Raw genomic sequence first — 55,759 nt, 5'->3', positions numbered from 1 at the left:
GACCGCCGCCCCCCAAGGAGCAGGACCACCCGCACGAACAGCCCCCCGTCGGATGACGGCGAGCCCGCCGGCTACGGGTTTGCGATGGCCTGATCAGGCCGGGCCGGTTCGCGCGATCTGACGCATGGCCCCCGCCCCGCCTGATGGGGATCTGGGGACGAAATAGTTCAGTTCAAGAATTGGCAGGCGGCGAAATATGCGCAGTTTGTCGAGCCCTCGAAAACCGGACGGGAGGGTTCCATGCGCGTGCTGTTGTCGACCTATGGATCGCGCGGCGATGTCGAGCCCATGGCGGGGCTGGCGGCGGCCCTGCAGGCGATAGGGGCCGAAGCGGTCGTCTCCGCGCCGGCGGATCCGGAATTCTGCAGGCTGCTGGACCGGGCCGGCGTCCGCCTGGCCCCCGCCTTCATGCCGGTGCGCGCCTGGATCGACCTGGCCAGGCGGTCGGGATGGAAGCTGCCCCGGGCCGCGGCCGAGATGGTCGCCGCCCAGCACGAGGCCCTCGCCGCCGCGGCCGAGGGCTGCGACGCCGTCGTGGCCACCGGCCTGTTCCCGTCGACGGCGGCGGCGCAGGCGGTGGCCGAGACGCGGGGCATCCCCTACGTCCACACCAGCTACTGTCCGATCATCCTGCCGTCGCCGCACCATCCGCCGCTGGAGTATCCCGGCCACCCCCACCCGCCGGGCGTGACCGACCATGTGGCGCTGTGGGACGCGAACGACCGGGCGATGGACGCCCTGTTCGGCGAGGCGGTGAACAACCATCGGGCCGCCGTCGGCCTGGCGGTGGCGGACCACGTGCGGGACTACGTCTTCACGGACCGGCCGTGGCTGGCCTGCGACCCGGTGCTGGGTCCGTGGCGGCCGACGGGGATGACCGACGCCGTGCAGACGGGCGCATGGATCCTGCCGGACGACCGGCCGCTTCCGGCCGGGCTGGAGGCCTTTCTCGCGGCCGGCGAGCCACCGGTCTATGTCGGCTTCGGCAGCATGGCCATGGCGGGGGCGAAGGACGCCGCCTCCGTCGCCATCGAGGCGGTTCGCGCACAGGGACGGCGCATCGTCCTGGCGAGGGGCTGGGCCGACCTCGCCCTGATCGACGAGGGGACCGACGCCTTCGCCGTGGGTGACGTCAACCAGCAGGCGCTGTTCCCGCGCGTCGCCGCCGTCGTGCACCACGGCGGCGCAGGCACAACCACGACCGCCGCGCGGGCGGGGGCGCCCCAGGTGATCGTCCCGCAGATCGCGGACCAGCCCTACTGGGCCGGGCGGGTGGCCGACCTCGGCGTCGGCGTGGCGCACGCGGGACCGGTCCCGACAGTCGAGTCCCTGTCCGCCGGACTGGAGACAGTCTTGCGGGCCGAGACGCGCGTCCGCTCGGCCGCCGTCGCGGGCCTGATCCGCGGCGACGGAGCCGCAAGGGCCGCGCGGGAGCTTGTGGAGACGATCGGCCGGGCCTGCGGCCGCTAGCGGACGTCCACCGACTGGGCGATGCGTTCGGCGAGAGCGCGATCGGCGCCCTCGAGGCTCATGGTCCAGACGTGGATTTCGCGGGGGTCGGCGCCCTCGCGCTGGAACAGGTGTTCGCGGGCGTAGCGGACGCCGTCCTCGGTCGAGACCACCGAGGCCCGTCCTGCGGCCTCGAGCACCTCGCCGCTGTAGATGGGAAACTGCGAGGCGGGGCCCGTGTAGATCATGGCGAAGGAGCGGTCGCCCCGGCGGATGGTGTAGATCCTGAAGTCCGGGCCGGGCCGGCCGGTGACGAGTTCGAACCCGGCCGGCAGGTCGACCGTGAACGGCAGGGCGGCGCGGGCGGCGGCGTCGAGGACGGTGACGGCCGGAACGGCTGGCGGCGGCGGCGGCTCAGCCGGGGCAGGCGCCGTCGCGGGAACAGTCGCCGGAGCCGGGCGGGCTGGGGCGGGCGCGGGCCGGACCGGAGCCGGGGCCGCCGCCGTACTTGCGGGCGGGGTGGCGACCGGACGCGCCGGGACGGACCGGGCCGACGCCGGGGCCGGGGCCGGAGCCGGAGCCGACGTCGCCGCGGGCGGCCTTTCGGCAGGGCGGGCTGGAGCCGCGGCCGTGGGAGCGGTGACAGCCACGCCGCTCGCGGGCGCGGGCGTCACCGCCGGGCGTACGGGCGCGGGGGCGGAAGCGGTCGCCGGCCGGGTGGCGGCCGGAGGCGCGACGGCGGGCGCCGGCGTGGATGTCGCGACCGGAGCCGGCGTCACGGGCTCGGGCGCCAGATAGGTGGCGGGGCGGGGCGGGCCGCTGTTGAGGCTGCTGGTGATGTCGGCGCCGGGCGGCGGACTCTGGGGCGCGCTCTGGGGGGCTGCGCTCGGGGGCGCGGCCTGCTGCGGCGCGGCGAGCAGGAGGGCGACGGCGGCGGATGCGGCGGTGATCATGGGGCGGACTGTCGCGCCTCAGCCCATGAACGGCAAGGCCCTGAGCGCATAGGCGACCGCGGCGGTGACGGCCGAGGCCGCGACGGCGAGGCCGGCGAACCAGCCGAGCCGCTTCCACAGCGGGCCGGACGCTTCGCCCGGTTCCGGCGGCGGCTCGATCCTAATGATAGCCCGCCTCCGGCGTCACCTTGCCCCGGAACACCCAGTAGACCCAGCCGGTGTAGGCGAGGATCAGCGGCAGGATGACCACGGCGCCGACCAGCATCAGGCCCAGCGCATTGTCGGGCGCCGCCCCCTGACGGAAGTCGACGGCATAGGGCACGACATAGGGGAAGAAGCCCGCGGCGAGGCCGGAGTAGCCCGACAGGAAGACGAGGGCGGCGCCGACGAAGGGCAGGCCATGCGAGGCCCGGCGCACGCCTGCGCCCACCAGCACAAGGCCGACAAGGCCCAGCAACGGGATCCACGACAGGGTGAGGAAACGGCCCATGTCGAGGCCGCCGCCGGTCCAGCCCCAGCGCCCGGCCACGATGGGGTGGACCACCAGGGTCGACAGGCTGACCCCGACCAGGAACAGGGCCGTCAGCACACCCGAGATCAGCGCCCAGCGCCGGGCGTCGCCATGCAGGTCGTCCGTCGTCTTCCACATCAGCCAGGTCGCGCCGAGCAGGGCGTAGCCGCAGACCAGACCCGCCGCCACCAGCAGGGTATAGGGGGTGAACCAGTCGAAGGTCCCGCCCGCGAAGCGGCCGTCGACGACCTCGACCCCCTGGATGAAGCCGCCAAGGATCAAACCCTGGGCGAAGGCGGCGAGGATGGAGCCGAAGGCGAACATGGCGGTCCAGAACGGCCGCCCCCTCGCCCGCCCCCGGAAGCGGAACTCGAACGCCACCCCGCGCAGGATCAACCCCGCCAGCATCAGGATCACCGGCAGGTAGAAGGCCGGCATGACGATCGAATAGGCCAGGGGAAAGGCCGCCAGCAGGCCGCCGCCGCCCAGCACCAGCCAGGTCTCGTTGCCGTCCCATACGGGCGCGACGGTGTTCATCATCACGTCCCGGTCCTCGCGGCTGCGCGAGAACGGGAACAGTATGCCGACGCCGAGGTCGAAGCCGTCCAGCAGGACGTAGAGCAGCACGCCGGTGGCGATCAGCCCGGCCCAGATGAGCGGAAGGTCGAGGCTCATTGCGGATCTCCCGGAGTTTCCTCGGGCGCGGCGGCGAGCGGGGTTCCCGGCGCGCGCTGGCCGTCCGGCCGGGGTTCGGCCGCGCCGGCGACCGGGCCCTCGGCCAGCAGGCGCAGGATGTAGATGGCCCCCGCCACGAAGACGATGGCGTAGACGGTGACGTAGATCAGCAGGGAGGTGGCGACCGAGCCCGCGGTCACGGGCGAGACCGCGTCGGCCGTCCGCACCAGCCCCTGGACCACCCAAGGCTGGCGGCCGACCTCGGTGACGACCCAGCCGGCGATCACCGCCACGAAGCCGGCCGGCCCCATGGCCACGGCGAAGCGCATGAAGGCGCGGCTGCCGACGAGGCGCCTGCGCCAGACGAGCCAGGCTCCCCAGAGGCCGAGCGCCAGCATCAGGACGCCCAGCCCGACCATGATCCGGAAACTCCAGAACACCAGGAAGACCGGCGGCTGGTCCTCGGGGGCGAAGGCGTCGAGCCCGGTGACCACCTCGTCGGCGGGCGCGACCAGCACGCCGCCGCCGGGCAGGGCGAGCTCGAAATGGTTCGACTGGGAGGCGCGGTCGGGGATGGCGAACAGGATCAGCGGGTGGTTGGCCCGGGTCTCCCAGTAGGCCTCGATGGCGGCCAGCTTCTGGGGCTGGTGGTCCTTGGCCACGAGGCCGGACTCGTGGCCGACCAGCACCTGGATCGGGGCGAGGACGGCGATCAGCCCGACGGCCATGGTCAGGGCCAGGCGGCTCTCCGCCTGGTCGCGGTTGCGCAGCAGCTGGTAGGCCGAGGCGCCGCCGACCACCAGGGCGGTGGTCAGGAAGGCGGCGATCAGCATGTGGGCCATGCGCGACGGGAAGCTGGGGTTGAAGATCGCCTCCATGAAGCTGGTGGCGACGATGCGGCCGTCGGCGAGCACCTCGTAGCCGGCCGGGGTCTGCATCCAGCTGTTGGCGGACAGGATCCAGAAGGCGGAGATGGTGGTGCCGACGGCGACCAGGACGGTAGCGAGGAAATGCAGCCGCGGGCCGACCTTCTTCCAGCCGAACAGCATGACGCCGAGGAAGGAGGCCTCGAGGAAGAAGGCGGTCAGGACTTCATAGGCCAGCAGCGGCCCGATGACGCCGCCGGTCAGGCGGATGAACTCCGACCAGTTGGTGCCGAACTGGTAGCTGAGCACGATGCCGGAGACGACGCCCATGCCGAAGCTTATGGCGAAGATCTTCACCCAGAACAGGTAGAGGGTCTTGAAGGCCTCGCGCTTCGTGGCCAGCCACAATCCCTCCAGCACGGCGAGGAAGGCCGCCAGGCCTATGGTGAAGGCCGGGAAGAGGATGTGGAAGGCGATGGTGAAGGCGAACTGCAGGCGCGACAGCAGCAGCGGATCATATTCCACGGCGGACATCCTCGGTGAGTGTCCTCCCAAGAATGCGCCGATGGGTCGGTGAGGTCCACAGGGGCCGGATTCGCGCGGCGGAAAGCCGCAACGGCCAAGCTCAGGCGGCCGGGAGCTCGACCCAGAAGGCCGCGCCTTCGCCGGGGGTGGAGACCACGCCGATGGCCCCGCCCTGGAGCTCGACCAGCCGCTTGGCCAGGGCCAGGCCGATGCCGTGCCCCTCGACCGTCGAGCGTTCGAGGCCGAGGCGGTTGAAGGGCTCGAACAGCTGGGCCTGTTTCTCGGTCGACAGGCCGGGGCCGCGGTCGATGACCTCGATGCGGACGCCGTCGTAGATCTTGCTGGCGCGGAAGACGACTACGCCGCCGGCGCCGCCGTATTTGACGGCGTTGGAGGCGAGGTTGGCGATCACCTGGGTCAGGCGCTGGGAGTCGGCCAGGGCGATCAGGCCGTCGCCCTCGCTGACGACGTGCAGGCGGATGTCCTTCGCCTCGGGGCGCAGGGCCGTGGCGCGGCGCACGTCCTCGAGAACGCCGGGCACGTCGGTGGGGCGCAGCTCGACCTTGACCGCCCCGGACTCCGCCCGGGCGACGTCGAGCAGGTCGTGGGCGAGGGCCTCGACCTGGCGGGCGGTCTTGACCAGCATGTCGGCCATTTCGCCCTGGGTCGGGGTGATCGCGCCGAGCTGGCCGGTCTTCCACAGCTCGCCGATGCCGATGACGCCGCCGACGGGGCTCTTGATCTCGTGCGCGACGTTGGCGAGCAGGCGGGACTTGGCTTCGGAAGCGCGCTCGGCGCGCATCTGGCCGGCCTTGGCGCGGTCGGACAGGCGGTCGCGCTCCTCGAGCAGGGAGGCCACCAGCAGGATCGGCATGCAGCCGAGCAGCACCATCAGCTGGGCCAGCAGGGCCTGGTCGGCCAGATCGGGGCCCGCCGAGATGAACGGGCCGCGGCCCATCATGGAGCCGCCGACGGCGGTGATCGCCACCAGCACCAGGGCCGTGGAGACTCCCAGCACGCGGAAGCGGGCGGCGAACAGGATCAGCACGGGAACGACAACGAAGCCGACCTGCACCTGGGACTGGAAGAAGACACCGACGCAGACCGCGACGAGCAGGGCCAGAAGGACGGCCGCCTCGGCCGCGCGGACAGGATTGCGCAGCATGACGAGATGGCGCCGGGTCAGCGACAGGCCGAAGGAGCCGAGGACGGCGATGCCAAGGGCGTGGCCGAACCACCAGGTCTGGAAGGTGTAGAAGGGGTCGTCGCCCTGGATCATGTACAGCGCGGCCGCGGCGGCGGCGGCGGCGGGTACCGGGGCGATGACGGCGGCGCTGAGCAGGAAGCGGCAGGCGCCGTCGACGGTCGCCAGGTTGAGCGTCGGCGCGAACCGCCGGGCCAGCAGGACCGCCCCCACGATCTCGATCATGTTGAGGACCGTGAACAGGGCGCTGAGGAGGTAGGAGTTGCCGGCCAGCAGTTCGCCGGCGACGATGCCGGTGGCCAGCAGGCCTGCGAAGCAGACGTCGTACGACGGTCCGCGGGCGTTCCGGAGCCAGACGGCGACGGCGAGGCCTCCGGCGCCCCAGAGGGCGGCGACGAGGCCGGCGGTGCGGGCGAAATGGATGCACAGAACGACCAGCACCATCACCGCCATGGCGGTGAAGATCGGGGCCAGCGGCTCACGGAAGAAGGCGACCGCGCTGTTGACCGCCATGGGCGCATCGGCGCGCGGCTTCGCGCTGGCCCCGGGGGCCGCAACCGGTTCGGACGGATCGAGCGCACGGCTCATGAGCATTGGGGTTCCGGGGGAGCGGCTTGTCTTCCGGTTTCCTTAGCCCGGCGCTTCCTAATATCCCCTGAAGGTCAGCCGCTTGCGTTCAGCACCTGATTGAAGGCCCGGACCGCCGCCGCGGGTCCTTCGGGATGGTTCCAGACGGCCGCGCTGACGGCGACGAAATCCGCCCCCGCCCGCGCCAGATCGCCGGCGTTGGCGGGCGTGATCCCGCCGATGGCGACGCAGGGGATCTCGACGGTCTCCTGCCAGATGGACAGGATTTCGGGATCGGGACGGTGGGCCGTCTCCTTCGTCGTGGTCGGGAAGAAGGCGCCGAAGGCGACGTAGTCGGCCCCGGCCTCGGCCGCGTCCATGGCCAGTTCGCGGCTGTCGTGGCAGGTCACGCCGATCATCGCGTCGGGGCCCATCAGCCGCCGAGCCTCGGCCAGGCTCGCGTCCGACTGTCCGACGTGGACGCCGTCGCAGCCTGAGCGGGCGGCGAGGTCCGGGCGGTCGTTGAGGATCACCGCCACGCCGTGGGCGCGGGCGACGGGGGCGAGCGCCTCGACGGCGGCGAGTATCGCGGCGTCGTCGGCGGGCTTGAGCCGGATCTGCAGGGCGGCCACGTCGCCGGCGGCGAGCGCGCCATCCAGGGCGACCGCGAATGCGGCGAGGTCGGCGATCTCCTGCGGGGTGATCAGGTACAGCCGGCAGGGCGGACGCGGCGGGACGAGGGGTTCTCTGGCCATGCCGGGGAAGTGCGGCGGACGGCGGCCGCGGTCAAGCGCGCTACGTACAAGACCGGAGTGCGAACGACTTGCATTCGCCGCAATCCGCCTGCTAATAGCGAACCGTTCGCAATCTCTCGCGGGTTCGCATCTTGTACGTCTGCAACTGCAACGGCCTTCGCCAGCGTGACGTCGCCCGGGCCATCGAGGCGGGCGCGACGCGTCCAAAGGACGTGTTCGACCGCCACCAGTGCCGCCCCCAGTGCGCCCGCTGCGTCTGCGAAATGCGCGAGATGATCGACGAGACCCGCCAGTCCTTCGCCCTCGCCGCCGAATAGGCCGCCCTTTCCGGGCGGGAGATTCATTCGCATTTTCAATGTCGTGAGAAGTGTTCGCAGGTGAGCACAGCGGCCGTTTCCGTGTTAATTGCGGCGCACAGGCGCGGGTGATTCAGACCGTCAGGCCGACGGGCGCCCCGCGGAAGAAAGAACGACGATGAAGGGCGATCCCGCGATCATCCGCACCCTCAACGCGGTGCTGACCAACGAGCTGACGGCGGTCAACCAGTACTTTCTGCACGCCCGGATGTTCGAGAGCTGGGGGCTGAAGCACCTCGGAAACGTCATCTACGAAGAGTCGATCGGCGAGATGAAACACGCCGACAAGCTGATCAAGCGGGTGCTGTTCCTCGACGGCCTGCCCAATCTGCAGGACCTGCACAAGCTGAAGATCGGCGAGAGCGCCATCGAATGCCTCGGCTCCGACCTGCAGCTGGAGCTGGGCGGGCGCGACACCCTGCTGGCCGGCATCGCCCAGTGCGAAGCGGCCTCGGACTTCATCAGCCGCCAGATCCTGACCGAGATCCTCGCCGACACCGAGGAGCACATCGACTTCCTCGAGGCCCAGCACAAGCTGATCGAACAGCTGGGCGAGCAGAACTATCTGCAGTCGGCCATGACCGAGATCGCGCCGGACCGGAGCGCGACGGGGAACTGAGCCCCCTCCCCGCCCATTCCGCTCCCGACCGAGAGGGAGCCCGGCAATGAGCATCGACAACGCCCTGGACGACGCGCGCGACGCGGCGACGGACTTCCTCAACGCCGAGGGCCGGCATCCGCGCCATGTGGCGCTCGGCGTCGCCCTGACCGTCGGGTTCGCGCTGGCGGCGACCGTGTTCGCGACCCGCGCCCTGGGGCCCGTGCGGGACCGGCCGCACGACGACCATGCGCCGGTCACCGAGCGGCCCCGCGGGCCGCTGAGCCTGATCCTGCCGGCGGTGTTCTCGGTCACCACCCTGTCCGCCGTCCGGGTCTGGAACGCTCCGCCGGCGCGCGAGCGTACGGTGGCGATGACGCTGTGGGCGGCGGCGCAGGCGCTGAACGCCGTGTGGATCGCCCTGCGCCCGGCCGGCCGCGCCATGCAGATCGCGGCGGCCATGTCGTCGGCGGGACTGGCGGCGGCCTTCGCCCACGAGGCGCGCAAGATCGACGCCCGGGCCGGCAAGCTGGCCTCGCCGATGGGGCGCAAGGTGCATATGGCGAACCGGGTCGAGGAACAGGCGACGGTGCACTGACCGGCGCGGCGGAAAGCGCCCCCTCCACCAGGCTGCGCGCGGTCCCCGCCCCCACGCTTCGCCCGGGGGAGGATTGCCGGGAGACGCGGCTTCCTCTAGGGAGCCCCGTCGCGCGCGCCGTCAGGGCTGCGCTCCCATCCTTCCGAGACACCGATGAAGATCAACGGCAACACCATCAAGCCCGGCATGGTCCTGCAAGTGAACGGCGGCCTGTGGGTCGTCACCAAGGCCAGCCACGTCAAGCCGGGCAAGGGCGGCGCCTTCGCCAACGTCGAGGCCAAGAACCTCGAGACCGGCAACAAGCTGAACGAGCGCTTCCGGTCGGAAGACAAGGTCGAACGCGTCACCCTCGAGCAGAAGGACTACAGCTACCTGTACGACGGCGGCGACACCCTGGTGTTCATGAACGACGAGAACTACGAGCAGATCGAACTGCAGAAGGAGTGGGTCGGCGAGGACCGCATCCCCTACCTGCAGGAGGGTATGAAGGTGGTCATCGAGAGCCACGAGGACCGTCCGATCGGCCTGTCGCTACCCGACCAGGTGACGCTGGAAGTGGTCGAGACCGAGCCGACGGTGAAGGGCCAGACCGCCTCGTCGTCCTACAAGCCGGCGATCGCCAACAACGGCGTCCGCATCATGATCCCGCCGTACATGGGCGTCGGCGAGAAGATCGTCGTCGACACCACCACCGGCGAATACGTTCGTCGGGCTGACTGATTTAGGGAGGCATCAGGCAACAGGCAGCAGGCAACAGTGAGATCGAGCACTCGGACACTGCGTAGCCCTCTTCCTGCTGCCTGTTGCCTGCTGCCTGTTGCCTTCTTCCTGGACTGACCCATGGCCCTCGCCTCCGCCCTGCTGCAAGTGATGATGGACGCGGTCCGCAAGACCGCCCGGCCGATGCTGCGCGACTTCGGCGAGGTCGCCCAGCTGCAGGTGTCGCGCAAGGGGCCGGGCGACTTCGTCACGGCGGCCGACATCAAGGCCGAGGACACCCTGTACGAACTGCTGATGAAGGCGCGGCCGGGCTATGGCTTCCTCGGCGAGGAGCGCGGGCTGATCGAGGGCACCGACAAGTCGCACATGTGGATCGTCGACCCGATCGACGGCACCACCAACTTCATGCACGCCATGCCGCATTTCGCCATCACGGTGGGGCTGCAGCGCACCGCCCCGGACGGCCATTCCGAGATCGTCGCGGGGGTGACCTACAACCCGGTCATGAACGAGCTGTTCTGGGCCGAAAAGGGCAAGGGCTGCTATCTGAACGACCAGCGCATCCGGGTGGCCGGGCGGCGTGACCTGTCGGAGAGCCTGATCGCCACGGGGCTGCCGTTCATCGGCAAGACCGGCCACGCCCAGGCCATCAAGGACATCCACGCGGTCGGCCAGCGAGTCGCCGGCATCCGCCGTCTGGGCTCGGCGGCGCTGGACTTCGCCTGGGTCGCGGCGGGGCGGTATGACGCCTATTACGAGCGCAATCTGAAGCCGTGGGACGTGGCGGCGGGCATCCTGTTCGTCACCGAGGCGGGCGGTATCGTCACCACCATCGACGAGGACGGCGACCCCATGACCGGCGGCCAGATCCTCGCGGCGAACACGGAGCTGCATCCGCAGCTGCGGAAGGTGCTGCGGGGGTAAAGCCCTTCTCCCCTTGCGGGAGAAGGTGGCCGAGCGGAGCGAGGTCGGATGAGGGGTCGCACAGGCGATCGCCAGATCCAGGCCCCGCCAAACCGCGCCGCCATCCCGCCAACCCCTCATCCGTCAGCCTTCGGCTGCCACCTTCTCCCGCAAGGGGAGAAGGATCAGGATTCAGCCCGCGATCATCCCGAAATCCGCGACGCGGCCCATGACCGCGCGGACCTGACCCAACAGTTTCAGGCGGTTGTCTCGTTCCGCGGCCACGTCGGAATTGACCAGCACCTCGTCGAAGAAGGCGTCGACCGGGGCGCGCAAGGCGGCCAGCGCGCGCATGGCGGCGGCGAAATCCTCGGTCTGCAGGGCGGCCTCGACGGCGGTGGAGGCGGAGGCGGCGGCGGCGATCAGGGCGGCCTCCCCGGCCGGGGCGCCGGTCAGGGCGACGGGCTCTCCGGCGGGCAGCGGGCCCTTTTTCTCCTCGGCGCGTAGGATGTTGGACGCGCGCTTGTAGCCGGCCAGCAGATTGGCGCCGTCGTCGGTGGCGAGGAACCCGTCGAGCGCCTCGACCCGCCGCACGATGCGGACGAGGTCGTCGTCGCCCAGCGCAAAGACGGCGTCGACGAGGTCGTGGCGCTTGCCCTGGTCGCGGAGGAGGACCTTCAGGCGGTCGGCGAAGAAGGCGAGGAGGTCGTTGGAGAACTGGGTCTCACTGCTTAGCCTCGCGCCTCTAACAATCATCACGCCGGCGGGCGTCATCATCTGACGCAGAGGTGCTCTCGCACCGTTCTCCAGCACCAGCCGGATCACCCCCAGCGCGGCGCGACGCAGGGCGAACGGGTCCTTGGAGCCGGTCGGCTTCTCGTCGATGGCGAAGAAGCCGACGAGGGTGTCGAGCTTGTCGGCGAGAGCGACGGCGACCGTCAGCGGCGCGGTGGGGACCGTGTCAGCGGGCCCCTGCGGCTTGTAATGGTCGCGGACGGCGTCGGCGATGGCGTCCCCGTGGGCGGCGCGGGCGTAGTAGCCGCCCATGACGCCCTGCAGCTCCGGGAACTCCCCGACCATGCCCGAGGCGAGGTCGGCCTTGGCGAGGCGGGCGGCCTGTTCGGCGGCGTCCGGATCCGCGCCGACCAGCGGGGCGATCTCGCGGGCCAACGCCGCAATGCGCTCGACGCGCTCGGCCAGGGTGCCGAGCTTGGCGTGGAAGGTGACGCCCTTGAGCTTGTCGTTCCAGACGTCGAAGCCGGTCTTGAGGTCCTCGTCCCAGAAGAAGCGGGCGTCGTTCAGGCGGGCGGAGAGCACGCGGCTGTTGCCGGCGGCGAGGGCCTTGCCGCCGTCGGAGGCCTCGACATTGGCGACGACGACGAAATGGGGCGCGAGGCCGTGCTTCGCCGGATTCCGGACGGCGAAATACTTCTGGTGCACCTTCATCGACAGGCGGACCACCTCGGGCGGGAGGTCGAGGAACTGCGGGTCCATGTCGCCGAGGATGGGAGTGGGCCATTCGGCGAGGCCGGCGACCTCGTCCAGCAGGCCGTCGTCGTCGACGAGGGCGAGGCCGCGGTCGCGGCAGACCGTCTGCACCGCCTCGAGGATGCGCAGCTTGCGGTCGGCGACGTCGAGCAGGACGTAGTTCTTCTCCAGCTGGGCTCGGTAGTCCGCGAAATCCTTGACCCGCAGAGACTGGCCTGAGCCGAGGAAGCGATGGCCTTCGGTGACGTCGCCGGTCTGCACCCCGTCGATGTCGAAGGGCACCACGGCCCCGTCGAACAGGGCGACGATGCGCTTCAGCGGGCGCACCCAGCGCAGGTTACCGGATCCCCAGCGCATCGACTTGGGCCAGGGGAAGCCGCGGACGATCTGGTCGACCATGTCGGGGATCAGGCCGGCGGTGGGCTGGCCCTTGCTGCTGATCACGGCGAACAGGACGCCGTCGCGCTCGACCAGCTGGTCTCGGGTCAGGCCGGTCTTGCGCAGAAAGCCGTCCAGCGCCTGTTCCGGGGCGTTGGCGCGCGGGCCCTTGAGCTCCTCCTCGCGGTCCGGCGTGGCGGCGGGCAGGCCCTCGACCACGAGGGTCAGGCGGCGCGGGCCGGCGAAGGTGGTCAGGGCGTCGTACGTCAGGCCGGCCGCCTTGAGCCGGTCGGCGGCCATGCGTTCGAGATCGCGCGCGGCGCCGGGCTGCATCCGCGCGGGAATTTCTTCGGAGAACAGTTCGAGGAGGAGTTGGGGCATCAGAAGTCGCTAAAGCCCTTCCCCTCGAGGGGGAAGGGTTGGGATGGGGTGGAGGCAGGCTGTGTGAGATTGGGCAGGGAGGCGCGGATCGCGGCTTCGATCTCGCTGACCACCGCGTGGAGGTCTTGTTCGACACGCGCATTCGGAACGCGCAGGACACGGAATCCCTGACTGTTCAGCCAGCCGTCGCGCTCGAGGTCACGCAGGGCCACGTCTGTTCGCTCATGAACGCCCCCGTCAACCTCGATGACCAGTTTGGCGCGCAGGCAGGCGAAGTCCACGACATATGCCCCGATCGGCGCCTGACGGCGAATGCGGGTTTCAAGCTTCCGCAGGCGCTCCCACAGCTTCGCCTCGGCATGGGTTGGAGCGGCGCGAAGCCGACGACCGCGCTCAGCGCCGCCGGACTTGATCCGGCCGGGGCCGGCGAAACGGTCGAAATCCACCATCGTGACGGTCCCTCCCGACCAGGCCGTACGCGCCACATCCGGACGCCCACTGCCGCCACCCCATCCCCAACCCTTCCCCCTCGAGGGGAAGGGAGTCGATAGGTTCACGCGCGCGCCCTTTCCTGCTCGACCCATTCGGTGGCGCAGGCCTTACAGAGGTCGCGGATGCGGCCGATGTAGCTCTGGCGTTCGGCGACGGCGATGGCGCCGCGGGCGTCCATCAGGTTGAACAGGTGGGAGGCCTTGAGGACCTGGTCGTAGGCGGGCAGGACCAGGGCCTGGTCCTGCGGGCCCTTCATGGCGAGGAAGCTTTCGACCTCGGCGACCATGTCCTCGAAGCGGCGCTTGAGGCCGTGGACGTCGTAGCCGTGGAAATTCGCTTCGGACTGCTGGCGCTCGTTCTCGAGGAAGACCTCGCCGTAGGTCAGGCCCTCCTTGGTGAACTTGAGGTCGTAAACATTGTCGACGCCCTGGACGTACATGGCCAGGCGCTCGAGGCCGTAGGTCAGCTCGCCCGAGACGACGTCGACCTCGATGCCGCCGACGCCCTGGAAATAGGTGAACTGGGTCACCTCCATGCCGTCGCACCAGACCTCCCAGCCGAGCCCCCAGGCGCCGACGGTGGGGTTCTCCCAGTCGTCCTCGACGAAGCGGATGTCGTGCAGTTTCGGATCGATCCCGATCGCCGCCAGCGACCCCAGATACAGCGCCTGCAGATCCTCCGGGTTCGGCTTCAAAATCACCTGATATTGGTAATAGTGCTGTAATCTATTGGGATTTTCCCCGTAGCGGCCGTCGCCGGGGCGGCGGCTGGGCTGGACGTAGGCGGCCTTCCACGGGCGCGGCCCGAGCGCGCGCAGCACGGTGGCCGGGTGCAGGGTGCCGGCGCCGACCTCGATGTCATAGGGCTGGAGAATGGCGCAGCCCTGATCGCCCCAGTATTTGTGGAGGGTCAGGATCAGGTCCTGGAAGGCGAGCGGCGTCTTCGGCGATTCGGGGGTCACAGGCGCTTGTTTCGTCCGGGGAAGAAGGCGGCGGACCCTAGACGGGCGGCCCATTTGCGGCAAGGCGAGGCCATACGGTTCCTTAAGCGCGGACGCGGTATTCAGCCGCCATGAAGCAGATCGACCAGATGCGTCGGCGGGCCGCGCGGTATCTCGACGTCGAGGCGGTCGAGATCGCGCCGGCGAAGGGCGTGTTCTCGCTGAGCTTCGACGACTTTCCGGCCACAGCCTGGACCGAGGCGGGGCCGATCCTCGCGGCGCACGGGGTCCGGGCGACCTATTATGTCTGCGCCGGCCTGTGCGGCGGCGTGAACATGGACCGCGACCAGTTCCGGGTGGAGCACCTGCAGGCGCTGCACGCCGCCGGGCACGAGGTCGGGTGCCACACCTTCGGGCATACGAGTGCGCTGCGGATGGATGCGGAGGCGCTGCGGCTGAGCCTCGACGCCAATGCGGGTTGGGTGGCGGAGCGGCTGGAAGGGCATCGGATGACCACCTTCGCCTGGCCGTTCGGGGACGCCACGGTCGGGGCCAAGAGGATTGTGCGGCGGCGGTTCGTTCTGGCGCGCGGGGTGCGGGACGGCGTCAACGCCGGGCGCGAGGACCGGGCGCTGATCAAGAGCATCGGGCTGGAGAGCCGGCGGTTGCCCGGATACGATCTCGAGGCGCTGATGGCCGAGGCGGCGGAGACGCGTGGCTGGCTGACGGCCTATGGCCACGACGTCAGCGACCGGCCGACGGACTATGGCTGCACGCCGGACGACCTGGACCGGGTGCTGCGGCTGGCGAAGGCGGCCGGGCTGGAGGTGCTGCCGGTGGGGGCGGCGTGGGGCGTGGTGACCCGATGACATTTTCTTTCGTCACCCTCCGGCGAGCGTAGCGAGACCGGGGGATCCAGCGGCGCCGCGGAGGCGGCGAAACACCTCTGTATCGGGCTTTGGAGCCTTCGGCAGTTTCGCGCTCGCGCGCGCCGCCGGGTCCCCCGATCTGCGCCGCTTCGCGGCTTGTCGGAGGATGACGAAAACAAGGTGGGCCTTACGCCGCCTGCGCCATCTCCACCGTCTTGCGCGCGTCGGCCCAGCGGATCAGGGCCGCCCGCGGCCAGGCGACGATCCAGGAGCGGGCTGTGTATTCGCCCTTTTCGATCAGGGCGGCGCGGGTGGGCGAGCTGGTCGCGGCGCGCCGGGTGTGGATGTCGCCGGGGCCCTGGTGGACCATGAAGGCGCCGTGCTTCAGCGGGTTGAGGCGCAGATAGGCGAGGCGCGGGCTGATCTGCTCCAGCGGCGGATCATAGAACCATGACGAGCCCAGCATGCCCGCCATCTCGGGGCGGCGCTTCAGGATCTCGGCGGCGGTGGCCCAGGCGCGGTCCCAGCCGGCCTCGTTGAAATCGGACAGTTCCCGGCTCTCGGTATGCACCTCCAGCCAGGGCTTCCAGGCCTGGGCGGCGGCGTAGGCGGGGATCACCGACCAGCCCCAGCCCTCGCGGGCGTGGCGCAGCACCTGTCCGGGCCCCATGGGCGAGGACAGGTCGATCATCTGGGTGCGGGCGCCGGGGACGCTGAGGACCAGGGCGATACGCACGTCCTTGGCCCAGAAGTCGCGGTCGTAGGGATCGGCGGCGGCGGTCAGGAAGTCGGCGAGACGGCCGATCCATTCCGGATAGAGCTCGAGCACCGCCGGCGGGAGGTCGGCGGCGGGGACGCGCGCCGGCATCTCCAGCGCCCAGATGGCGACGAGGGCGCGGCGGTGGTCGTCGGTCAGGGCGTCCCCGAAGGCGGCGCGCAGGGCCTCCTCCGCGCGATGGCCGGGCTGGTCGAAATCCCAGTGCGGTGCAGAGGCGGCGGCCGCCTCTGCGGCGGCGTCCTTGAGCGCGTGGAGACGAGCCCGGTCGTCGGGCGAGAGCTTCGCCAGCACGGCCTCGAAGGCGACGATGTGAGCGGGCGTCAGGGTTTCCATGGCGCGACGATACACAACAGCGGTTGGCCGACCGTTAAAGGGCCGGGGGCATGAAGAAGGCGGCGGGCCGGGGCCCGCCGCCTCCCGTCTTCATCGCTGCCGCAGAGGTATCAGGCGCCGGCGGCGGCCGGAGCCGCCTCGGCCGGCGCGGCGTCCGGCTTCAGCACCTTGTCGATGACGAAGACGCCGCCGTTGGTGGCGTCGATCTCGGCCTGGGTCACCCTGGCGGTGTCGATGGCGATGGTCTCGCCGGTGCCGTCGATGTCGATCTCGACGCCGCCCGCGGTGGCGATCGGGCCCCGCGCGCCCTTGATCTGGTCGGTCGTCAGCTCGGTCACGAGGATGTGGTAGAGCATCAGATTGCGCAGTTCCTGGGCGTTGGCCGGGTCCAGCAGACGGGTGCGCTCGGCCTCGGGCAGGGCCGCGAACGCTTCATCCGTCGGCGCGAAGATGGTGATGGCCGGACGGGTCGCCAGCGTTTCGGTCAGCTGGGCCTGATCGAAGGCGCGCAGCAGGGTGGTGAAATTCCCTCGAGCCTTCAGCACGTCGATCACGGTGCCGGCGGCGGCGGGAGTTTGGGCAGCGCGCGTCTGGGCAGCAGGCCCTTCGGCGGCCGGAGCCGCGGGCGCGGTGGCGGGCGCGGTCTGGGCGATGGCGGCCGGAGCGGCCAGCAGGGCGGCCGCGGTGGCGGCTGAGAGCAGAGTCGTGCGAAGCATCAGTATCCCTCTTCTTCGTCAAGAGGCCGCAGGGAGAGTGGAAGCGCGGCCGTGATGATGAAATCCGCTCCGATGAAAACGAAGCGGCTTTCTAACTTTCATATTGACGTCAGTTGCGGCGAAACATCCGGGATCGTGAGGTAATCTCAAGGCGATTCAGGGATGGACTGCACAATACCGACGATATGCGGCCATAAAGCTTGGCGCCGGTGCACCTAACCCAGATTCGTCGGCCTTATCCACCAGTCGGGGTGACTTTCCGACAGGCGCGCGCCGGCCGCGACAGCCGCGGCCGGGGTTTCGAACAGGGCGAAGACCGTGGCGCCCGAGCCGGACATGCGGACCAGGCGGACATCCGGCAGGTCGCCGGCGGCCTCGAGGGCCGCGGCGATGGCGGGCGAGCGGAGGACGGCGGGCGCCTGCAGATCGTTGCGCCGCCCCGCCAGCCAGCCGATCACCGTGGCGACGTCCCAGGCCGGCGGCGGCGCCGGACGGTCGGCGGCGGCCGCGGGACCGGCGTCGTAGGCGCGGTAGACCTCGCCCGTCGGCGAGGCGACGCCGGGATTGAGCAGCACGGCGGGCAGCGGCGGCAGGCGCGGCTCCGGCGTCAGGCGTTCGCCCCGGCCCTCGGCCCAGGCGGAGCGGGCATAAACGCACATGGGTCCGTCGGCCCCGATCCCCGCCGCGATATCCGCCAGGGCGTCCTCGTCGAGGTCGAGACGTAGAACATCGCGCGCCAGCCTGAGCGCCGCCCCGGCGTCGGACGAGCCGCCGCCGAGCCCCGCCGCGATCGGCAACTCCTTGTCCAGGGTCACGGCCAGTGGCGGCTCGCCGATGCCGGCCGCCTCGCCGAGCGCCCGCAAGGCCCGCAGGATCAGGTTGTCGCCCTGCCCCTCCAGTCCGGCCGCGAACTCGCCCCCGACGGTCAGGGACAGACGATCAGCCGGCTGGACGGTCACCCGGTCGCCGACGTCCGCGAAGGCGACGAGGCTGACGAGCGGATGGTAGCCGGCGGCGTCAACCGGGCCGACGTGCAGGAACAGGTTGACCTTGGCCGGAGCGAGGGCCGGGCGCGTCGCCATGCGTCAGGGCTGGCTGCCGGTCGTCGGCGGACCGGGCAGGCCGGTCGCCAGCTTCTGCTCGACCTCGGCGCGGCGCTCGGGCTCCGGCTCCAGCGTCAGCACCCGGTTCCACTGCCAGCCGGCCTCGCGGCGCCGGCCGACCTGCCAGTAGGCGTCGCCGAGATGGTCGTTGATCTCGGCGTTGGCGGGCTGATTGGCCACGGCCTGTTCCAGCGTCTCGACCGCGGTCTCGTACTGACCCCGGCGGTACTGGGCCCAGCCGAGCGAGTCCTGGACGTTGGCGTTGCGTGGATCGGCGGCGAAGGCGCGCGCGATCATCTCGGCCCCCTGATCGACGCGGCGGCCGCTGTCGACCCACAGATAGCCGAGGTGGTTCAGCAGCACGGGGTTCTGGGGAGCCATCTGCAGGGCGGTCCACAGTTCCGCCTCGGCCTCATCGATGCGGCCCAGCTGCTCCAGCGTCCGGCCGCGATCGTAGCGCAGTTCGACCGACTGCTCGGCCGTGTTGACGGTCGGGCGGTTGAGGACGGCGAGCGCCTCCTCGTAGCGTCCGAGGTCGAAATACTGGTTGGCCAGCAGGCGCGAGACGACGACCTGTTCGGGCGCCGCGGCGTCGGCGCGGAGGAAGGCCTCGAGGGCCTCCTCGCCGCGATCCTCCTCGGCGAGGCTGACGCCGAGGCCAAGCTGGGCGCTGGCGTAGACGATGGGATTGGCGGCGCCGACCCTGGCGAAGGCGGCGCGGCCGGCGGCCGGCTGTTTCGCTGCGATCAGGCTCTCGCCGAGCCGCAGGGTGATGGTGTCCTCGGGGTTCAGGGCCTCGGCGAGGCGCAGGTAGATGGCCGAGAGTTCGTGCACCTCGACCTGGCTGGTCTCCATGGCCGCGAAAGCCAGCGCGTCCGAGGCGATCTCGCGCGGCGTCCGGGCGGCGGGCGCCCGCCCCCCCTCGCGCAGGCGGCGGCCGGCGGCCAGCGCCCGGGGATCGGGCGTGTCGCCCGCCAGCGCCGCCGCATAGACCGCGAGCGCCTCGTCGCGCCGGCCGCGGCGTTCCAGGAAGGCCCCGTAGTGCACGCGGAACAGCCGCGCCCCGTCCGGAGCGGCGAGCAGGGTCTGGTACTCGGCCTCGGCCTCGGCGAAGCGGCGGCGGCTCTCCAGAAGCTGGGCCCTCTGGTCGCGCAGCACGAGCCCGGCCGTCTGGGTCGTGGGCGCCGTGACCGGCTGCAGGGCCGTCGCCCAGTCTCCGCCCGCGGCCGCGACCGAGGGCAGCAGGTAGCTGCTCACCGGGCCATAGGGGTCGGGGAAGGGCTCGGCCCGCATCAGGCCCAGCGCCGCCTCGCCGTCCCCGTCGCGCAGGGCCTGGACCACTGCGGCCAGGCGGCCGGCGCCGGCGAACAGTGGCGTGTCGGCGACGGCGGGGGCCAGCTGGACGACGGCGTCGATGTCGCCCGAGAACAGGCTGGCGAGGAAGGCCTCGCCGCCCAGCTGCGGCTGTTCCGGGGTCAGGGCCTGGCTGCGAGCCAGCAGTTCGGCGCCGGCTTCCCGCTCGCCCCTCAGGCTGGCGACGCGGCCCGACAGATACAGGCCGTAGGCTGACTGGCCGTCGGCGGTGAAGGGGGCGGGGGCCCAGATCGCCGGGATCGGCGGCGCGGCCGGCTCGACCGGAAGGGCGGCGACGTCCGGCTCCGGCTCGACGATTACGGCCGGCGCGCCCTCCGGCGCAGGCTGGGCGGAGGGCGGCGCGTCCTGGGCCGCGGCGGGCGCCGCCAGGGCCAGCAGGGCGCAACCGGTCAGGAGCAGGCGAAGGGATGTGAAGCGCATGACCCGGACCCTTCCCGGATTATGCGGCGTCGGCAAGGCCTCTCTCTTACGGCCCCGTCACATATCGCGTCACATGTTGGGGTAGTTGGGACCGCCGCCGCCCTCGGGCGTCGTCCAGACGATGTTCTGCGACGGATCCTTGATGTCGCAGGTTTTGCAGTGGACGCAGTTCTGGGCGTTGATGACGAAGCGCGGATCGGTCTTCGCCGTCTCGTCGCCATAGACCACCTCATAGACCCCGGCCGGGCAGTAGAGACGCGCGGGCTCGCCGTATTTCGGCAGGTTGACCCGGATCGGGACCGACGGATCGAGCAGCTTCAGATGGGCCGGCTGGTCCTCGGCGTGATTGGTGTTGGAGACGAAGACCGAGGACAGTTTGTCGAACGACAGCATCCCGTCGGGCTTTGGATAGGCGATCGGCTTGTGCTTCGACGCCGGCTCCGTCGAGGCCGCGTCGGTCTTCCTGTGCTTCAGGGTTCCGAACAGGGACAGGCCGCCGAACAGGGTCTGGAACCACATGTCGAACAGGCCGAGCGCCCCGCCCAGGGAGGTGCCGAAACGGGTCAGCAGCGGCTTGGCGTTGCGGACGCGTTTGAGCTCCTGGTAGACCCAGCTGTTCTCGTAGGCGGCCTGGTATTCGACCAGCTGGTCCCCTGCCCGGCCCGCCATGACGGCGTCATAGGCGCAGTCGGCGGCGAGCATGCCGGTCTTCATGGCGTTGTGGCTGCCCTTGATGCGCGGCACGTTCACGAAGCCCGCCGAGCAACCGATCAGGGCGCCGCCCGGGAACGACAGCTTCGGCACCGACTGGAAGCCGCCCTCGGTAATGGCGCGGGCCCCGTAGGAGATGCGCGTGCCGCCCTCCAGATGCTCCGCCACGGACGGGTGGTGTTTGAAGCGCTGGAACTCGTCGAACGGCGACAGGAACGGATTCTTGTAGTTCAGGTGCACGACGTAGCCGATGGCCACGTAGCGGTCGCCGAAATGGTACATGAAGCTGCCGCCGCCGGTGAACTCGTCGAGCGGCCAGCCGGTGGTGTGCTGGGCCAGGCCGGGCTGGTGCTTCTCCGCCGGGACCTGCCACAGCTCCTTGATGCCGATGCCGAATTTCTGAGGTTCGGCCGCAGCGCACAGGTTGTGGCGGGCCATGATGGTCTTGGCCAGGGAGCCGCGCACGCCCTCGGCGATGAAGACGTATTTGCCGTGCAGCTCGATGCCGGGCTGGAACTCGCCCGTCGGCTTGCCGTGGCGGTCGATGCCGAAGACGCCGGCGACAACGCCCTTCACCCGGCCGTTCGGCTCGTCCCAGACCACGTGGCTGGCGGCCATGCCGGGGTAGACCTCGACACCCAGCGCCTCGGCCTGTTCGCCCAGCCAGCGGCACAGGTTGCCGAGGGAGGCGATGTAGCAGCCGTCGTTGTGCATCAGCGGCGGCAGCAGGAACATCGGCAGGGAGGCCTCGCCCTGCGGGCCGAGGACCAGGAACCGGTCCTTCGTCACCGCGGTTTCGAGGGGGGCGCCGCGTTCCTTCCAGTCCGGGAAAAGTTCGCTCAGGGCGCGGGGATCGATCACCGCGCCCGAAAGGATATGGCCGCCGATCTCTGCCGACTTCTCCAGCACGGCGACGGAGATCTCCTTGCCGTCCTTTTCCGCGCGCTGCTTGAGGCGGATGGCCGAGGCGAGCCCCGCCGGGCCGCCGCCGACGATGACCACGTCATACTCCATGACCTCGCGCTCGACGCCCGTCAGGGCCTCGGCGAGCGGCAGCTTGTCGATCACGGCTTCCTGCCAGGCGTTCGTCGCGCCGCCTTCGATAGCGTCCTCGGCCATGGCTGAAATCCTCGTTGTCGTCGGGGTCTTGTGGTTTTCCGCTTATCGGAAGGTGACGCAAGGGTGGTCAAGGACTATCCCTGTGCCGACCCGCCCATGAGCCCGCACAGCCCGGACATCGCCGCGACCGAAAGCCTGCTCGCCTTCTGGCGGGATGCGGGGGTCGACGCCTGTTTCGGGGACGCGCCGGTCGACCGGACGCACGTCGAACCGCCGCCTGCGGTAAAGGCGGTGGCGAAGGCGACGGCGGCCGTGACTCCCGTGGTCGATACGGGGGATGCGGTCTCCGAGGCGCGGCGGCTGGCGGCGGGGGCGGAGACGCTGGAGGCCCTGGGTCAGGCGATCGCGGCGTTCGAGGGCTGCCCGTTGCGGGGACTGGGGGCGCGGCAATCGGTGTTCGCGCGGGGCAATCCGCAGGCCGAGGTGCTGGTCATTGGCGAGGGGCCGGGCGCGGAGGAGGACGAGCGCGGCCAGCCGTTCGTCGGCAAGGCCGGAAAGCTGCTGGACCGGATGCTGGCCGAAGCAGGACTTGAGGGCCGGGTGTTCATCACCAACACCGTGTTCTGGCGGCCGCCGGGCAACCGCACCCCGACGCCGGCGGAGCAGGCTGTCTGCGCCCCCTTCGTCGAGCGGGCCTTCGCCCTCCTGAAGCCGAAGGCCGTGCTGCTGGTCGGCGGGGCCTCGGCCAAGGCGGTGCTGGGGGTCGACGAGGGCATTCTGAAGCTGAGGGGCCAGTGGCGCGAGTGGCGGCTGGCCGAGGGCGGTGTTTCGGCGCCGGCCCTGCCGACGCTGCATCCGGCCTTCCTGCTGCGCCAGCCGATGGCCAAGCGGCAGGCCTGGGCCGACATGCTTTCGCTGGCGGCGCGCCTCGCCGACGGCCAAGCTCGTTAATCTGATCGACTCAAAACCGCCCCAAAAAGGCGTCACGTCTTGACATGGGCCGGGGCCGTGGCGCCTTTCTGGCCTGACGACCGAACGAACAGCGCCGGGTGGATCGAGTCGAGACGATCCGCATGACGCTCTAAGGGGGGCCGCCTTCAGTGCCGATTTCTTTCCGCCGCGCGTTTTTCGCGCCGACGACCGCTCTGGCGTTCGCCCTCGCGCTGGGGGCCGCCGCGCCTTCGCACGCCGAGGATGACGGACGACGCGGCGTCGTGTCCGCGTTGAGTCCGGCCGACCGTCTCAGCTACACCACCGCCTTCGACGCCCTGCGCCGCGGCGACCTCGAGGCCGCCCGCGCCTCGGCCCGCCAGGCCAACGACCGGGTGCTGCTGGGCCAGGTCGAGTTCGAGCGGCTGTTCCACGCCGACTATTCCGCCACCTACGAGGAGCTGGCCGCCTGGCTGGAGGAGTATTCCGACCTGCCCTGCGCGCCGCGGGCCTACAATCTGGCCCTGCGCCGGCGTCCGGACGGGGCGCCCGAGCCGAAACGGCCGTCCAGCGTCAGCGGCCGGACCTGGTCGAGCGTGGTGGCCGCCGGCGGCGGCGCCTCGGCGGACGATCCGACCAAGGCGGCGCGGATCGCCCTGAACCATGACGACCTGACCGGCGCGGTCACGCTCGGCGAGCAGATCGGCGACTGGTGGGTGGTTGGCCTGGCCAGCTACCGGCTGGGCGAATACGGCAAGGCGACCCGCGCCTTCGAGCGGGTGCTGGATGATCCGACCGAGGACGGCTGGGTCCGGTCGGGGGCCGCCTTCTGGGCCGCGCGTTCGGCGGGCCGGTCCGGTCAGCAGGATCGTGTTCAGCCGCTGCTGCGCCGGGCGGGCTCCTGGCCGGCGACCTTCTACGGCCAGATCGCCCTGCGCCAGCTGGGCGAGGAGCCCACCATCGAGAACCTGGGACCGACGCCCTACGGAGCCGTCCTGCAGCGCGCCTCCTGGCAGCCGGACGAGCCGACCGACGTCGACGCCGAAGAACTGAACGCCTTCATCCGCTCCGACGACCGCGCCCGCCGCACGGTGGCCTATTACGAGGTCGGACGAGGCACGGACGCCCGCGACGAACTGCGCACGGGACTGCGCTCGGCCCTGACGGACCGCGGACGCCAGCTGTGGGCGGCGCTGGGCCGCGCCCTGGGTCCCCGGGTCATGGGCGTCAGCGACGACGGCCGCCGCATCGACGCGGACCGCTATCCCCAACCCGAGATCGCTCCGGACGGCGGCTTCACCATCGAGCGGTCGCTGGTCTACGCCATCGCCCGCAAGGAGACCGACTTCAACGCCCGCGCGCGGTCGGCCGTCGGCGCCTACGGCCTGATGCAGGTGATGCCGACCACGGCGGCGGAACTGGCCAACGACCGCGTCTTCGTGGCCGAGCCCGACCGGCTGTTCGACCCCGCAGTGAACGCCCGGCTCGGGCAGGCCTATGTCAACAAGGTGTTGGCCATGCCGGCCATCAATGGCGACCTGCTGAGGGTCGCGGCCTCCTACAACGCCGGGCCCGGGCCGATGGTCGCGGCGGTGCGCAAGCTGGGCCACGACGCCGATCCGCTGCTGCTGATCGAGACGATCGATGTGCCGCAGGCCCGCGACTATGTCGAGAAGGTCGTCGCGGCCTACTGGATCTATCAGCGTCTCAACGGCCGGCCGCTGAACACCCTCGATGCGGTGGCGTCGGGCGCGACCCTGGTGCCGCTGGCGCTGGATTACGTCCCGCCCGCCCCCGTTCAAACGCTGGAAGTGGCCGCGGCCCCGGCGACCAGCGGCGCGCCCTGACCTAGAGGCCGGCGAGCAGCAGGGCCGGCAGGCAGCAGGCGATCACGATCAACAGCCCATAGACCATCAGGCTGGGCCGGCGGGGTTGGGGCTGTTCAACGGGCATCGACATGGCTGAGCCTGAACGCATGTGCGCTTTTCAGGGTCCAAGGATACCGGCGTTGTCTTAAGGCGGCGTTCCGGTGCGCGGTTAACGCAGCGCTTCCGCCGACCATTCGAGGAAATCCGGCTGGGCCAGAAGGGCGTCGCGATAGGCGGCGGCCGAGCCGTCGTCGCCATAGGCCGCAAGGTCGATCTGGAAATGGCGGAAGCGCGTGGCCACGGGCGTGAAGAAGGCGTCCGGCACGGACCATTCTCCGAACAGGTAGGGCCCGCCCTCGCCGAAGCGGCGGCGCATCTCCTTCCACAGACTGACGATGCGGCGGATGTCGCGCTCCACGGCCTCGCCCTTCGGCGGGGGCGAGCGGTCGGGGCCGACCATGGTGTGGTCCGGGCCCATGCCGCAGTCGGTGCGCAGCCCCATGAAGCCGCCGTGCATCTCGCACGCCGCCGACCGCGCCAGCCAACGGGCATGGGCGTCGGCGGGCCACAGCTTCGCTTCCGGATACCGCTCGGCGCACCACACCGAAATGGCCATGGAGTCCCAGATCGTCTCGCCCTCGACCCTGAGCAGGGGCACGAGGCGGGAAGGCGAGATACGCTCCAGCTCGGCCTGTCCCCCGGGCGAATAGATGTCGATCTCGCGCACCGTGAAGTCGGCCTTGCAGCGCTTCAGCACCAGCCATGGCCGCAGCGACCAGGTGGAATACAGGCGCGGTCCGATGATCAGTTCCATAAGTTGCCTAATAGCCGCCAGAATCCGTCTTCGTCGAGACGGCGGCCCCCGGTCAGCTCATCACGCGCCAGTAGATGCGCCCGTCAGAGCCCTGGATGAAGCACACGGGCCCGCCCTGGCGTTCGACGCAGGAAATGCCTGAACCGTCCCGCGCCGAGCCTCCCTCGTCCTGCCAGGCGCCCGCGCCGAACGCCGCGCGATAGATGCGACCGGCCGCATTGCGAACCACGACCTGCGAGCCCACCAGTTCGGGGGCGACATTTCGGCTGAGCCCGCCCGGCACGGGCGGCAGGACAGACTGCTGGGCCGGGGCCTGGGCGAAGCCTTCGGCGCCCTCGCCTGCCGTGATGTTGACGATGCGGACGGCGCCGTTCAGGCCGCCGATCGCGCAGCGTGCATTGGCGGAGCAGCCGAACGGGGTCGGATAGGCCAGGGCCATTGCCGTCCACTGATCAGGAACGTTCGGGCTGAGCCTCACGGGCGCCCCGTAGTTGGGAACATACTGCCCCAGCGGAATCGGCCCGATCTCGCGCGTATGCCGCAACAGCCGGAACGACCGCAGGTTTCCGTCCCAGACGAGCAACTCGAAGCGGATCGTCCGGGACCCCACCGCGGCTCCGGCGGCGGATTCCGCGCCCTCCACATGGAGCGGACCGGCAAGCAGGGTGGGCCGGAAGCCGGCCCCCTGGCCTCCGAGGTTGAACGCCTGCATCACCTGGTACAGGTTGTTATAGCCGACCTTCAGGAAAACCAGGCCCGCGGCGCCGCCGTCGCCCAGATGGCTGCATGCCAGCGCGTCGGACGAAACGTTGCTCGCCGAGCGACAGTTCGGCTCCGACCGCGTCACGACGTCCGTCACGAACCAGCCGCCCGAGGCTATGGACGCCGGCAGGTTGGCGGAATTGACCGTGGCGATCCGCAGGCGGTCGTCCGCCCCCCGGGCGACCAGCCGCCATTGCCCGTCGACCGGAACGACGGAAACGCCGCCCTGGATCGGGTCCGATGTGATCGGCGTCCACCCCGTCATGGCCATCATATTGAGTGCGCCCGGGGCGATCGTCTGGGTCTGCGGCTCGACCGGCGTACGCGTGCGGGGGCTGGGCCGGACCGGCGCCGCCGGCGCGGGCGTCACCTGTTGGGGCCTTGCGGACGGCGCCCGCTGGGCCAGCGCCTGCCCGCCTGATCCGAGCGCCAGGACAAGGGCGAGCGCCGCCTGAATGGTTCGCCGCATGATCCGCCCCTTCATGATTTCTGATGTCGCGTCCCCGAAGGCCAAGCCTAGACGGGAAGCTTGACAGATAACAGCGTTACTTTGATCGACATCTCATCGCCCGCTTGACGTTGCGCGCCCCACGCGGCCTAACGCCGCCCATGATCACGCGCTATTCCCGCCCCGCCGCCGTCGATATCTGGTCGCAGGAGACCAAATACCGGATCTGGTTCGAGATCGAGGCGCACGCCGCCACGAAGATGGCCGAGCTGGGCGTGATCCCGACCGAGGCCGCCGAGGCGATCTGGACCAGGGGCAAGGATGCGACGTTCGACGCCGACCGCATCGACGAGATCGAACGGACGACCAAGCACGACGTCATAGCCTTCCTGACCCATGTGGCCGAGATCGTCGGCGACGACGCCCGCTTCCTGCACCAGGGCATGACCTCGTCCGACGTGCTGGACACCTGTTTCGCCGTGCAGCTGGCGCGGGTCTCCGACCTGCTTGTCGAGGGCGTCGACCGCGTGCTGGCGGCGCTGGAGACGCGGGCCAAGGAGCACAAATTCACGCCGTGCGTCGGTCGCAGCCACGGCATTCACGCCGAGCCCATCACCTTCGGCCTCAAGCTGGCCGGCTATCACGCCGAGTTCCAGCGGGCGAAGCGCCGCCTGCTGACGGCGAAGGAAGAGATCGCCACCTGCGCCATCTCCGGCGCGGTCGGGACCTTCGCCAACGTCGATCCGGCGGTCGAGGCCTATGTGGCCGGGAAGATGGGCCTGCAGGTCGAGCCGGTCTCGACCCAGGTGATCCCGCGAGACCGCCACGCCGCCTTCTTCGCGGCCCTGGGCGTGGTCGCCTCCTCCGTCGAGCGCCTGGCCATCGAGATCCGCCATCTGCAGCGCACCGAGGTGCTGGAGGCCGAAGAGTTCTTCGACAAGGGCCAGAAGGGCTCGTCGGCCATGCCGCACAAGCGCAATCCGATCCTGACCGAGAACCTGACCGGCCTCGCCCGTCTGGTGCGCTCGGCGGTGACGCCGGCGATGGAGAACGTCGCCCTCTGGCACGAGCGCGACATCAGCCATTCCTCGGTGGAGCGCGGCATCGGGCCGGACGCGACCATCCATCTGGACTTCGCCCTGCACCGTCTGGCCGGGGTGGTCGAGCGGCTGAACGTCTATCCGGCCAATATGGAGAAGAACCTCAACCTGCTGGGCGGTCTGGTTCACTCCCAGCGGGTCATGCTGGCCCTGACCCAGGCGGGCGTAAGCCGCGAGGACGCCTATGCCGCCGTGCAGGAGAACGCCATGAAGGTCTGGCGCGGCGAAGGGGCCTTCCTCGACTTCCTCAAGGCCGACGCGCGCGTCACCCTGCCGGAGGCGCAGCTCGAGGCGCTGTTCGACATCGGCTATCACACCAAACACGTGGACACGGTGTTCGCGCGGGTGTTCGGGGCCGACGCCGCCTGAGGCCGTGGAGCGCAAGCGGGCCTTCGATCCGGTCGCTGACGCCGACACGCGGCTGCTGATCCTCGGCAGCCTGCCCGGCGACGCCTCGCTGAGGGCGGGCCAGTACTACGGCCATCCGCAGAACGCCTTCTGGCGGCTGATCGGTGGCGTGATCGGGCGCGATCTGGCCGCCCTGCCGTATGAGGCGCGGCTGTCGGCGTTGCGCGAGGCCGGCGTCGGCCTGTGGGACGTCATCGCCAGCGCCGAGCGGCCCGGCAGCCTGGACGCGGCCATCCGGCGGCCCGAGGCGGCGGACCTTCGCGGCCTGGTGCGGACGCTCCCGAGGCTGCGCGCCGTGGCCTTCAACGGTGGATCAGCGGCGAAGCTGGGCCGGGCGGTGCTGGCCGAAGCCACGGATACGGTCCTGATCGACCTCCCCTCCTCCAGCCCCGCGCACGCCCGAGCGTTCGGCGAGAAGGCGGCGGCGTGGGCGGTCCTGGGCCGGTGGGTCCGATAGCTCTCCCGCCAACCCCCGATTACGGAAAAATTCCGCGCTGACGCATCCAAATCGCGTCCCGGGTCCTATTCCCGTGGAGCTGCCGGGAGGGCGGCGCCAGAGGGGCTGCGCCATGCTGTCGACCCGTCCTGTGCTGACCGCGCTGAGCGCCGTGGCGCTGACGCTGGCGGCCTGCGACCGACAGGTTTCGGAGCGGGCCGAAGAGGCCCCCGCCCCCGCCCCCGCGGCCCGGACGACGGCGGCCGGCACGGTGCTGACGACGGCGCAGCGGGACGCCGACCTGACCACTCTGGTCAGCGCCCTGCAGACCGCCGGCATCGCCGCCACGCTGGACGGGGACGGCCCCTACACCCTGTTCGCCCCGACCAACGCGGCTTTCGAGAAGGTGCCGGCGGCGCGGCGGGACTTCCTGACCACGCCGGAGGGCCGGTCCGATCTGCGTCGGCTGCTGACCTATCACGTCGTGCCCGGCCGGCTCGACGCGGCCAGCCTTGTGCAACGGGTCCAGACGGGCGGCGGATCGCTGGCCCTGACCACGATGCAGGGCGGGGTGCTGACGGCGCGGGTCAACGCGGCCGGTTCGATCGAACTGACGGACGCCGCGGGCGGGGTGTCACGGGTAAGCAAGCCCGAGGTGATCGCTTCGAACGGGGTGATCCACGCCGTCGACACGGTCGCGGAGCCGCCTGGCTGACCGGCGGCAAGGAACCCCGGCGCCGCCCTCCCCCACACCGCGCCGGCGGCGGATCGCCCCCGATCGATCCGTCCTGAAGGGCCGCAGCCGAAAGGTTGCGGCCTTTCTCGGTCAGGTGATGGGAGGGCCTATTCGCCGTTGCGAATCTGTTCGCGGGCCACGGAGGCCAGTTCGTCCATCTTGCGGCGGATTTCACCTTCCGAGACGGTCAGGCCGGCGCCTTCCAGATCCTGGGCGATCTTGCGGTAGACGTCTTCCTCGCCGGGCTGTTCGAAATCGGCCTTGACGATGGCGCGGCCGTATTCCTCGGCGCTGTGGGCGGACAGGCCCATCTTCTCGGCCGCCCACAGGCCCAGCAGCTTGTTGCGCCGGGCGATCGCCTTGAATTCCTGTTCCTGATCGAGGGCGAATTTGGACTCGTAGCCCTTTTCCCGATCGTCGAAGGTCGTCATGGGCGTCTGCAGGCTCCGTCAGGCGGCCCAAACGCGGCCGCGGTCGAGCAGGTCTATAGCTCCCCGGGAGCCGAACGCAACGGAAACCCTGACGGTTCATTACGGCCCTGCGTTTGTGTCGCAGCCCGGCTTCCGGTAAGGGAGGGCCGACCAATTCTCCCGCCCGCCCGATTCCGGATCGCGCCGCCCAGACCACCGTGCTGGCCGCGCGATTTTCGTTTCTGGCGAAGCCCCGCCCGGACCCGTGATGATGAACGTCAAGCGCAAGAAGCTCTACGAGGGCAAGGCCAAGATTCTGTACGAGGGACCGGAGCCGGGCACCCTGATCCAGTATTTCAAGGACGACGCCACCGCCTTCAACGCCCAGAAGAAGGCGGTCCTCGAAGGCAAGGGCGTCATCAACAACCGGATCAGCGAATTCGTCATGTCGCGCCTGAACGGCATCGGCGTGACCAACCATTTCATCAAGCGGCTGAACCTGCGCGAGCAGCTGATCCGCGAGGTCGAGATCATCCCGCTGGAGGTCGTGTGCCGCAACATCGTCGCCGGCTCGATGAGCCAGCGGCTGGGCATCGACGAGGGCACGCCCCTGCCCCGCTCGATCATCGAGTTCTACTACAAGAAGGACGAGCTCAACGACCCGATGGTCACCGAGGAGCACATCACCGCCTTCAACTGGGCCTCGACCCAGGAGCTGGACGACATCCTGGCCATGACGGTGCGGGTCAACGACTATCTGTCGGGCATGTTCGGCGCCGTCGGCATCACCCTGGTCGACTTCAAGATCGAGTTCGGCCGGATCTGGGAGAACGACTTCTCGCGCGTGATTCTGGCCGACGAGATCAGCCCCGATTCGTGCCGCCTGTGGGACAGCACCACGGGCGAGAAGCTGGACAAGGACCGCTTCCGCCGCGATCTGGGCAACGTCATCGAAAGCTACACCGAGGTGGCCCGCCGCCTCGGCATAATGAAGGACATGCCGACCGTGATTCAGGGGGGACTGCACTGATGGCGAGGGTCAAGGTTCACGTCTTCCTGAAGCCGGGCGTGCTGGACGTGCAGGGCAAGGCCGTCGAGGGCGCCCTGCATGGTCTGGGCTGGGCCGGCGTGGCCAACGCCCGCGTCGGCAAGCTGATCGAGTTCGACCTCGATGGCGCCGCCGATCCGGCCGCCGAGGCGAAGCGGATGTGCGAGACCCTGTTGGCCAACACCGTGATCGAAAGCTACCGCATCGAGGTGGCGTGAGCCGCGTCGTCAAACTGCTGATCGCCCTGTTCATCGCCGGCGCCTGCGTGGTGTTCGCGGCGGCGCTGGCGGGCGGGCTGATGGACGACAGCGCCTTCACGCCGGCGGCGAAGCAGGCGGCGCACGGGGGATGACGGGTCCCGCCGGAAAGCACCTGACCGAGGCGGAGTTTCACGCGTTCTTCGCCCCTCCAATGCGGGACATCACGGAATCCGCGGAGGCCATCGTCGATATCTGGCCATACGTGGATTCGCTGGATCTCGATGAACTCGGCCTGCCTCATCTCAACGACGTGCATTACGTCTATCGCGACGCCCTCAACCGATACGACCAGATTCTGATCGGAACCGGTCGCTTCAATGCCCTGCTCGTGATCGTCGTGTCTCTCGCCGCCCGCGAGATCATTGGACATCGCGTGTTGGACCTGAACGCCACCTACGGCGTCTCTGGTGGTCATTTGCGAGAAGTCGATCCGGGCTGAGCCGAATGATGACGGCCTCCACGCTCGTGCGTTAGGGTCGAGGCCAGCAGGAGAACCCGCCATGACCTTCACCCTCACCTCCAACGACATCACCGACGGCGGCGTGCTGCCGGAGGCGCAGGTCTACGCCGGCGGCAACACCTCCCCGCATCTGAAATGGTCGGGCGCGCCGGAGGGGACGAAGAGCTACGCGGTCACCTGTTTCGATCCGGACGCGCCCACGGGCTCCGGCTTCTGGCATTGGATCGTGGCCAATATTCCGGCGGATGTGACCGAGCTGGCCGCCGGCGCCTCGGGCCGCGGCATGCCGGCGGGCGCGGTGCAGGGGCGGACCGACTTCGGCGAGACAGGCTTCGGCGGGGCCGCGCCGCCGCCGGGGCACGGGCCGCACCGCTACATCTTCACCGTCTTCGCCGTGGACACGGAAAAGCTGGACGTAACGCCCGACAATTCCGGCGCGGTGTTCGGCTTCAACCTGCATTTCCATACGCTGGCGAAGGCCTCGATCACGGGCGTTTACGAGAACAAGGGCTGAGCGAATTCCATTCTGGGGGGGCGGCATGAGAACCATCGTCAAGGCGATCGCGGCGGGCGCGCTGCTTCTGGCTACAGCGAGTGCGGCGGGGACGCAGGACGCCCCGGCGGCCGCGACGGCGACGCCCGCGGGCATTCCCATGGACAGCGCATGGCGGCGCGCCGTCTACGCCCAGGCGCATGAGCATTTCCGGCACCCAAGCTGGGGCTGGCGGCATTCGGAACGCGACTATCTGTTCGGGATGGCGGTGGCGCAGGCCGAGGGGCTGACGGTCGACCCCGATGTGATGTTCGCCGCCGCCTTTCTGCACGACTGGGGCGGGATCGAACCGTTCGCCGTCGCCGGCGTGGACCACGCCGTGCGCTCGGTGCAACTGGCCGAGCCGTTCCTGACGGAGGCGGGATTTCCGATGGAGAAATTTCCGGCCGTCCGCGCCGCCATCCTGGGCCATATGTACGACAAGGAGCCGGAAGGCCCCGAGGCGCTCGCCATTCACGACGCCGATGCGCTGGACTTCCTTGGCGCCCTCGGGGCCGCCCGGTTGCTGGCGGCGACGGGCGACCGGCCGGACTACGATCAGGCGTTGGGGCGGATCGAGCGATTCGCCGTCGACATCCCACCGCGCCTGAAGACCGCCGCGGCTCGCCGGATGGCCGAGCCGCGCGTGGCGGCGATGACCGAATTCCTCGCCACGGTGCGAAGCGAAACGCCGGACGGCGCCAGACCCTGACAGGAGCGGCAAACGCTGCTAAAGGGCGCCGCCATGAGCGCAGCCGTCATCGTTTTCCCGGGGTCCAACTGCGACCGCGACTGCAAGGTCGCGATCGAACGCTCGACGGGCGAGACCGTCCAGATGGTCTGGCATCAGGAGACGGAACTGCCGTCCGGGCTGGATCTGATCGTCCTGCCGGGCGGCTTTTCCTATGGCGACTATCTGCGTTGCGGGGCCATGGCGGCGCAGTCGCCGGTGATGCAGGCGGTGAAGCAAGCTGCTGACAAGGGCGTCGCCGTGGTCGGCATCTGCAACGGCTTCCAGATCCTGTGCGAGGCGGGAATGCTGCCGGGCGCCCTGCTGCGCAACGCCGGGCTGAAATACGTCTGCAAGCCGATCAGCCTGACCGTCGCCAATGGCCAGACCCGCTTCACGGCCGGCTATCAGGGCCAGCGCGAGGTGGTGATGACCCAGGGCAACGGCGACGGAAACTATTTCGCCGACGCCGAGACCCTGGCCAGGATCGAGGGCGAGGGCCAGGTGGTGTTCCGCTACGTCGACAATCCGAACGGCTCGGTCGGGGACATCGCCGGCCTTCAGAACGCGCGCGGCAATGTGCTGGGCATGATGCCCCACCCCGACCGGGCGTTCGAGGAAGAGCTGGGCTCGGCCGATGGCGCGACCCTGTTCCGCAGCATCTTCGCGGCCGCCTGACCTCGGACCGGACTTGACCCGGACGGCCGATACGGCCGAACTCGCCGCAGGACGCGCCCCCAGGGATGCGTGAGGGGAGCCGGCCATGTTCATGAGCGAACGCCAGAAGATGATCTCTGGCCTGCCCTACAACCCCGGCGATCCGGAACTCCAGGCCGACCAGACCACGGCCAAACACTGGATGGCGCGCTACAACGCCTCGCTCGCGGCCAGCCCCGCCGAGCGGCGCGACCTGCTGCGTCAGAGGCTGGGCGAAGTCGGCGAGGGGGCGGTGATCCGCCCGCCGTTCCACTGCGACTACGGCTACAATATCCGGCTGGGCCGCAACGTCTTCCTGAACTTCAACTGCATCATCCTCGACGTCTGCGAGGTCGACATAGGCGACGGAACCCAGATCGGGCCCGGCGTGCAGATCCTGACCGCCGACCATCCGCGCAACGCCGCCGAGCGGGCGGCCGGGATCGAGTTCGGCAAGCCGATCGCTATCGGCTTCAATGTGTGGATCGGCGGCGGGGCGCTGATCCTGCCGGGGGTGACGATCGGCGACGACGCGATCATCGGCGCCGGAGCCGTGGTGACGCGCGACGTCCCGGCGGGCGCGACGGCCCTCGGCAATCCGGCGCGCGTCCGCCCCTGACGATCCGTTAAGGAATTTATTCCTTGGACAATCTTGACTGCCGGCCCACCGGTCCCATGTCAGACGGTGCGGCTCTCCGGCCGCCGGGTCTTTGACAAGTCAGGAATGAGTGGCGCTACGGTATCGCTCCTTGGGCCGGAATTTCGCATAATCTGGCACGGTTGCCGCCGCCGGCCATCGCCACCGAAGACCTAAGCCACTGCTTTGAGGGCCATTATCGATGGGGCACGATGGCACTGTTGGCACGCCGGACTCGAAAACCGCGCCACCTCGGCAGGGTCAGACATCGTCCGCGCGGCGGCGCTCGCCATCGGCCGAGCCCTGAACCCCGATCGACTGGTCCAGCGCATCCTCGTCGACGGTGCGCGAGGCCCCGTCCTCGAGCATCGGATCCTCGTCGGCGGTGCGGACCCCGCCGGGATCGCGCTGGGCGTTCAGCTCCCGCTCGCCGAGGCCGAGGCCCTGCTCGCGGGCCCGGTCGGCCTGGACCGTGTCGGTCTCGAAATGCGGCGTCTCTCCGGGGCGTGTGGATTCGTCGGCCATGGCGGTCTCCTTTGCAGACAGAACCCCGGCGCGGACGGCCCGGTTCCGGCGGGGTGAACCAGAGCGGCTTCCGGCGCGTAGTGTTCGCAGACGCCTCGTCCGCAGGATCTCCCATGTCCTCGATCGTCCGCCCGACGCCCGCCCAGATCACCCGGCGCCTGATCGTTCTGGCCAGCGCCGTGTTCGCCGTGGCCGTCGGCCAGTCCCAGCAGCTGATGGGCTGGGGCCAGACGCCGGCGGAGTTCTCGGCCGACAGCGATGCGACGCTCCGGGTCGCCGGCTACGCCTTCTCGATCTGGGGCGTGATCTATCTCGGACTTCTCGCCTATGCGGTCCGTCAGGTCCTGCGTCAGACCGGCGAGAGCCTGCTGATCCACCGCTTCGGCTGGCCGTCGGTCGCGGCCTTCCTGGGCATCGGCTGGTGGGTCGTCGCGGCGGCCTTCGACTGGGAAGCGGCGACTGTGGTGCTGATCTTCGCCTCGCTCATCGCCCTGCTTCTGCCGCTGCTGCACAACGCCGACGCCATCCGGGCGCTGGGCCGGACGGAGCGGGACCGCTGGTTCGTGGTCTGGCCGCTGGCCCTGCTGGCCGGCTGGCTGACGGTCGCCGCGCCGCTGAACCTGCTCACCGTCCTGACCGGCGACGGGACCCTGCCGACCGTCCTGAGCCCCACCGCCTGGGCCATGCTGGCGATCGCCGTCGTGGCGCTCGTCGCCCTCGGCGTGACGTTCCGGCTCCGCATGATGGCCTATGCCCTGCCCATCGCCTGGGGTCTGCTGGGCGCCTTCGTCGCCGAGCAGGCGCGGAACGCCCCCCTGGCCTATGTGGCGCTGGCGGCGGCGGTGGCGGTGCTGGTCGGCGCCGTGATCCTGACCTTCCGGCTGCGGCCGGGGGTGGAAAGAATCGAACGCTAGTCCGCCGCGGGATTTTCGTGCGGATCGTGCTCCGGGTCGCCGACGTCGAACGCCCCGTCCTCGTCAAAGCCGACGCTGCCGACGCCGACCGCCGACCCGGTCAGGCGCTGCCGGCGGCTGGCCATCGCCTGCTCCGGCGCCGCCTCGTCCATCGCCCGGGTGACCTCCGGGTCGTTGGAGCGATCCATCTGCTGGTGGTCGGCCGGAGTCGGCGTGGTCTCGCTTCCGGTGCGGGCCATCAGTCGCTCTCCCCCGCGGTGTCGTCATTGGCGGCCTGTTTCGCGGCCCGTTCGGCGGCGGCGCTGGCCCCCGCGTCGTCGGCGGCGATCTCGGGCGCGTCGGGGTCTGCGGGAGTGGCGGCGGGATCGATCGGCTGGTCCGTCATGGCGGCCTCCGTTGGCTTCGTCTGACAGAATGGCGGGCCGGCGACGATGTTCCGCCGGGAACGGCTGACAGGGGCGCCGTCTGCGGCTAGAAGGCGCGGCCATGAGCGCTCCCGAAAAGACCATGGCCGAACTGGCCGCCGAATACGGCCTGGCCCCGAACGAGTATCAGGTCGTTCTCGACCGGCTGGGCCGCGAACCCAACCAGGTCGAACTCGGCGTCTTCTCGGTGATGTGGTCCGAGCACTGCTCGTACAAGTCGTCAAAGATCCACCTCGGCAAATTCCCGACCAAGGGGCCTCGCGTGATCTGCGGACCGGGCGAGAACGCCGGGGTCATCGACATCGACGACGGCGACGCCTGCATCTTCAAGATGGAGAGCCACAACCATCCGTCCTACATCGAGCCCTACCAGGGGGCGGCGACGGGCGTGGGCGGCATCATGCGCGACGTCTTCACCATGGGAGCCCGGCCCGTGGCCCTGCTCAACGCCCTGCGCTTCGGCGACCCGTCGCACGAGAAGAGCAAGCGGCTGGTCAAGGGCGTGGTCTCCGGCATCGGCGGTTACGGCAACTGCGTCGGCGTGCCGACGGTGGGCGGCGAGACCAATTTCCATCGGGGCTACAACGGCAACATCCTGGTCAACGCCATGTGCGTGGGCGTGGCCAAGGCAGATGCCCTGTTCTATTCCGCCGCCCCGGCGCCGGGGCTGTCGGTGGTCTATTTCGGATCGAAGACCGGCCGCGACGGCATCCACGGAGCGACCATGGCCTCGGCCGAGTTCGACGAGGACTCCGACGAGAAGCGCCCGACGGTGCAGGTCGGCGATCCCTTCGCCGAGAAGCTGCTGATCGAGGCGACGCTCGAGCTGATGGCCACGGGCGCGGTCGCCGCCATCCAGGACATGGGCGCGGCCGGCCTGACCTCCTCGTCGGTCGAGATGGCCGGCAAGGGCAGCGTGGGCATCGAGCTCGACCTCGACATGGTGCCCCAGCGCGAAGAGGGCATGACCGCCTACGAGATGATGCTGTCGGAAAGCCAGGAGCGCATGCTGGCGATCCTGAAGCCCGGCCGCGAGCGGGACGGCCACGCCATCTTCGAGAAGTGGGGCCTGGACGCCGCCATCATCGGCAAGACCACGGACACTGGCCGCATCGTGCTCAAGCACAAGGGCGAGACCGTGTGCGACCTGCCGCTGGCCCCGCTGAGCGACGACGCGCCCCTGTACGACCGCCCCTGGGTCGAGCCCGCGAAGCACGAGCGTCTCGATCCGGGCCAGGTGCCCGCGCCCCAGAACTGGGAAGAGGCGGTGCTCAAGGTCATGACCTGCCCCGACGTCGCCTCCAAGCGCTGGCTGTGGGAGCAATACGACCGCCACGTCATGGCCGACACCCTGGCGGACAGCGCCACCGGCCACGATGCCGGCATGGTTCGCGTGCACGGGACCCGCAAGGCGCTGGCGGTCACCAGCGACGTGACGCCCCGCTACGTCCAGAACGATCCCTACGAGGGCGGCAAGCAGGCCGTGGCCGAGGCCTGGCGCAACCTGACCGCCGTGGGCTCCGAGCCCATCGCCATCACCGACAACCTGAACTTCGGCAATCCCGAGCGGCCCGAGATCATGGGCCAGATCGTGCGCGCCATCGACGGCATGGCCGAGGCCTGCGCCGCGCTCGACTTCCCGGTCGTGAGCGGCAACGTCAGCCTCTACAACGAGACCAACGGCCAGGCCATTCCGCCGACGCCCACCGTCGGCGCGGTCGGCCTGCTGAAGGACTACGGCGCCCGCGCGGGATTCGGCCGCGTGAAGGCCGGCGACACCCTGATCCTGATCGGCGACACCCACGGCGAGCTGGGCGCCAGCCTTTACCTGCGCGAGGTGCTGGGCCGCGAGGACGGCGCCCCGCCGCCGGTGGACCTCGCCGCCGAGCGCAAGCACGGCGACTTCGTCCGCGGCCTGATCCGCGACGGCCTCGTCACCGGCGTACACGACCTGTCCGACGGCGGCCTGGTGGTCGCGGCGGCCGAGGTGGCGCTGGCGTCGAACGTCGGCGTGACGCTCAACGCCACCAGCCACGACAACGCCCACCCCTACCTCTTCGGCGAGGACCAGGGCCGCTACCTGGTCGCCGCCTCGAACCCCGACGCGGTGCTGGACGCCGCCCGGGCGGCCGGCGTGCACGCCATCGTCTGCGGCGAGGCCGCCGGCGACGCCTTCGCGAGCCGCGAACTGTTCAGCATTCCGCTGGAGACCTTGCGGGCGGCCCACGAGAGCTGGATGCCCGCCTTCATGGGAGGCAAGGCGTGACCCGCCTGATCGCGCCGATGCTCGCCGCCGTCGCGCTGGCCGGCTGCGCCAGCAACTCCGAGCCCATGCCGGCGGAAGGGGGCTGCAACGTCACCGTCGTGTTCGGCAGTTACGCCATGGGCATCGACAGCGAGACCTTCCAGCAGGTCGACGCCTGGGTCGAGCGCCGCACCGACCTCGTCCCCCACACCACCACCAGCACCTGGGGCCGCGAGGGCGAGAAGACCATGTGCCTGACCACCCTCTCGCCGGCGGCGACCCGCCAGGTCTACGCCGCCATCGAGAAGATGATCCCCCGCACCAGCCGCCGCGGCCCGGTCGAGGTGAAGGACGACACGGGCCGGTCGTTCCAGTCGAAGATGCCTGCCGAGATGGCTCGCTAGCGCCTATCCGCCTTCCTGATCGCCGCTTACAAACGTGCGAGCAGCGGAGGACAGGACGTGAAGATCGACTTCAAGGGCGCGGGCATGGACGCGGCGCGGCTGGACCGGATCCGCCCCTTCCTGGACCGCTACGTCGAGGAGGGCCGGCTGCCCTGCTGGCAGGTGGCGGTGCATCGTCACGGGCATCCGGTCTGGCGTGGCCAGGGCGGGCTCATGGATGTGGCGCGCGGCAGGCCGGTCGCGGACGACACCATCTTCCGCATCTACTCCATGACCAAGCCGGTCACCTCGGTGGCGCTGATGAGCCTGTTCGAGCAGGGCCGGTTCCAGCTGGACGACCCGGTGGCGAAGGTGTTTCCGGAGTGGGCCGGCGGCCACCGCGTCTGGACCGGTGGCGAGGGCGAGGCCATGACCTTCGAGCCGGCAAGGCGGCCGATCAGCTTCCGAGACCTGCTCAGCCACACCTCCGGCCTGACCTACGGCAAGGCCCTGGCCGACCTGGGCGTGCCGCCGGAGAACCCGACCGAGGCCTTCTATCCCGACCTGCGCGAGTACACCGACCGCTCCAAGTCGCTGGACGGCCTGATCTCGGCGCTGGGGCAGGTTCCCCTGCGCTTTCAGCCCGGCGAGCGCTGGATGTACTCCCTGGCCAGCGACGTCTGCGGCGCCCTGGTCGAGCGGATCAGCGGCCAATCCCTCGCCGAATACTTCGACGAGACCATCTTCAAGCCCCTGGGCATGAGGGACACGGCGTTCCACGTGGCGGCCGACAAGGCCGACCGCCTCGCCGCCAACTACTACCGCCACCCGAAGAAGGGCATGGTGCTGGCCGACGATCCGGCTACCAGCACCTACCTGGCCCCGCCCGTGTTCGATTCCGGCGGCGGCGGCCTGGTCGGGACCATCGACGACTACGTCCGCTTCGCGGAGATGCTGCGGCGCGGCGGCGAGCTGGACGGCCGGCGCATCCTCGGGCCGCGCACGCTCGAGCTGATGACGGGCAACCACCTGAAGGGCGGCCGCACCCTCGAGGAGATGGCCATCGGCCTGTTCTCGGAAGCCTCGTCGGCCGGCGCGGGGTTCGGGCTGGGCTTCGCCATGACCATCGATCCGGTCGCGGCGGGCACGCCGGCGACGGCGGACTTCTACTGGGGCGGCGCGGCCTCGACCTACTTCTGGGTCGATCCGGCTGACGACATCACCGTCGTCTTCATGACCCAGCTGATGCCGTCCAGCGCCTACGACCTCCGCCGGCAGCTGAAGTCGCTGGTCTACGCCGCCATCGAGGACTGAGGCTGTCGGGGGGTCAGCGGTCGCCGTCGCGGACCCAGTAGATTCGGCTGGGCGGGCTCTTCTCCCACTGCGGGCTCGCGGCGACCGCGGCGCGCACGGGCCCCTGCGCGCGGGCCAGGCACATGCCCTCCTTGACCTCCAGACCCGGCAGCGGCTCGCGCGTCACGCCCTCGGCCATGGCCTTGTCCACCTCGGCCTGCAGGGCGTCTTCGGTGAAGGCTTCCGCCGCCGCGGCATCCGCTTCGGCTTCGGCCTCGGCCTCGGCCAGGCCCTCATCCTCCGCGGCGCGGTTCACCAGCTCTTCGTCCTCGTCGCTGGCGCGATCGGTATCGTAGTCGGCGTTGGCGCCGTCCATCACCTCGGCTGTGGTGTCGTCGGCAAAGGCCAGATCATCCGCCAGGCCCTCGTCCAGCAACGGGTCGCGCACGGCCTCGGCGACGTCGTCGGCCATCGACAGCTCCTCGTCGAGTTCCGCGGCATCTTCGTCCACCCCCTCTGGCGCCTCGACAGGCTGGGGCGGCGGCGGGCCGCACTGGGCGATCCACAGCTCGGCCTCGACGATCATGCCGCCCGGATCGCGCTCCAGCGGGCGGACGCCCGCGTACATGAAGATTGCCGGCTTCTTCGGATCCAGCTCCACGGCCAGTTGCATGACCTGCGGATCTCCGCCGGCGAGCAGGTAGTTGGTGCTGGTGGGCTTGTCGTCCTTCTCCTCGATGGCCGTCGGGGTGATCACAGCCCCGCCCGCGCATTCGGGCCATTCGTCGACGGGGCGGGAAGTATCGACCTCGCAGCCGTCCTTGCGCTCGGCCCAGACGCCGGGCCTGAACTGCGGCGCCCCGCGTGCGTCCGCCGCAGTAAACAGCGGGGTCTCGGAATAGACGAGGTTGCAGCCGCCGAGGCTGATCGCGGCGGCGGCGAGAAGCAGTGTGCGTTTCATGGCGATCCCCGGACTGGCGGCGAGCGTAACGCAGTTCCGCGGGCGCGCCCATGGTGCGACGAGCAGCGGCCGACCGGTTGCCGCGACCTCGCCCTTCGACAGGCTCAGGGTGACGTCGAATGAGAGGCGCCGCCATAACCACCCAACTGACGGGGGTTCAGTAGAAATCCTCATCCTGAGCCTGTCGACCCGAAGGGAGGCGCGGAGCAGTCAAGGACGAAGGATTTCGGCCCCGCAACGCCCGCCGCGCCCCTTGACCTCCCCCACCCCTGTGACCCATGCCGCCCGCCATGCGCCTGTCCGACTTCGACTTCGACCTGCCCGACGAGAACATCGCCCTGCGCCCCGCCCCGCGCGGGACGGCCAGGCTGCTGGTGGTCAAGCCGGGCAAGGCGCTGGAGGACCGCAGCGTCGCCGACCTGGTCGACTACCTGCGCGCAGGCGACGCGCTCGTCTTCAACGACACCCGCGTCATCCCCGCCCGCCTCTCGGGCGAGCGCTTGCGCGAGGAGACGGTGGTGCACGTCGAGGCCACCCTGCACCGCCGCCTGGGACCCGACCGCTGGACCGCCTTCATGAAGCCGGGCAAGCGGCTGAAGCCCGGCGACCGCGTCCGCTTCGGCCGCGCCGCCGAGATGTGCGAGCTGTCGGGGGTTGATGCCACCATCGAGGCCAAGGGCGAGGACGGCGAGGTCGAGTTGCGCTTCGCCCTCGCCGGCGCCGTCCTCGACCAGGCGATCAGCGACCTCGGCGAGATGCCCCTGCCGCCCTACATCGCCGCCAAGAGGCCCGAGGACGAGCAGGACCGGGCCGACTACCAGACCGTCTACGCCGCCCACGACGGCTCCGTCGCGGCGCCCACCGCCGGCCTGCACTTCACCCCCGAACTGATCGCGGCGCTCGAGGCCAGGGGCGTCACAACCCACCAGGTCACCCTGCACGTCGGCGCGGGCACCTTCCTGCCGGTGAAGGTCGAGGACGTCGCCGAGCACCGCATGCACCCGGAATGGGGCGAGGTGAGCGCCGAGACCGCCGCGGCCCTCAACGCGGTCAAGGCCAACGGCGGCCGCATCGTCTGCGTCGGCACCACCTCGCTGCGCCTGCTGGAAAGCGCCGCACGCGAGGACGGCGTGATCGCGCCCTTCGCCGCCGAGACGCGCATCTTCATGACGCCCGGCTACCGCTTCCGCACCGCCGACCTGCTGATGACCAACTTCCACCTGCCGAAGTCGACCCTGTTCATGCTGGTGAGCGCCTTTGCCGGCATCGAGACGATGCGGGCGGCATACCAGCACGCCATCGCGGGGGGGTACCGGTTCTATTCGTACGGGGACAGCTCGCTGCTGTTCCGGGCGTAGGGCCGAAATCCTCGTCCTTCGACACGCTCAGCATGAGGATTTCTACTGACATCGAATTCGACCTCATCCTGAGCTTGTCGAAGGGCGAGGTCGCACCACCACGCTCGGGGGCTGGGGTTAGCCGCGAACTTCCGCTAAACCCCCCGGCCCATGGCCGCCTTTCCCTTCGAGATCTCCGCCGCTGACGGCGCCGCCCGCACCGGCGTGTTGCGCACCCCTCGCGGCGACATCCGCACGCCGGCCTTCATGCCCGTCGGCACGGCCGGCACGGTCAAGGCGCTGACCGTCGACCAGGTGAAGCAGACCGGAGCCGACATCATCCTGGGCAACACCTACCACCTGATGCTGCGTCCCGGCGCCGAGCGGGTGAAGAGGCTGGGCGGGCTCCACAACTTCATGCGCTGGAGCGGCCCGATCCTGACGGACTCCGGCGGCTTCCAGGTGATGAGCCTCTCGGGCATCTCCAAGGTCAAGGAAGACGCCGTCACCTTCGCAAGCCACATCGACGGCTCCAAATACGTCCTGTCGCCCGAGCGCTCGATCGAGATCCAGGCCGACCTGCTTGGCTCCGACATCGTCATGCAGCTGGACGAGTGTGTCTCCTGGCCGGCCGAGGAGACCCGGGCCCGCGAGGCGCTCGAGCTGTCCGCGCGCTGGGGCAAGCGGTCCAAGAACGCCTTCGGCACGCGCGGCACCCAGGCCCTGTTCGGCATTCAGCAGGGCTCGACGTATCAGCACCTGCGCCGGGAGTCGGCCGAGCGCCTGCTCGAGATCGGCTTCGACGGCTACGCCATCGGCGGCCTCGCCGTCGGCGAGGGCCACGACCAGATGATGGATACGCTGGACTTCAGCGCCGCCATGCTGCCCGCCGACCGCCCGCGCTACCTGATGGGCGTGGGCAAGCCGGTGGACCTGGTCGAGGCGGTGGCGCGCGGCGTGGACATGTTCGACTGCGTCCTGCCGACCCGCTCGGGACGCCACGGCCAGGCCTGGACCCGCGAGGGCTCCATCAATCTCAAGAACGCCCGCTTCGCCGAGGACGACGAGCCGCTGGACCCGACCAGCGCCTGCCCCGCAGGCCGCGACTACTCCAAGGCCTACCTGCACCACCTGGTGAAATGCGACGAGATTCTGGGCCAGGTCCTGCTCAGCTGGTGGAACATCGCCTTCTTCCAGCAGACCATGGCCGAGGTCCGGCTTGCGATCGCGGAGGGGCGGTTCGAGGCCTACCGGAAGGCGTTCGTGCAGGGGCAGCGGAGCAAGGGCTGAACTGCACGCGCGGCTTGGGTCCTGCCCTCCCTGGGGAGGGCCCGGCGTTCGCAAGGCGAACCCGGGGGAGGGTTTAGGGCCGCGCGCGACGCAGCGCCCTTCACCGGACCCTCTCCCGCTCCCCTTGCTGCGCAAGGGCTCGCTGGCTCTCCCAAGGGAGAGCGGGAGCCAGCCGCCGCCTACCGCCGCCGCACCGGCGCGGTCCGCGACGGTCGCGCCCGCTCCATCCGCACCTGCGTCCGCGGCACAAACCATCGCGGCGCGGCCGGCGGGTGGCAGTTCTTCTGCATGCCTACGCCCTTGAGATAGCTGCGCCGCATGGTCCCGGCGCGGATGGCGCGCTGGACGTGGCGGGAGTGTTTCTGGGCGCCGGTCAGGCGGCGCACCCACCCGCGCATGGGGATGACGTCGGTGGTCACGTTGCGCACGGCGCTCAGCGTCAGGTCGGCGGCGCCGTCGGCTGCGGCCTGGCCGCGCGTAGGGGTCGGCGGCGGCGGCTCGTCCATGTCGGGACCGAGCGCGTCGTCGAGCCGGGCCACCTCGGCCGCGATGCCCTCACACCGCTCCATGCCGTCGAGGCTGTAGGGGTTCTCCTCGGCGTCGAGCAGGATGGCCGGGATTTTCGTGCGCTTGAGGTTCAGGTCCTCCAGCGGCGCGGTGACGGCGTCGCCGATGCCGGCTCGTACGCCGACGGCGCCGCGGCCGACGTTGTCCCGCGTGCTGACCGCCGCCCGCTTGGTGCTCTGGCAGGCGGCCAAGGCGAGCGCGCCGCAGACAAGAACGATCAGACCCCGCCGCACCGGCAATTCTCCCCGCCATTCCCGTCGCTTGCCTCACCACGGAATCGCGTTTCACGCAAATGACAACGCCTTCACGGGGAACCGCTTGCGGCGCGCGGCGGGCGCCACTATGGTCCGCGCCGCTTCGGGGAGCCCCTAGCTCAGCCGGTTAGAGCATCTGACTTTTAATCAGAGGGTCCTGGGTTCGAGTCCCAGGGGGCTCACCAAGCCTTTCCGGGCCTGGTGACGTCGCCGAAGCAGTCTCCTTTCCCAGGCGCGGACTGGCGCCAGAGCCGTCGCCTGCCCTAGATGGGCGCAGGAGAGCCATGCCGTGACGGACACCGAACCCCTGACCCGCACCTGCAACATCTGCCAGCCGGCGGTGCAGCCCGCGCTGGACGAGGGACTCTCGGGCGTGGTGCGCGCGCCGGCCGTTCCGGAGCGGTTCAAGGGGCCGGCAGAGGCGCCGACCGACTACCTGTGCCCCGCCTGCTCGTCGCGGGCGCGGACGCGGACCTTCGCGTCCCTTATCTCCCAGGCGCGGGCCTTCCTGCCGTCCGAGGGCCATGCCCTGCTGGTGGCAGGCCTGCGGCATGAGCAGCGGCTGCTGCGCAAGCGCTTCGCCCGCTTGACCCACGTGTCGCTGCAGGGCGACCTGGGCGACCCGGGCTGTATCGTCGGGACAGACATCCGCGCCATGCCCGACGCGCCCTCCGGCGCCTTCGACCTGGCGGCCGCGTCGGCGGTGCTGGACCACGTGCCGGAGCTGGACCGGGCCTTTGCGGAGATCCAGCGGGTGCTGAAGCCCGGCGGCGTGTTCGTCTTCCACATCGCGCCGGGCCACATCCTGTACGACCCCGCCGCGACCGTGCGCGTGCGCCCGCCGCGCGAGACCGCGGCCGGAGTGGAGCCCGCCCTGCCGACCTGCAGCTTCGGCCGCGGCTTCATCGAGGCGTCGGCGCGGGCGGCCGGGTTCGAGGTCCAGGCCCACGACCTGCGCGATCCGGTCAGCGACCTCGTCGTCGGCTGGTGGCTGGCGCGCAAGCCGCTGGCGGTCAGCTGATCTTGTCCGGCAGGCGCCGGGCCATGAACCAGGTGAAGCGCAGCTCGCTGGCGGAGTCCTGCAGCGGGTAGTCGTCGATGGCGAAGCCGGTGCGACGGGCCGTCAGCTTGATCCAGTCGCGGCCGAACACGCAGTTCGGAATGCCGGTCTGACCGCCCTGCTGCGGCGCATAGGCCTCGTGGGCCAGGGCGTTGTGGTGGGTCACGCGCACCGTCGCCCTGGGGTCATCGACCACCCGGTAGGGCTGGATGTAGAACAGGAACACGCCGCCGGGCTTGAGCACCCGGGCGACCTCGCGCAGGGCCTTGTCCAGCTCCGGCACATAGTCGAGCACGCCCGCTGCGATCGCCGCGTCGAAGCGGCCGGTCTCCACCTGGTGCATGTCGCGGATGTCGACGCCGAGGATGCAGTTGGGGTCGTCGTGGTCGCCCACAAGGGAGACGTGCACCACCTCGCGGAAGGTCTTCGCCAGGAACCGCTGCTCCTGCTTGTTGCCGGAGACCAGCAGCAGCGATCCGTCCGTGGGCAGGAACCCGCGCGCCTGGGCCAGCAGGGTGTGCAGGGCGCGGATGCGGCCGCGGGACTTGCACACCGGGCAGACGTACTCCTCGCGCACGCCGCCGCGAACCTGATAGCCCTCGGGATCGCCCTCCCGGCGCACCTCTTCCGGGAAGCCCTCGGCGATGCGCTGCTCGGCGCCCGGTGCGCAGATATTGCAGCCGCCGTCGGGCGCCTCGGCCGGGGAGGGCGAGCGGGTGCGGAATTTCAGCTCCCACCGCGCCGTTCGGCAGCCGTAGCCGGCGAAACCGCTGTCGTCGAAGGAGAAGAACACCCCGTCCACGGCCATGCGGCTGCACACCGAACGGGTGAAGGCGGACGCCGCGCCGTCGGGGCTCTCGATCGCCGGCAGCGGGATGACCGAGCGCCAGTCCTCGGTCAGGAACACCTCGGCCCTGTCGGTGTCGTGCTTGGCCTGGGCGATCGCCAGGCCGAAGCGGTCGTCGATGCGCACGTAGGATCGCATCTCGTTGGGCCCGAGCGGCAGCACGGCGCGGATGCGGGTAGGCTCGGCCCGGTCGGCGACGACCAGCCCGGCCTGTCCGCGCTCCAGCAGGTCGTCCGTGGGCCAGCAGACCACGTCCGGCTCGAAGATCACGGCCGTGTAGCGCAGCAGCTGGCGGGCCCGGCGCGGTGCGATGATCCCCGGCGGAGCGACCGGAGCGGGCGCCTCGGTCCATCTGTCGCCCTCGTCATCGGAGATCCAGACGCGGCAGTGGGTGAAGTGGTCGCCCGTGGATACGATCCAGCGGCCGGGCTGATGCGGATCGGCCTGGCAGGTGTGGAAGTGGCGGGCGTCGGCGTCTTCGCGTGCGCCGGTCATGCCGCGGATTTCCAGCGCCGTGTCCCAGTTTCGCCCGCCGTCCTTCGAGCGCCAGACGTGCAGGCGCTCGGTCGCGGAGGCGTACTCGGCGTACATCACCACCCCGGCTGCGGACTGATCGACCGACCAGGTCCCGTGCCAGTTGTGGGCGCCGGTCTCGCAGGGAGAGATCAGGTTGAAGTCGGGATCGACCAGGAAGGTGGCGGCCGGCTCCTGGGTCTGCACCACCCGGTTGCCGTCCTCCAGGGTGAAGCAGCGGTAGACCGTCGACGGCGCCCATCCCTCGACCCGCACCGCCGCCCAGGTCTCGCCCAGGTTGGTGGAGCGGTACACGTCCGGTCCAAAGGCCGCGATCACCTCGCGGCTGACCGTATTTCGGACGGGCGAGCTGGGGTGTTCGAGGAAGACCGCCCGGCGGTGCAGGCCCTGCCCGGCGTCGGCCGCGGGTGTCAGGTTCAAGGTGACGGTCGTCGCCATGCCGCCCTCCCCGCCAAGGCCGCGGCCCGAACGGACATCGCCGGGCGCCTCAGGGCGGGGTAGCGGCGGCGCCGACCTGCGTCAACGCCGCCGCCCGATCCTGATCCCGGGGGAGATCAGGCGAACAGGAAATCCGCCGCGTCGATGTCGGCCTGGGCCACCCCCTCCAGCGTCAGGGTCGAGCCGTCGGGGAAGGTGACCACCGCCCAGCCCTCGCTGCTGGTCGACAGCGCCAGGTCGGAAAAGTCTTCCGCCCCGGCGAAGCCGCTGACGGCGATCAGGTCGAGCCCGTTCTCGAAGTCGGTGACCACGTCGTCGCCGAAGCCCTCGTTGGTGACCTTGAAGAAGTCGCCGCCGGCGCCCCCGGTGAGGGTGTCGTCGCCGAGTTCGCCGATCAGCTTGTCGCGCCCGCTCCCGCCGATCAGCACGTCGTCGCCGATGCCGCCGTTCAGGGTGTCGTTGCCCCCGGCCCCGTCCAGGGTGTCCGCGCCCTGGTAGCCCGCCGCCCAGTCCACGCCGGCCCAGCCGACGAAGCTGTCGTCGAAGCCGCTGAGACGGAACCGCTCGACGGAGTTGAAGGTGTCGCCGGCCGCCTCGCCGGTGTGCACGTTAGTGCTCAGGTTGACGCCGACCGCAGCGACATAGGAGGCGTAGTCCGTCCCGTCGCCGCCGTTCATCTGGTCGGCGCCGACGCCGCCCTCCAGCACGTCGTTGCCGTCCTCGCCGTTCAGGACGTCGTGGCCGCCCTGGCCGCGCAACCAGTCGGCGCCGCCGGCGCCCGAGAGGGAGTCGCTGCCGTGGCCGCCCTGGGCTTCGTCGCCGTCGGCGGCGCCGACGAAGGTGTCGGCCTGGCCGGACAGCAGCCAGAACTCGACGTCCTCGAAGGTGTCGCCCGCGGCGTCGCCGGTGTGCACGCCGGTCGTGAGGTTGATGCTCACGGCCGAGGCGGCGCCGGCGTAGCTGGCCCCGTCCTTGCCCGCGCCGCCGCGGATCGTGTCCGCCCCGGCGCCGCCTTCCAGCACGTCGTTGCCGGCGTCGCCGTTCAGGGTGTCGTCGCCCGCCTCGCCGTACAGCCGGTCGATGGCAGCGCCGCCGCTGAGCGTGTCTGCGCCGTCGCCGCCGTAGACGTAGTCGGAGCGGCCCGCGCCGACGAAGCTGTCGGCGTGGCTGGACAGCTGCCAGCGCTCGATGGAGCTGAATGTATCGCCGGCCGCGTCGCCGGTGTGCGTACCAGTCGCCAGGTTCAGGCCCACCGCGCCGGCCGCGCCCTCGTAGCTGGCCCAGTCGCGGCCGAGCCCGCCGGCCAGGCTGTCGGCGCCCGTGCCGCCGTTCAGTACGTCGTCGCCCTCGTCGCCGAACAGTTGGTCGTTGCCGGCATTGCCCAGGAGGATGTCGTTCCCGGCCAGACCGTGGACGATGTCGTTCCCGGCCAGGGCGTCGATCTCGTCGGCCCCGGCCGTGCCTTCGAGCACGTCGGCGCCGGGCGTGGGCCCAGGCGGCGGGGCTTCGGGGGTGAAGCCGTCGACGTACAGTTTCCCGCCTTCGCCGGGGTAGACCAGGGCCACCGAGCCGTCCGCCAGCAGGGCGTACTCGACATCCTCGCCCACGGCCGCCGACGCGCCTTCGCTGATCACGATCTCGCCGGAGGTCGGATTGCCGTTCTCGTCGAAGTAGCGGATCACGTGCTGCTTGTTGATCACGTCGACGGAAGCCGTCCAGCCGAGGACGAAGCCGCCGTCCGGCAGGGCGATGATCTCGGCCCGGGACTGGTTCCAGGCAGTGGTTTCGTTGGCGATGAAGTCGTCGCCGACGGGATTTCCCGCGGCGTCGTACACCCGCGCGCGCACCTCGAAGGTGCTCTGGTCCGTCGAGTCGCCCTCGACGTCCTCCACGTCGTTCCAGATCACCACGAAGCCGCCGCCGGCGAGTTCCTGCACCCGCGGCTCCACCATGATCTTGTCGGACAGGAAGAAGGGCGCGCGCTGGGTCGAGTTGATCTGGAAGGGTGAGCCTTCCGGCTGGCCGTCGGCGCCGAAGGCCTGGCCGTACAGCTGCTCGTCGTCGCGGTCGACGTAGACGATCATGCCGCCGTCGTTCCAGCTGTTCATCGAGAAATCGAGGTAGGCGAAGGCGTCGGGGATGTACTCCGCGCCGGGCATGGGGATGCGGGGGCCGATCTCGCTGAGATCCGGACTGATGATCTGCACGTTCATGACCACGGGGAAGCCGAACTGGTTCGTGACCATGGCGATGTCGCCGCTGTCCAGCAGCACCACGTCATGAATGTTGTCGTAGGCCTGGTCGTTGATGAGCACGGGCGCGGACGCCTGGCCGGTGTCGCCGTCGATGGTGACGGCGAACACGTCGGTGAAGGTCACGTAGAACACCACGAGGTCGCCGTTGGGCAGGCTGACGGCCTCGGGACCCGCGGCGTTGCCGAAGGCGATCGGCGCCACCTGGATCGCCTCGCTGACGGGTTCGCCCTCCAGGTCATAGCGCTGGGCGAAGATGCCGGAGCCCGTCCCTTCGGTGCGGTTGAAGACCACCCAGAAGCCGTCAGCGGCGGCGATGATCTCGCCATAGCTGTCGGACTGGCCGGCGGGCGGCGTGGTGATCGGGGTGGCGGTCGTGGGGACGGACATGGCGGCCTCTCGCAGAACGATGTTGCGCGGAGCCTAGGCGAGCTCCTCGGAGGTCACGACTGACAAAGGCCGTATGCAATTCGAGGCGGGATGGGCCGTTAACCTTCACGCCCTGATTTCGCCCCCTGACGCCTGCATTTCCCGGGATGATTTTCGAACCCACCTCGGCCGTTTCGCGTTAAGTGCTCCGTAGGGCGCGCGGGATACCCGAGGGAGGGAGCCGCGCGCGATCTGGGGAAGGTGCTTGGGACGCATTCGCTTCGTGCTCGCCGGCCTGGCGGCGTTGGGCGTGGTCTGCGCCTCCGCGCGGGCGCACGCGGCGCCGAAGGCCGTGGTCGAGGGCGTGGAGGACGCCGACCTGCGCGGGCGCATCGAGCGCGCCATCGGCGAGACCGACGACCCCGCAGAGACCCGCTTCCAGGCCCGCCGCCGCGCCGCCGCGGCGGCCGAGGACGCCATCGCGGCGCTGCGTTCCGAGGGCTACTACGCCTATGAGGTGGAGCCGGACGTCAGCGATGGCGATCCTCCCCAGGCGATCGTGCGCATCACGCCCGGCCAGAGGTTCCTCGTCGACGACCCGACGGTGGAGTGGATCGCCACCGCACCGGATGAACCGTCGGCCAATGCGGCCAGGGCGGCGCTCAAGCTCGAACCGGGCGAACCCGGCCGGGCAGCCGACGTGCTGGCGGCCGAGGGCCGCGCCGTCGCCGCCCTCACCGTCCGCGGCTACGCCGACGCCCGCGCCGCCGACCGCAGGGTCGTGGTCGACCACGCCGACAGCACGGTCCGGCCCACCTACCAGATCGACGCGGGGTCCCTGGTGCGCATGGACGGCATCCAGCTGAGCACCGAGGGCCGTACCCGCACGCGCTACGTCCAGCGGCTGGCCCCCTGGCGCGAGGGCGAGGTCTATGACCCCGAGGACGTGGCCGAGCTGGAGCGCCGGCTGCTGGACACCCAGGTCTACGACTCGGTGACCGTCGCCCTGGCGCCCAAGGAACAGACCACGCCCGACGGGCTGCGACCGGTGGTCGTCAGCCTGGCGGACCGGCCGAAGACCACCCTCGAGGCGGGCGCCAGCTATTCCACCAGCGAGGGCGCCGGCGTCGACCTGATCTGGAACCGCTTCAACCGGCTCGGCCGCGCCGACACCCTGACGCTGGAGGCGCACCTCGCCGAGATCCAGCAGCGGGCCGTCGCCCGCCTGTCCCTGCCCCACTGGCGCAAGCCGGCGCAGACGCTGGTGCTGTCGACCGAGTTCATCCGCGAGCTCACCGACGCCTACGATCGCGAGGCGCTGCTGCTGCGGGCCGACCTGAAGCAGCGGATCGGCAAGACCTCCTACCTCAGCTACGGCGCCCTCGTGGACCTGGGCACATCGGCCGAGCTGGAGATCGATCCGGTCACCCTCCTGCCCGCCAAGCTGGAGCGCGACATCGCCGTGATCTCCGTCCCGGCCAGCCTGGCGCTGGACTATTCCGACGACCCGCTCGATCCCAAGCGCGGCTGGCGCGTGTCCGCCGACGTGCAGCCCGCCTACGCGCTCGGCGACGAGAACCTGTGGTTCGCCCGCGCCCAGGCCCAGGGCTCGATCTACCTGCCGCTCGACAGCGGCGGCCGCACGGTCGCGGCCGGCCGGCTGCGCATGGGCGCGATCCTGAACGGCCGGGTGCCCGAGGTGCCGCCGGCCTACCGCTTCTATTCCGGCGGCGGCGGCTCGGTGCGCGGCTACGAGTATCAGGGCATCGGTCCCCGCCTGCCCGGCAGCGACCGTCCGCTGGGGGGGGTGTCGCTGGTGGAGACCTCGGTCGAGCTTCGGCGCGAGCTGTTCGGGAACTGGGGTGCGGCGGTCTTCGTCGACGGCGGCTCCGTCGGCACCGAGGCGATCCCCGACTTCTCCATTGTACGCTTCGCGGTGGGCGCCGGCGTCCGCTACAAGCTTCCCTTCGGCCCCATTCGCGCCGACGTCGCCTTCCCGCTGGACCGCAGCAACGACCAGGCGGCGTTCCAGGTCTACGTGAGTCTCGGACAAGCCTTTTGACCGACGAACCCGTCACGCCTCCGGAGACGACGACGCCCGAGGTCAAGGCGCGGCGGCGGCGCAGCCTGGCGTTCTGGCTGCTCATGGCGGCGACCGCGGCGCTGGTCCTGGTGATCGTGGCTCTGGGGGTGGGGCGCTACGGCGTGCTGTCGCCGGCGGGACGGGACCTGGTCTCCACCTTCGTCAACGGCAAGAAGCTGGGGCGCTACGGCCGGATCAACGTCTACGGCCTGAAGGGCGACCTGTGGGACAGGTTCTCGCTGGACCGGGTCACCGTCACCGACGCGAAGGGCGTCTGGCTCGACGCCCGGGACGTGCGGGTGGACTGGACCTACACGGCCCTGGTGCAGCGGCGGTTCCACGCCGACATGGTCTCGGCCCGGACGGTTCGGCTGCTGCGCCGGCCGCAGATCGATCCGCAGATCGAGCCGCCCAAGCCGATGCCGCTGTCGATCGATATCGACCGCTTCTTCGTCCAGGTCGAGCTGATGGAGGGCTTCAGCAAGGAGTACGGCCGCTGGGCCGTGACGGGCGAGGCCGACATCGCCCGCGCCGGCGCCAAGGCGGCCAAGGTCAAGGCCATCAGCCTCAGCCGGCCGGGTGACTATCTCTCCGCCGACGCGGTGCTGGCGACGCGCAAGGCGCCCCGCGTGAACCTCGTAGCGTTCGAGCGCCGCGGCGGTCCGCTTGCGGGCGCTCTGGGCTACTCCCCCGACCGCCCCTTCGTCGCCGCCGTCCGGTCGGCCGGCGAGGAGGGCGCCGGCGTCTTCGGGGCGGTGGTGCGCACCGGAACCTTCGAGCCCCTGCGCGCAGGCGGAACCTGGGGCAAGGAAAACGCCCGGGCCTCGGGCTATGTCTCCTTCGCCGGATCCGACCTGTTCGACGGCCTGGCGCGCCGTTTCGGCACGGAAGCCGCCTTCGGCCTGGCGGCCCGCAAGGCGCGGGGCGACGATTTCGGGCTTGGCGTCGTGTTCCGCTCCGACAACCTGTCGGCCCGGGCGCGCGGACTGGTCAGCCGCAAGACCATGCGTTCGGTCGGACCCATGCCGGTGGACTTCACCACCGCTTCGGCCACCCAGCTGGCCGGGCTCACCGTCGGCGGCGCGGGCGCGTTCGAGGGCGAGTGGTCCGGCGATCCCCGGCGCTGGCGGCTGCGCGGCAACGCCCGTCTGGAGCAGCCGCAACTGGTGGGCGTGAAGCTCGCGCGCCTGTCCGGGCCCGTCGACCTCGTCCAGAACCGGGGCCGCTGGGACATCGATGGCGATCTCGACGGCGTTGGGGCTGGCGGCCCCGGCGTGATCCCGCGCCTGCTGGGCGCGCGCCCCGAGGCCCACGTAGAGGTGGCCCGGCTGACCGACGGACGGTGGCTGTTCGAGCGATTGCAGATCGACGGCGCCGCCGGTCGGGTTGACGGGACCGGGAGCCGGGGCCTGACCGGGGGGCTGTCGTTCCGGGGCAAGGCGGACCTGACGAACATCGCCGTGATGCGCAAGGGCGCTCGCGGCGCGCTCGGCGGGACCTTCGACGCCAGCCAGTCCCGCTCGGGGCAGCCCTGGACCATCAGCTTCGACGCGCGCGGCCGAAAGTTCGCGTCGGGCCTGGCCCAGCTCGACCGGCTGCTCGGTCCAGAGCCGCGGCTGCAGGCCTCGGGCGCCTACCAGTCCGGAACGACCTCGATCCGCGAGGCCGTGCTGAACGGCAAGGCGGGGCGCATGTCGGCCAAGGGCCTGCTGGAGCCCGGAGGACGCATGCGTCTGGCGCTGGACTGGACGGCCAGGGGGCCGTTCCAGGCGGGGCCGGTGGAGATCGCCGGCGACGCCAGCGGCTCGGGCGCCCTGACCGGGACCTTCAGCGAGCCGCGCGCCGATCTGAAGGCGAAGTTCGCCGAGATCGACGTCGGTCCGATGACGCTGACCCAGGCCGACGTGACGCTCAGCTTCACGCGCCAGAACCGGGCCTATGACGGCCGGATCGCCGTCACCTCCGGCAGCAACTACGGTCCGGCCGAGGCGCGCTCGGCCTTCCGCTTCATCGGCGACGGGGTGCGGTTGGATGAGCTGTTCGTCGACGCCGGCGGGCTGAACGCGCGCGGGTCTCTGGCCCTCCAGGGCCGCAACCCGTCCAGCGCCGACCTGACCTTCATGGCCAGCGCCGGCGCCTTCGTGGAGTCCGGGTTCGCAGCCGGGCGGGTCCGCCTGACCGACGGCCCCTCCAACGCCGAGGCGATCATCGACGTCACCGGCGAGAACCTGCGCTTCCGGGGCTCGGACTACCTGTTCCGGGCGCTGCGCCTCAGCGGCCGGGGCACCCTGTCGCGGCTTCCCTTCATCGTCTCGGCCAACGTCGCCGGCGCCATGCCGGTCAAGTTCGAGGGACAGGGCGTCTACGCGCGTCAGGACACGGGCCACACCGTCAGCCTGAGCGGCGACGGCCAGCTGCGGCGGGCAGTCTTCCGCACCCTCCAGCCGGCGGTCGTCAGCCTTTCCGGCGAAAACCGCACCGCGCACCTCGACCTCGGCTTCGGCAATGGCCGCCTGCTGGCCGACGCGCGCCAGACCGCCGCCGGCTTCGACGCCCGGGCAGACCTGACGGGTGTGGACCTCGGCGCCATCGGCGAAGACTTCGCCGGCCGCATCAACGGGGTGCTGGTGATGTCGGGCCGGGGCGAGCGCCTCGCCGGCTCGCTGGACGCCACGCTCGAGGATGCTCGCAGCACCGATGGCCCGCGCAACCTGGCGGTGGACGGCTCCATCCGGGCGCAGCTGACCGACAACCAGCTGCGCGTCGTCGCGGCGGCCTTCGACGAGGGCGGGGTGCGCGCCGACACCACCCTGGTCCTGCCGGTGGAGGCCTCGGCCGCGCCGCTCCGGCTGGCGGTGGTGCGCAACCGGCCGATGTCGGGCGAATTCTCGGTCAAGGGCGAGATCAAGCCGGTGTGGGACCTGGTCCTCGGCGGCGACCAGAGCCTCGGCGGTCAGGTCGACGCCAATGGCCGGCTGTCGGGCACCCTGAATGACCCCCTGATCCAGGGCGGGGCCGCCGTGGCCAACGGCCGTTTCGACGACGCCAGTTCGGGCGTCGCGCTGCGCGCCCTGACCCTGGACGCCACCTTCGAGCGCAACGTCGCCGTCATCCGCCAGTTCAGCGCCAACGACGGCCGCAGCGGAACGCCGGGCACGGTCACCGGCCAGGGACGGCTGGAGTTCCGCAGCGGCGGCGCCTCCAGCTTCGACCTGACGCTCGACCGCTTCGAGGTGATCGATAACGACATCGCCACGGCCCGCGCCAGCGGTCCGGTGCGCATGGAGCGCGCCGCCGACGGCCGCATCCGCCTCACCGGCGACCTGCTGGTGAACAGCGCCGAAATCGCGCCGAACCCGCCCACGCCCACCGGCGTCGTGCGGATGGACGTGGTGGAGATCAACCGTCCGATCCGGGAGGACTCCTTCGCCACCCGCACCCGCCCCCGGGGTCCGGGCATCGCCCTGGACATCAAGCTGCGCGCGCCGCGCAACGTGATCATCAGCGGGCGCGGCCTGGACGTGGACATGTCGGTGAACGCCCACGTCACGGGCACGACCGCCAACCCCGTCCTGACCGGCCAGGCCAGGATCGTGCGCGGCGACTACGAGTTCGCCGGCAAGCGCTTCATCTTCGACGACACCGGCGGCGTGACGCTGAGCACCCGGCCCGAGGACATCCGGCTGGACCTGCGGGCCGTGCGCGAGGACCCGTCGCTGACCGCGGTGATCCGGGTGACCGGCACGGCGGCGCGGCCGCAGCTGACCCTTACCTCCCAGCCGGTCCTGCCCCAGGACGAGATCCTGGCCCAGATCCTGTTCGGCCGCTCGGCCTCCCAGCTGTCGGGGGTGGAGGCGGCGCAGCTGGCCTCAAGCGTGGCCTCGGTCGCCGGCGGCGGCGGTTTCGACGTGATCGGCAACCTGCGCGAACTGGCGGGCCTGGATCGCCTGGCCTTCGGCAGCGACGAATACGGCATGACCGTCGC

53 protein-coding genes and 1 tRNA gene (1 of these 54 cut by a window edge) are annotated in these 55,759 nt (G+C 70.5%); 31 read left to right on the top strand and 23 right to left on the bottom strand.

Translation table 11 applies throughout. The features are described 5' to 3' along the window. Nucleotides 1–93, top strand: the 3' portion of a protein-coding gene (locus VEA62_RS08115; protein WP_324820406.1) for a hypothetical protein. Its footprint begins 387 nt before the window's first position; only the last 93 of its 480 coding nucleotides appear in the window; its start codon lies off the left edge, out of view; it ends in the stop codon at nt 91–93. Between the two features lie 147 nt (nt 94–240). Beyond that, on the top strand, nt 241–1,470 hold the full coding sequence (locus VEA62_RS08110) for a glycosyltransferase (RefSeq protein ID WP_324820404.1): 1,230 nt from the start codon (nt 241–243) through the stop codon (nt 1,468–1,470). Here VEA62_RS08110 and VEA62_RS08105 read toward each other — a convergent pair. The 5 genes from VEA62_RS08105 to thiE form a co-directional block, all read right to left on the bottom strand. Then, entirely contained in the window at nt 1,467–2,402 is a 936-nt protein-coding gene (locus VEA62_RS08105) for a hypothetical protein (RefSeq protein WP_324820402.1), read from the bottom strand. The genes VEA62_RS08110 and VEA62_RS08105 overlap by 4 nt on opposite strands. Before the next feature lie 160 nt (nt 2,403–2,562). Beyond that, a complete protein-coding gene (gene cydB / locus VEA62_RS08100) occupies nt 2,563–3,588 on the bottom strand; it encodes a cytochrome d ubiquinol oxidase subunit II (protein WP_324820400.1) in 1,026 nt (341 codons plus the stop codon). Continuing rightward, nucleotides 3,585–4,988, bottom strand: coding sequence for a cytochrome ubiquinol oxidase subunit I (locus VEA62_RS08095; RefSeq protein WP_324820398.1), 1,404 nt, complete (start codon nt 4,986–4,988; stop codon nt 3,585–3,587). The genes cydB and VEA62_RS08095 overlap by 4 nt, the downstream gene beginning before the upstream one ends. A gap of 91 nt (nt 4,989–5,079) precedes the next feature. Then, the gene (locus tag VEA62_RS08090) at nt 5,080–6,777 is read right to left on the bottom strand and encodes an ATP-binding protein (RefSeq protein ID WP_324820396.1); all 1,698 of its coding nucleotides are present in this window, start codon (nt 6,775–6,777) and stop codon (nt 5,080–5,082) included. 68 nt (nt 6,778–6,845) lie between these two features. Beyond that, entirely contained in the window at nt 6,846–7,505 is a 660-nt protein-coding gene (gene thiE, locus VEA62_RS08085; protein ID WP_324820394.1) for a thiamine phosphate synthase, read from the bottom strand. Between the two features lie 131 nt (nt 7,506–7,636). Here thiE and VEA62_RS08080 point away from each other — a divergent pair, with 131 nt between their 5' ends. The 5 genes from VEA62_RS08080 (at nt 7,637) to VEA62_RS08060 (ending at nt 10,701) form a co-directional block, all read left to right on the top strand. Then, entirely contained in the window at nt 7,637–7,822 is a 186-nt protein-coding gene (locus VEA62_RS08080; RefSeq protein ID WP_324820392.1) for a (2Fe-2S)-binding protein, read from the top strand. A 157-nt stretch (nt 7,823–7,979) separates the two neighbouring features. Beyond that, on the top strand, nt 7,980–8,480 hold the full coding sequence (bfr, locus tag VEA62_RS08075; RefSeq protein WP_324820390.1) for a bacterioferritin: 501 nt from the start codon (nt 7,980–7,982) through the stop codon (nt 8,478–8,480). Nucleotides 8,481–8,526: 46 nt separating this feature from the next. Continuing rightward, nucleotides 8,527–9,057, top strand: a complete 531-nt coding sequence (locus VEA62_RS08070; RefSeq protein ID WP_324820389.1) for a TspO protein — start codon at nt 8,527–8,529, stop codon at nt 9,055–9,057. Nucleotides 9,058–9,210: 153 nt separating this feature from the next. Then, entirely contained in the window at nt 9,211–9,777 is a 567-nt protein-coding gene (efp, locus tag VEA62_RS08065) for an elongation factor P (protein WP_324820387.1), read from the top strand. A gap of 120 nt (nt 9,778–9,897) precedes the next feature. Beyond that, entirely contained in the window at nt 9,898–10,701 is an 804-nt protein-coding gene (locus tag VEA62_RS08060; RefSeq protein ID WP_324820385.1) for an inositol monophosphatase family protein, read from the top strand. Between the two features lie 171 nt (nt 10,702–10,872). Here the strand turns inward: VEA62_RS08060 and glyS are convergent, their stop codons facing one another. The 3 genes from glyS to VEA62_RS08045 all read right to left on the bottom strand — a co-directional run bounded on the left by glyS (nt 10,873) and on the right by VEA62_RS08045 (nt 14,380). Further along, nucleotides 10,873–12,927: a glycine--tRNA ligase subunit beta gene (gene glyS, locus VEA62_RS08055; protein WP_324820383.1), complete on the bottom strand. Its 2,055-nt coding sequence runs from the start codon at nt 12,925–12,927 to the stop codon at nt 10,873–10,875. Next, nucleotides 12,927–13,376, bottom strand: coding sequence for an endonuclease domain-containing protein (locus VEA62_RS08050; RefSeq protein ID WP_324820381.1), 450 nt, complete (start codon nt 13,374–13,376; stop codon nt 12,927–12,929). Before VEA62_RS08050 ends, glyS begins: the two co-directional genes overlap by 1 nt. A gap of 104 nt (nt 13,377–13,480) precedes the next feature. Then, nucleotides 13,481–14,380: a glycine--tRNA ligase subunit alpha gene (locus VEA62_RS08045; protein WP_324820379.1), complete on the bottom strand. Its 900-nt coding sequence runs from the start codon at nt 14,378–14,380 to the stop codon at nt 13,481–13,483. 110 nt (nt 14,381–14,490) lie between these two features. On the opposite strand from VEA62_RS08045, the gene VEA62_RS08040 reads away from it, so the two are divergent. After that, entirely contained in the window at nt 14,491–15,228 is a 738-nt protein-coding gene (locus VEA62_RS08040; protein ID WP_324820377.1) for a polysaccharide deacetylase family protein, read from the top strand. Between the two features lie 187 nt (nt 15,229–15,415). Here the strand turns inward: VEA62_RS08040 and VEA62_RS08035 are convergent, their stop codons facing one another. The 5 genes from VEA62_RS08035 to VEA62_RS08015 all read right to left on the bottom strand — a co-directional run bounded on the left by VEA62_RS08035 (nt 15,416) and on the right by VEA62_RS08015 (nt 21,677). Next, on the bottom strand, nt 15,416–16,339 hold the full coding sequence (locus VEA62_RS08035; protein ID WP_324820375.1) for a hypothetical protein: 924 nt from the start codon (nt 16,337–16,339) through the stop codon (nt 15,416–15,418). 110 nt (nt 16,340–16,449) lie between these two features. Beyond that, nucleotides 16,450–17,055 carry a fasciclin domain-containing protein gene (locus tag VEA62_RS08030; protein ID WP_324820373.1) on the bottom strand — a complete coding sequence of 202 codons (606 nt, stop codon included), beginning with the start codon at nt 17,053–17,055 and terminating at the stop codon, nt 16,450–16,452. Between the two features lie 215 nt (nt 17,056–17,270). Beyond that, nucleotides 17,271–18,137: a 4-(cytidine 5'-diphospho)-2-C-methyl-D-erythritol kinase gene (locus tag VEA62_RS08025; protein ID WP_324820371.1), complete on the bottom strand. Its 867-nt coding sequence runs from the start codon at nt 18,135–18,137 to the stop codon at nt 17,271–17,273. A 3-nt stretch (nt 18,138–18,140) separates the two neighbouring features. Beyond that, nucleotides 18,141–19,952, bottom strand: coding sequence for a tetratricopeptide repeat protein (locus VEA62_RS08020; RefSeq protein WP_324820369.1), 1,812 nt, complete (start codon nt 19,950–19,952; stop codon nt 18,141–18,143). Between the two features lie 69 nt (nt 19,953–20,021). Beyond that, on the bottom strand, nt 20,022–21,677 hold the full coding sequence (locus VEA62_RS08015; protein WP_324820590.1) for an electron transfer flavoprotein-ubiquinone oxidoreductase: 1,656 nt from the start codon (nt 21,675–21,677) through the stop codon (nt 20,022–20,024). A gap of 201 nt (nt 21,678–21,878) precedes the next feature. Here VEA62_RS08015 and VEA62_RS08010 point away from each other — a divergent pair, with 201 nt between their 5' ends. Beyond that, nucleotides 21,879–22,673 (top strand): uracil-DNA glycosylase, encoded by a 795-nt coding sequence (locus tag VEA62_RS08010; protein ID WP_324820367.1) that lies wholly within the window; start codon nt 21,879–21,881, stop codon nt 22,671–22,673. A gap of 263 nt (nt 22,674–22,936) precedes the next feature. Continuing rightward, entirely contained in the window at nt 22,937–24,499 is a 1,563-nt protein-coding gene (locus VEA62_RS08005; RefSeq protein WP_324820365.1) for a lytic transglycosylase domain-containing protein, read from the top strand. A gap of 190 nt (nt 24,500–24,689) precedes the next feature. On the opposite strand, the gene VEA62_RS08000 is transcribed toward VEA62_RS08005, so the two are convergent. Both VEA62_RS08000 and VEA62_RS07995 read right to left on the bottom strand, forming a co-directional pair. Beyond that, nucleotides 24,690–25,334 carry a glutathione S-transferase gene (locus VEA62_RS08000; protein WP_324820364.1) on the bottom strand — a complete coding sequence of 215 codons (645 nt, stop codon included), beginning with the start codon at nt 25,332–25,334 and terminating at the stop codon, nt 24,690–24,692. A gap of 52 nt (nt 25,335–25,386) precedes the next feature. Further along, a complete protein-coding gene (locus VEA62_RS07995; protein ID WP_324820362.1) occupies nt 25,387–26,565 on the bottom strand; it encodes a hypothetical protein in 1,179 nt (392 codons plus the stop codon). A gap of 140 nt (nt 26,566–26,705) precedes the next feature. On the opposite strand from VEA62_RS07995, the gene purB reads away from it, so the two are divergent. The 3 genes from purB (at nt 26,706) to VEA62_RS07980 (ending at nt 29,203) form a co-directional block, all read left to right on the top strand. After that, on the top strand, nt 26,706–28,013 hold the full coding sequence (gene purB / locus VEA62_RS07990; protein ID WP_324820360.1) for an adenylosuccinate lyase: 1,308 nt from the start codon (nt 26,706–26,708) through the stop codon (nt 28,011–28,013). Nucleotides 28,014–28,017: 4 nt separating this feature from the next. Then, nucleotides 28,018–28,509: a DNA-deoxyinosine glycosylase gene (locus VEA62_RS07985; RefSeq protein WP_324820358.1), complete on the top strand. Its 492-nt coding sequence runs from the start codon at nt 28,018–28,020 to the stop codon at nt 28,507–28,509. 112 nt (nt 28,510–28,621) lie between these two features. Beyond that, a complete protein-coding gene (locus VEA62_RS07980) occupies nt 28,622–29,203 on the top strand; it encodes a fasciclin domain-containing protein (protein WP_324820356.1) in 582 nt (193 codons plus the stop codon). Between the two features lie 128 nt (nt 29,204–29,331). On the opposite strand, the gene VEA62_RS07975 is transcribed toward VEA62_RS07980, so the two are convergent. After that, the gene (locus VEA62_RS07975; RefSeq protein ID WP_324820354.1) at nt 29,332–29,655 is read right to left on the bottom strand and encodes a DUF1476 domain-containing protein; all 324 of its coding nucleotides are present in this window, start codon (nt 29,653–29,655) and stop codon (nt 29,332–29,334) included. 250 nt (nt 29,656–29,905) lie between these two features. On the opposite strand from VEA62_RS07975, the gene purC reads away from it, so the two are divergent. The 8 genes from purC (at nt 29,906) to VEA62_RS07935 (ending at nt 33,979) form a co-directional block, all read left to right on the top strand. After that, nucleotides 29,906–30,664 carry a phosphoribosylaminoimidazolesuccinocarboxamide synthase gene (gene purC / locus VEA62_RS07970; RefSeq protein WP_324820588.1) on the top strand — a complete coding sequence of 253 codons (759 nt, stop codon included), beginning with the start codon at nt 29,906–29,908 and terminating at the stop codon, nt 30,662–30,664. Further along, nucleotides 30,664–30,900: a phosphoribosylformylglycinamidine synthase subunit PurS gene (gene purS, locus VEA62_RS07965; protein ID WP_324820353.1), complete on the top strand. Its 237-nt coding sequence runs from the start codon at nt 30,664–30,666 to the stop codon at nt 30,898–30,900. The genes purC and purS overlap by 1 nt, the downstream gene beginning before the upstream one ends. Then, nucleotides 30,897–31,034, top strand: a complete 138-nt coding sequence (locus VEA62_RS07960; RefSeq protein WP_324820351.1) for a hypothetical protein — start codon at nt 30,897–30,899, stop codon at nt 31,032–31,034. The genes purS and VEA62_RS07960 overlap by 4 nt, the downstream gene beginning before the upstream one ends. Beyond that, nucleotides 31,031–31,381, top strand: a complete 351-nt coding sequence (locus VEA62_RS07955; RefSeq protein ID WP_324820349.1) for a hypothetical protein — start codon at nt 31,031–31,033, stop codon at nt 31,379–31,381. Before VEA62_RS07960 ends, VEA62_RS07955 begins: the two co-directional genes overlap by 4 nt. A gap of 61 nt (nt 31,382–31,442) precedes the next feature. Further along, nucleotides 31,443–31,916, top strand: a complete 474-nt coding sequence (locus VEA62_RS07950; RefSeq protein WP_324820347.1) for a YbhB/YbcL family Raf kinase inhibitor-like protein — start codon at nt 31,443–31,445, stop codon at nt 31,914–31,916. Nucleotides 31,917–31,941: 25 nt separating this feature from the next. After that, nucleotides 31,942–32,646, top strand: coding sequence for an HD domain-containing protein (locus VEA62_RS07945; protein WP_324820345.1), 705 nt, complete (start codon nt 31,942–31,944; stop codon nt 32,644–32,646). Between the two features lie 33 nt (nt 32,647–32,679). Further along, complete coding sequence (gene purQ / locus VEA62_RS07940; RefSeq protein ID WP_324820343.1) at nt 32,680–33,342, top strand: phosphoribosylformylglycinamidine synthase subunit PurQ; 663 nt, start codon at nt 32,680–32,682, stop codon at nt 33,340–33,342. Nucleotides 33,343–33,427: 85 nt separating this feature from the next. Further along, nucleotides 33,428–33,979: a sugar O-acetyltransferase gene (locus tag VEA62_RS07935; protein ID WP_324820341.1), complete on the top strand. Its 552-nt coding sequence runs from the start codon at nt 33,428–33,430 to the stop codon at nt 33,977–33,979. Nucleotides 33,980–34,258: 279 nt separating this feature from the next. Here VEA62_RS07935 and VEA62_RS07930 read toward each other — a convergent pair whose 3' ends face one another. Beyond that, complete coding sequence (locus VEA62_RS07930; RefSeq protein WP_324820339.1) at nt 34,259–34,522, bottom strand: hypothetical protein; 264 nt, start codon at nt 34,520–34,522, stop codon at nt 34,259–34,261. A 113-nt stretch (nt 34,523–34,635) separates the two neighbouring features. Here VEA62_RS07930 and VEA62_RS07925 point away from each other — a divergent pair, with 113 nt between their 5' ends. Next, nucleotides 34,636–35,436, top strand: a complete 801-nt coding sequence (locus VEA62_RS07925; RefSeq protein ID WP_324820337.1) for a hypothetical protein — start codon at nt 34,636–34,638, stop codon at nt 35,434–35,436. Here the strand turns inward: VEA62_RS07925 and VEA62_RS07920 are convergent. Together VEA62_RS07920 and VEA62_RS07915 are read right to left on the bottom strand one after the other, a co-directional pair. Next, nucleotides 35,433–35,675 (bottom strand): Tat pathway signal protein, encoded by a 243-nt coding sequence (locus VEA62_RS07920; protein WP_324820335.1) that lies wholly within the window; start codon nt 35,673–35,675, stop codon nt 35,433–35,435. The two genes, VEA62_RS07925 and VEA62_RS07920, sit on opposite strands and share 4 nt — an antisense overlap. Further along, nucleotides 35,675–35,821 carry a hypothetical protein gene (locus tag VEA62_RS07915; protein WP_324820334.1) on the bottom strand — a complete coding sequence of 49 codons (147 nt, stop codon included), beginning with the start codon at nt 35,819–35,821 and terminating at the stop codon, nt 35,675–35,677. The genes VEA62_RS07920 and VEA62_RS07915 overlap by 1 nt, the downstream gene beginning before the upstream one ends. A gap of 101 nt (nt 35,822–35,922) precedes the next feature. Here VEA62_RS07915 and purL point away from each other — a divergent pair, with 101 nt between their 5' ends. From purL to VEA62_RS07900, 3 genes are read left to right on the top strand one after another with little or no spacing between them, the layout of a single operon-like run. Then, nucleotides 35,923–38,127 (top strand): phosphoribosylformylglycinamidine synthase subunit PurL, encoded by a 2,205-nt coding sequence (purL, locus tag VEA62_RS07910; protein ID WP_324820332.1) that lies wholly within the window; start codon nt 35,923–35,925, stop codon nt 38,125–38,127. Continuing rightward, nucleotides 38,124–38,510 (top strand): hypothetical protein, encoded by a 387-nt coding sequence (locus tag VEA62_RS07905; protein WP_324820330.1) that lies wholly within the window; start codon nt 38,124–38,126, stop codon nt 38,508–38,510. Before purL ends, VEA62_RS07905 begins: the two co-directional genes overlap by 4 nt. A gap of 57 nt (nt 38,511–38,567) precedes the next feature. Beyond that, nucleotides 38,568–39,803: a serine hydrolase domain-containing protein gene (locus tag VEA62_RS07900; protein WP_324820328.1), complete on the top strand. Its 1,236-nt coding sequence runs from the start codon at nt 38,568–38,570 to the stop codon at nt 39,801–39,803. A 13-nt stretch (nt 39,804–39,816) separates the two neighbouring features. Here the strand turns inward: VEA62_RS07900 and VEA62_RS07895 are convergent, their stop codons facing one another. Then, the gene (locus VEA62_RS07895; RefSeq protein ID WP_324820326.1) at nt 39,817–40,743 is read right to left on the bottom strand and encodes a hypothetical protein; all 927 of its coding nucleotides are present in this window, start codon (nt 40,741–40,743) and stop codon (nt 39,817–39,819) included. A gap of 290 nt (nt 40,744–41,033) precedes the next feature. On the opposite strand from VEA62_RS07895, the gene queA reads away from it, so the two are divergent. Both queA and tgt read left to right on the top strand, forming a co-directional pair. Then, nucleotides 41,034–42,101, top strand: a complete 1,068-nt coding sequence (gene queA / locus VEA62_RS07890) for a tRNA preQ1(34) S-adenosylmethionine ribosyltransferase-isomerase QueA (protein ID WP_324820323.1) — start codon at nt 41,034–41,036, stop codon at nt 42,099–42,101. Between the two features lie 150 nt (nt 42,102–42,251). Then, nucleotides 42,252–43,370: a tRNA guanosine(34) transglycosylase Tgt gene (gene tgt, locus VEA62_RS07885; RefSeq protein WP_324820321.1), complete on the top strand. Its 1,119-nt coding sequence runs from the start codon at nt 42,252–42,254 to the stop codon at nt 43,368–43,370. Between the two features lie 179 nt (nt 43,371–43,549). Here the strand turns inward: tgt and VEA62_RS07880 are convergent, their stop codons facing one another. Then, nucleotides 43,550–44,170, bottom strand: coding sequence for a hypothetical protein (locus VEA62_RS07880; protein WP_324820319.1), 621 nt, complete (start codon nt 44,168–44,170; stop codon nt 43,550–43,552). Between the two features lie 129 nt (nt 44,171–44,299). Between VEA62_RS07880 and VEA62_RS07875 the strand changes: the two genes are divergently transcribed. Both VEA62_RS07875 and VEA62_RS07870 read left to right on the top strand, forming a co-directional pair. Then, a tRNA-Lys gene (locus tag VEA62_RS07875) sits at nt 44,300–44,376 on the top strand. A 104-nt stretch (nt 44,377–44,480) separates the two neighbouring features. Then, on the top strand, nt 44,481–45,212 hold the full coding sequence (locus VEA62_RS07870; protein ID WP_324820317.1) for a class I SAM-dependent methyltransferase: 732 nt from the start codon (nt 44,481–44,483) through the stop codon (nt 45,210–45,212). On the opposite strand, the gene VEA62_RS07865 is transcribed toward VEA62_RS07870, so the two are convergent. Continuing rightward, nucleotides 45,205–47,070 carry a methyltransferase domain-containing protein gene (locus tag VEA62_RS07865; RefSeq protein ID WP_324820315.1) on the bottom strand — a complete coding sequence of 622 codons (1,866 nt, stop codon included), beginning with the start codon at nt 47,068–47,070 and terminating at the stop codon, nt 45,205–45,207. The genes VEA62_RS07870 and VEA62_RS07865 overlap by 8 nt on opposite strands. 116 nt (nt 47,071–47,186) lie before the next feature. Next, nucleotides 47,187–49,712 carry a calcium-binding protein gene (locus VEA62_RS07860; protein ID WP_324820313.1) on the bottom strand — a complete coding sequence of 842 codons (2,526 nt, stop codon included), beginning with the start codon at nt 49,710–49,712 and terminating at the stop codon, nt 47,187–47,189. Nucleotides 49,713–49,956: 244 nt separating this feature from the next. On the opposite strand from VEA62_RS07860, the gene VEA62_RS07855 reads away from it, so the two are divergent. After that, nucleotides 49,957–51,753, top strand: a complete 1,797-nt coding sequence (locus VEA62_RS07855; protein ID WP_324820311.1) for an autotransporter assembly complex family protein — start codon at nt 49,957–49,959, stop codon at nt 51,751–51,753. Further along, on the top strand, nt 51,750–55,759 hold a 4,010-nt coding region (locus tag VEA62_RS07850), incomplete at its 3' end, for a translocation/assembly module TamB domain-containing protein (RefSeq protein WP_324820310.1). The genes VEA62_RS07855 and VEA62_RS07850, both read left to right, overlap by 4 nt.

Origin of the sequence: Brevundimonas sp. (genome assembly GCF_035627475.1) — a bacterium.
Lineage (GTDB): Bacteria > Pseudomonadota > Alphaproteobacteria > Caulobacterales > Caulobacteraceae > Brevundimonas.
Note: the sequence above shows the minus strand (reverse complement) of the source record. Positions and strands in the feature narration are given on the sequence as shown.

Coding starts and splice junctions, on each gene's coding strand:
- VEA62_RS08110 (WP_324820404.1), top strand. CDS start 241: ATGCGCGTGCTGTTGTCGACCTATGGATCGCGCGGCGATGTCGAGCCC.
- VEA62_RS08105 (WP_324820402.1), bottom strand. CDS start 2,402: ATGATCACCGCCGCATCCGCCGCCGTCGCCCTCCTGCTCGCCGCGCCG.
- cydB (WP_324820400.1), bottom strand. CDS start 3,588: ATGAGCCTCGACCTTCCGCTCATCTGGGCCGGGCTGATCGCCACCGGC.
- VEA62_RS08095 (WP_324820398.1), bottom strand. CDS start 4,988: ATGTCCGCCGTGGAATATGATCCGCTGCTGCTGTCGCGCCTGCAGTTC.
- VEA62_RS08090 (WP_324820396.1), bottom strand. CDS start 6,777: ATGCTCATGAGCCGTGCGCTCGATCCGTCCGAACCGGTTGCGGCCCCC.
- thiE (WP_324820394.1), bottom strand. CDS start 7,505: ATGGCCAGAGAACCCCTCGTCCCGCCGCGTCCGCCCTGCCGGCTGTAC.
- bfr (WP_324820390.1), top strand. CDS start 7,980: ATGAAGGGCGATCCCGCGATCATCCGCACCCTCAACGCGGTGCTGACC.
- VEA62_RS08070 (WP_324820389.1), top strand. CDS start 8,527: ATGAGCATCGACAACGCCCTGGACGACGCGCGCGACGCGGCGACGGAC.
- efp (WP_324820387.1), top strand. CDS start 9,211: ATGAAGATCAACGGCAACACCATCAAGCCCGGCATGGTCCTGCAAGTG.
- VEA62_RS08060 (WP_324820385.1), top strand. CDS start 9,898: ATGGCCCTCGCCTCCGCCCTGCTGCAAGTGATGATGGACGCGGTCCGC.
- glyS (WP_324820383.1), bottom strand. CDS start 12,927: ATGCCCCAACTCCTCCTCGAACTGTTCTCCGAAGAAATTCCCGCGCGG.
- VEA62_RS08050 (WP_324820381.1), bottom strand. CDS start 13,376: ATGGTGGATTTCGACCGTTTCGCCGGCCCCGGCCGGATCAAGTCCGGC.
- VEA62_RS08040 (WP_324820377.1), top strand. CDS start 14,491: ATGAAGCAGATCGACCAGATGCGTCGGCGGGCCGCGCGGTATCTCGAC.
- VEA62_RS08035 (WP_324820375.1), bottom strand. CDS start 16,339: ATGGAAACCCTGACGCCCGCTCACATCGTCGCCTTCGAGGCCGTGCTG.
- VEA62_RS08030 (WP_324820373.1), bottom strand. CDS start 17,055: ATGCTTCGCACGACTCTGCTCTCAGCCGCCACCGCGGCCGCCCTGCTG.
- VEA62_RS08025 (WP_324820371.1), bottom strand. CDS start 18,137: ATGGCGACGCGCCCGGCCCTCGCTCCGGCCAAGGTCAACCTGTTCCTG.
- VEA62_RS08020 (WP_324820369.1), bottom strand. CDS start 19,952: ATGCGCTTCACATCCCTTCGCCTGCTCCTGACCGGTTGCGCCCTGCTG.
- VEA62_RS08015 (WP_324820590.1), bottom strand. CDS start 21,677: ATGGAGTATGACGTGGTCATCGTCGGCGGCGGCCCGGCGGGGCTCGCC.
- VEA62_RS08010 (WP_324820367.1), top strand. CDS start 21,879: ATGAGCCCGCACAGCCCGGACATCGCCGCGACCGAAAGCCTGCTCGCC.
- VEA62_RS08000 (WP_324820364.1), bottom strand. CDS start 25,334: ATGGAACTGATCATCGGACCGCGCCTGTATTCCACCTGGTCGCTGCGG.
- VEA62_RS07995 (WP_324820362.1), bottom strand. CDS start 26,565: ATGCGGCGAACCATTCAGGCGGCGCTCGCCCTTGTCCTGGCGCTCGGA.
- purB (WP_324820360.1), top strand. CDS start 26,706: ATGATCACGCGCTATTCCCGCCCCGCCGCCGTCGATATCTGGTCGCAG.
- VEA62_RS07980 (WP_324820356.1), top strand. CDS start 28,622: ATGCTGTCGACCCGTCCTGTGCTGACCGCGCTGAGCGCCGTGGCGCTG.
- VEA62_RS07975 (WP_324820354.1), bottom strand. CDS start 29,655: ATGACGACCTTCGACGATCGGGAAAAGGGCTACGAGTCCAAATTCGCC.
- purC (WP_324820588.1), top strand. CDS start 29,906: ATGAACGTCAAGCGCAAGAAGCTCTACGAGGGCAAGGCCAAGATTCTG.
- purS (WP_324820353.1), top strand. CDS start 30,664: ATGGCGAGGGTCAAGGTTCACGTCTTCCTGAAGCCGGGCGTGCTGGAC.
- VEA62_RS07955 (WP_324820349.1), top strand. CDS start 31,031: ATGACGGGTCCCGCCGGAAAGCACCTGACCGAGGCGGAGTTTCACGCG.
- VEA62_RS07950 (WP_324820347.1), top strand. CDS start 31,443: ATGACCTTCACCCTCACCTCCAACGACATCACCGACGGCGGCGTGCTG.
- VEA62_RS07945 (WP_324820345.1), top strand. CDS start 31,942: ATGAGAACCATCGTCAAGGCGATCGCGGCGGGCGCGCTGCTTCTGGCT.
- purQ (WP_324820343.1), top strand. CDS start 32,680: ATGAGCGCAGCCGTCATCGTTTTCCCGGGGTCCAACTGCGACCGCGAC.
- VEA62_RS07935 (WP_324820341.1), top strand. CDS start 33,428: ATGTTCATGAGCGAACGCCAGAAGATGATCTCTGGCCTGCCCTACAAC.
- VEA62_RS07930 (WP_324820339.1), bottom strand. CDS start 34,522: ATGGCCGACGAATCCACACGCCCCGGAGAGACGCCGCATTTCGAGACC.
- VEA62_RS07925 (WP_324820337.1), top strand. CDS start 34,636: ATGTCCTCGATCGTCCGCCCGACGCCCGCCCAGATCACCCGGCGCCTG.
- VEA62_RS07920 (WP_324820335.1), bottom strand. CDS start 35,675: ATGGCCCGCACCGGAAGCGAGACCACGCCGACTCCGGCCGACCACCAG.
- VEA62_RS07915 (WP_324820334.1), bottom strand. CDS start 35,821: ATGACGGACCAGCCGATCGATCCCGCCGCCACTCCCGCAGACCCCGAC.
- purL (WP_324820332.1), top strand. CDS start 35,923: ATGAGCGCTCCCGAAAAGACCATGGCCGAACTGGCCGCCGAATACGGC.
- VEA62_RS07895 (WP_324820326.1), bottom strand. CDS start 40,743: ATGAAACGCACACTGCTTCTCGCCGCCGCCGCGATCAGCCTCGGCGGC.
- queA (WP_324820323.1), top strand. CDS start 41,034: ATGCGCCTGTCCGACTTCGACTTCGACCTGCCCGACGAGAACATCGCC.
- tgt (WP_324820321.1), top strand. CDS start 42,252: ATGGCCGCCTTTCCCTTCGAGATCTCCGCCGCTGACGGCGCCGCCCGC.
- VEA62_RS07865 (WP_324820315.1), bottom strand. CDS start 47,070: ATGGCGACGACCGTCACCTTGAACCTGACACCCGCGGCCGACGCCGGG.
- VEA62_RS07860 (WP_324820313.1), bottom strand. CDS start 49,712: ATGTCCGTCCCCACGACCGCCACCCCGATCACCACGCCGCCCGCCGGC.